The 57,671-nt window shown below is 43.5% G+C and carries 42 protein-coding genes and 2 pseudogenes (1 of these 44 running past the window's edge); 10 read left to right on the forward strand and 34 right to left on the reverse strand.

Annotated elements, in window-relative coordinates; translation table 11 throughout:
- The 4 genes from DWW70_RS09675 to DWW70_RS09690 form a co-directional block, all read right to left on the reverse strand.
- A protein-coding gene (locus DWW70_RS09675) for a DUF6937 domain-containing protein (protein WP_118649752.1) crosses the window boundary here: on the reverse strand, positions 1-475 show its beginning. 1,010 nt of this gene lie to the left of the window's left edge; only the first 475 of its 1,485 coding nucleotides appear in the window; its start codon is at positions 473-475; the stop codon falls past the left edge of the window.
- Positions 476-577: 102 nt separating this feature from the next.
- Positions 578-1,159, reverse strand: coding sequence for a TetR/AcrR family transcriptional regulator (locus tag DWW70_RS09680; protein WP_243017707.1), 582 nt, complete (start codon positions 1,157-1,159; stop codon positions 578-580).
- A 385-nt stretch (positions 1,160-1,544) separates the two neighbouring features.
- The gene (locus tag DWW70_RS09685) at positions 1,545-3,671 is read right to left on the reverse strand and encodes a HelD family protein (RefSeq protein ID WP_118649754.1); all 2,127 of its coding nucleotides are present in this window, start codon (positions 3,669-3,671) and stop codon (positions 1,545-1,547) included.
- Between the two features lie 15 nt (positions 3,672-3,686).
- A complete protein-coding gene (locus DWW70_RS09690; protein ID WP_118649755.1) occupies positions 3,687-5,972 on the reverse strand; it encodes a S8 family serine peptidase in 2,286 nt (761 codons plus the stop codon).
- Between the two features lie 170 nt (positions 5,973-6,142).
- On the opposite strand from DWW70_RS09690, the gene DWW70_RS09695 reads away from it, so the two are divergent.
- Entirely contained in the window at positions 6,143-6,997 is an 855-nt protein-coding gene (locus tag DWW70_RS09695; RefSeq protein WP_118649756.1) for a hypothetical protein, read from the forward strand.
- A gap of 210 nt (positions 6,998-7,207) precedes the next feature.
- Here the strand turns inward: DWW70_RS09695 and DWW70_RS09700 are convergent, their stop codons facing one another.
- The 10 genes and pseudogenes from DWW70_RS09700 to ftsE form a co-directional block, all read right to left on the reverse strand.
- Positions 7,208-9,565, reverse strand: a complete 2,358-nt coding sequence (locus tag DWW70_RS09700) for an ABC transporter permease (RefSeq protein ID WP_055223035.1) — start codon at positions 9,563-9,565, stop codon at positions 7,208-7,210.
- Between the two features lie 43 nt (positions 9,566-9,608).
- Positions 9,609-10,319: an ABC transporter ATP-binding protein gene (locus DWW70_RS09705; protein WP_022217259.1), complete on the reverse strand. Its 711-nt coding sequence runs from the start codon at positions 10,317-10,319 to the stop codon at positions 9,609-9,611.
- A gap of 282 nt (positions 10,320-10,601) precedes the next feature.
- A complete protein-coding gene (locus DWW70_RS15490) occupies positions 10,602-11,165 on the reverse strand; it encodes a histidine phosphatase family protein (protein WP_334290611.1) in 564 nt (187 codons plus the stop codon).
- Between the two features lie 201 nt (positions 11,166-11,366).
- Positions 11,367-12,161 (reverse strand): annotated as a pseudogene (locus tag DWW70_RS15495) (patatin-like phospholipase family protein); the annotation flags it as partial.
- A 540-nt stretch (positions 12,162-12,701) separates the two neighbouring features.
- Positions 12,702-13,580, reverse strand: coding sequence for a DMT family transporter (locus DWW70_RS09715; RefSeq protein ID WP_118649757.1), 879 nt, complete (start codon positions 13,578-13,580; stop codon positions 12,702-12,704).
- Between the two features lie 52 nt (positions 13,581-13,632).
- The gene (locus DWW70_RS09720) at positions 13,633-14,727 is read right to left on the reverse strand and encodes a GDSL-type esterase/lipase family protein (protein WP_022217257.1); all 1,095 of its coding nucleotides are present in this window, start codon (positions 14,725-14,727) and stop codon (positions 13,633-13,635) included.
- Between the two features lie 11 nt (positions 14,728-14,738).
- Entirely contained in the window at positions 14,739-16,163 is a 1,425-nt protein-coding gene (locus tag DWW70_RS09725; protein ID WP_022217256.1) for an MBOAT family O-acyltransferase, read from the reverse strand.
- Between the two features lie 282 nt (positions 16,164-16,445).
- Positions 16,446-17,738 carry a murein hydrolase activator EnvC family protein gene (locus tag DWW70_RS09730; protein WP_022217255.1) on the reverse strand — a complete coding sequence of 431 codons (1,293 nt, stop codon included), beginning with the start codon at positions 17,736-17,738 and terminating at the stop codon, positions 16,446-16,448.
- 133 nt (positions 17,739-17,871) lie between these two features.
- Positions 17,872-18,780: a permease-like cell division protein FtsX gene (gene ftsX / locus DWW70_RS09735; protein ID WP_015533677.1), complete on the reverse strand. Its 909-nt coding sequence runs from the start codon at positions 18,778-18,780 to the stop codon at positions 17,872-17,874.
- Positions 18,770-19,456: a cell division ATP-binding protein FtsE gene (gene ftsE / locus DWW70_RS09740; RefSeq protein ID WP_022216898.1), complete on the reverse strand. Its 687-nt coding sequence runs from the start codon at positions 19,454-19,456 to the stop codon at positions 18,770-18,772. Before ftsE ends, ftsX begins: the two co-directional genes overlap by 11 nt.
- A 211-nt stretch (positions 19,457-19,667) precedes the next feature.
- Between ftsE and DWW70_RS09745 the strand changes: the two genes are divergently transcribed.
- The 4 genes from DWW70_RS09745 (at position 19,668) to DWW70_RS09760 (ending at position 23,943) form a co-directional block, all read left to right on the forward strand.
- Positions 19,668-21,056, forward strand: a complete 1,389-nt coding sequence (locus DWW70_RS09745; RefSeq protein ID WP_118649758.1) for a uracil-xanthine permease family protein — start codon at positions 19,668-19,670, stop codon at positions 21,054-21,056.
- A gap of 38 nt (positions 21,057-21,094) precedes the next feature.
- Positions 21,095-21,724 carry a uracil phosphoribosyltransferase gene (gene upp, locus DWW70_RS09750; protein ID WP_015533675.1) on the forward strand — a complete coding sequence of 210 codons (630 nt, stop codon included), beginning with the start codon at positions 21,095-21,097 and terminating at the stop codon, positions 21,722-21,724.
- Between the two features lie 181 nt (positions 21,725-21,905).
- The gene (locus DWW70_RS09755; protein ID WP_015533674.1) at positions 21,906-22,556 is read left to right on the forward strand and encodes an endonuclease III domain-containing protein; all 651 of its coding nucleotides are present in this window, start codon (positions 21,906-21,908) and stop codon (positions 22,554-22,556) included.
- A gap of 40 nt (positions 22,557-22,596) precedes the next feature.
- A complete protein-coding gene (locus DWW70_RS09760; RefSeq protein WP_118649830.1) occupies positions 22,597-23,943 on the forward strand; it encodes a citrate/2-methylcitrate synthase in 1,347 nt (448 codons plus the stop codon).
- A 178-nt stretch (positions 23,944-24,121) separates the two neighbouring features.
- On the opposite strand, the gene trxA is transcribed toward DWW70_RS09760, so the two are convergent.
- The 3 genes from trxA to DWW70_RS09775 all read right to left on the reverse strand — a co-directional run bounded on the left by trxA (position 24,122) and on the right by DWW70_RS09775 (position 27,215).
- A complete protein-coding gene (gene trxA, locus DWW70_RS09765; RefSeq protein WP_022217252.1) occupies positions 24,122-24,433 on the reverse strand; it encodes a thioredoxin in 312 nt (103 codons plus the stop codon).
- Between the two features lie 348 nt (positions 24,434-24,781).
- On the reverse strand, positions 24,782-26,857 hold the full coding sequence (locus tag DWW70_RS09770; protein ID WP_118649760.1) for a heavy metal translocating P-type ATPase: 2,076 nt from the start codon (positions 26,855-26,857) through the stop codon (positions 24,782-24,784).
- Positions 26,858-26,894: 37 nt separating this feature from the next.
- Positions 26,895-27,215, reverse strand: a complete 321-nt coding sequence (locus tag DWW70_RS09775) for a DUF6110 family protein (RefSeq protein ID WP_022217250.1) — start codon at positions 27,213-27,215, stop codon at positions 26,895-26,897.
- 387 nt (positions 27,216-27,602) lie between these two features.
- Here DWW70_RS09775 and DWW70_RS09780 point away from each other — a divergent pair, with 387 nt between their 5' ends.
- A complete protein-coding gene (locus DWW70_RS09780) occupies positions 27,603-28,577 on the forward strand; it encodes a putative ABC transporter permease (protein ID WP_055273183.1) in 975 nt (324 codons plus the stop codon).
- A gap of 88 nt (positions 28,578-28,665) precedes the next feature.
- Here the strand turns inward: DWW70_RS09780 and DWW70_RS09785 are convergent, their stop codons facing one another.
- Both DWW70_RS09785 and DWW70_RS09790 read right to left on the reverse strand, forming a co-directional pair.
- Complete coding sequence (locus tag DWW70_RS09785; RefSeq protein WP_118649761.1) at positions 28,666-30,756, reverse strand: fibronectin type III domain-containing protein; 2,091 nt, start codon at positions 30,754-30,756, stop codon at positions 28,666-28,668.
- Positions 30,757-30,789: 33 nt separating this feature from the next.
- Positions 30,790-35,073: a transglutaminase domain-containing protein gene (locus DWW70_RS09790; RefSeq protein WP_118649762.1), complete on the reverse strand. Its 4,284-nt coding sequence runs from the start codon at positions 35,071-35,073 to the stop codon at positions 30,790-30,792.
- A 417-nt stretch (positions 35,074-35,490) separates the two neighbouring features.
- Between DWW70_RS09790 and DWW70_RS09795 the strand changes: the two genes are divergently transcribed.
- Positions 35,491-37,527 (forward strand): beta-galactosidase, encoded by a 2,037-nt coding sequence (locus DWW70_RS09795; RefSeq protein ID WP_118649763.1) that lies wholly within the window; start codon positions 35,491-35,493, stop codon positions 37,525-37,527.
- 119 nt (positions 37,528-37,646) lie between these two features.
- On the opposite strand, the gene pap is transcribed toward DWW70_RS09795, so the two are convergent.
- The 4 genes from pap to DWW70_RS09815 all read right to left on the reverse strand — a co-directional run bounded on the left by pap (position 37,647) and on the right by DWW70_RS09815 (position 42,858).
- On the reverse strand, positions 37,647-39,131 hold the full coding sequence (gene pap, locus DWW70_RS09800; RefSeq protein ID WP_118649764.1) for a polyphosphate:AMP phosphotransferase: 1,485 nt from the start codon (positions 39,129-39,131) through the stop codon (positions 37,647-37,649).
- Between the two features lie 787 nt (positions 39,132-39,918).
- Entirely contained in the window at positions 39,919-40,635 is a 717-nt protein-coding gene (locus tag DWW70_RS09805) for a hypothetical protein (RefSeq protein ID WP_118649765.1), read from the reverse strand.
- A complete protein-coding gene (locus DWW70_RS09810) occupies positions 40,635-42,005 on the reverse strand; it encodes a Mur ligase family protein (protein WP_118649766.1) in 1,371 nt (456 codons plus the stop codon). The genes DWW70_RS09805 and DWW70_RS09810 overlap by 1 nt, the downstream gene beginning before the upstream one ends.
- 91 nt (positions 42,006-42,096) lie before the next feature.
- Positions 42,097-42,858, reverse strand: a complete 762-nt coding sequence (locus tag DWW70_RS09815; RefSeq protein WP_117550934.1) for a helix-turn-helix transcriptional regulator — start codon at positions 42,856-42,858, stop codon at positions 42,097-42,099.
- A 180-nt stretch (positions 42,859-43,038) separates the two neighbouring features.
- On the opposite strand from DWW70_RS09815, the gene DWW70_RS09820 reads away from it, so the two are divergent.
- Positions 43,039-44,070, forward strand: a complete 1,032-nt coding sequence (locus DWW70_RS09820; RefSeq protein ID WP_118649767.1) for a glycoside hydrolase family 5 protein — start codon at positions 43,039-43,041, stop codon at positions 44,068-44,070.
- A gap of 82 nt (positions 44,071-44,152) precedes the next feature.
- Here DWW70_RS09820 and rlmD read toward each other — a convergent pair whose 3' ends face one another.
- The 7 genes from rlmD to DWW70_RS09855 form a co-directional block, all read right to left on the reverse strand.
- Positions 44,153-45,517, reverse strand: coding sequence for a 23S rRNA (uracil(1939)-C(5))-methyltransferase RlmD (rlmD, locus tag DWW70_RS09825; RefSeq protein WP_118649768.1), 1,365 nt, complete (start codon positions 45,515-45,517; stop codon positions 44,153-44,155).
- Positions 45,518-45,528: 11 nt separating this feature from the next.
- Complete coding sequence (locus DWW70_RS09830) at positions 45,529-46,071, reverse strand: prolyl-tRNA synthetase associated domain-containing protein (RefSeq protein ID WP_055147481.1); 543 nt, start codon at positions 46,069-46,071, stop codon at positions 45,529-45,531.
- A 252-nt stretch (positions 46,072-46,323) separates the two neighbouring features.
- A complete protein-coding gene (locus tag DWW70_RS09835) occupies positions 46,324-46,821 on the reverse strand; it encodes a low molecular weight protein-tyrosine-phosphatase (protein ID WP_118649769.1) in 498 nt (165 codons plus the stop codon).
- 446 nt (positions 46,822-47,267) lie between these two features.
- Positions 47,268-48,254 (reverse strand): DUF7662 domain-containing protein, encoded by a 987-nt coding sequence (locus tag DWW70_RS09840; protein WP_118649770.1) that lies wholly within the window; start codon positions 48,252-48,254, stop codon positions 47,268-47,270.
- 111 nt (positions 48,255-48,365) lie between these two features.
- Positions 48,366-48,563: a SymE family type I addiction module toxin gene (locus DWW70_RS09845; RefSeq protein WP_243017708.1), complete on the reverse strand. Its 198-nt coding sequence runs from the start codon at positions 48,561-48,563 to the stop codon at positions 48,366-48,368.
- Positions 48,564-48,634: 71 nt separating this feature from the next.
- The gene (locus DWW70_RS09850; protein WP_118649771.1) at positions 48,635-49,096 is read right to left on the reverse strand and encodes a PcfB family protein; all 462 of its coding nucleotides are present in this window, start codon (positions 49,094-49,096) and stop codon (positions 48,635-48,637) included.
- A 186-nt stretch (positions 49,097-49,282) separates the two neighbouring features.
- Positions 49,283-51,760 (reverse strand): hypothetical protein, encoded by a 2,478-nt coding sequence (locus DWW70_RS09855; protein ID WP_118649772.1) that lies wholly within the window; start codon positions 51,758-51,760, stop codon positions 49,283-49,285.
- A gap of 313 nt (positions 51,761-52,073) precedes the next feature.
- Here DWW70_RS09855 and DWW70_RS15575 point away from each other — a divergent pair.
- Both DWW70_RS15575 and DWW70_RS15190 read left to right on the forward strand, forming a co-directional pair.
- A pseudogene (locus DWW70_RS15575) lies at positions 52,074-52,421 on the forward strand (helix-turn-helix domain-containing protein); the annotation flags it as partial.
- A 108-nt stretch (positions 52,422-52,529) separates the two neighbouring features.
- The gene (locus DWW70_RS15190) at positions 52,530-53,648 is read left to right on the forward strand and encodes an ABC transporter permease (protein WP_442872034.1); all 1,119 of its coding nucleotides are present in this window, start codon (positions 52,530-52,532) and stop codon (positions 53,646-53,648) included.
- A gap of 73 nt (positions 53,649-53,721) precedes the next feature.
- Here DWW70_RS15190 and DWW70_RS09865 read toward each other — a convergent pair whose 3' ends face one another.
- From DWW70_RS09865 to DWW70_RS09880, 4 genes are all read right to left on the reverse strand, one after another.
- On the reverse strand, positions 53,722-54,705 hold the full coding sequence (locus tag DWW70_RS09865) for a hypothetical protein (protein ID WP_118649774.1): 984 nt from the start codon (positions 54,703-54,705) through the stop codon (positions 53,722-53,724).
- Between the two features lie 55 nt (positions 54,706-54,760).
- The gene (locus tag DWW70_RS09870) at positions 54,761-55,222 is read right to left on the reverse strand and encodes a Panacea domain-containing protein (protein ID WP_118649775.1); all 462 of its coding nucleotides are present in this window, start codon (positions 55,220-55,222) and stop codon (positions 54,761-54,763) included.
- A gap of 175 nt (positions 55,223-55,397) precedes the next feature.
- On the reverse strand, positions 55,398-55,766 hold the full coding sequence (locus tag DWW70_RS09875; RefSeq protein ID WP_118649832.1) for a TnpV protein: 369 nt from the start codon (positions 55,764-55,766) through the stop codon (positions 55,398-55,400).
- A 255-nt stretch (positions 55,767-56,021) separates the two neighbouring features.
- Complete coding sequence (locus DWW70_RS09880; protein ID WP_117550958.1) at positions 56,022-57,359, reverse strand: aspartate kinase; 1,338 nt, start codon at positions 57,357-57,359, stop codon at positions 56,022-56,024.
- Positions 57,360-57,671 lie beyond the last annotated feature (312 nt).

Consider the following 57,671-nt stretch of genomic DNA (forward strand, 5'->3'; position numbering starts at 1 on the left):
AGTTCATCGGCTCCCACACTGCTTTGTTAAAAACCTTGCTCTTTCCCGATATCCTGGATCCCATGGAATAGAGCTTATTCTGTGCCTCAATAACCTTTCCTCCCGTGGTCTCACTGTAGGAATTGAGATCCATCCAGTACGGCTTGTATCCCAGATGATTCGCTGCAGACGCTATCGCCATGGATATTCTGTAATGTCCGAACCCCATCCTGATATTGCCAACTATGATTCCTTTGTCCCTGTCAAATTCCTCCCGGCCGCCATCCGGTATATCATCACTGACTCCGCCGTCGATCACAATATTGGAGACACCGAGAGTATCTCCAATATACGGATTCTTCACAACTGCAAGAGGATAATCCACGTCACTGTCATCACCGAATCTTTTTACAAATCTCTCTTTGGAGTTCTCCGCCTTTTTGACGACCTGACTGCTCATCCTGTTGCCAAATACAACCTCAGATCTCTTACCCATAACACAACCTCCTGTCTTTTATATATACCGCCCATCTCGCCCCAGTGAATGAAACCGGCCGCGGGCATCAATTCCATATAATCACTTCATTCATAGCGGTTCCTACTCCTTACAGGATATGCCATCCATAAGTACATCAAGTGTATACTGCACCGCCTCGTCAAATGTAAGTCCCGCGTCTATCAGGACTGTAGTCTCCATGTATTTCTCAAGCGTGGCCTCGAACATGGTCTTGATAACCGGTATCGGAATATCTCTTATAACTCCCTCGTCAATTCCACGTCTCAGGAGCTCTATGGTATTATCCCACTGCTGCTCCATCATTACTCTCACCCTGGCAAATATCCTTGGATACGATTTTTCAAGCTGATATATCTGTCTCCAGTCCAGCTCGCTGTAGCTGTCAGGCATGGCTATGAGTATTGCCTTTATCTTCTCCACCGTGGTCAGGCTGTCGTCATCCATGACCGCCTGCTCACTTCTCTTAATCTGCTCATATATATATGTCGCTGTGTCAAAGAACAATGTTTCCTTGTCTCTCACAACCTGATATATTGTCTTCTTGCTCACACCAAGGCGTCTTGCCATATCGTCCATGGTGAATTTGAACCCCTTCTCACGGAACTCTTCTATGGTCGCCTCGTATATCCTCAATTTAAGCTGCTGCTGTGCTTCTCCGTCCATAACTCCCTCCTGTCCATCCGTGTCTGTCAGCTTCCTGTACATACTTCCCGCTCAGGAAACTCAGAAACTATTTTTAGTTTCCCCGTTTCCTTAATAATAACATTTCTTTGTGGATATTGCAACAATAAAAATGCGTTATCTCGATTTATGTATAATTTTTGCACAATCAACACAAATCTCAATTATGGCTGGCGAATAATTTACAGAGTTCTGACACTCACAATTACATTTCTGCTCAGGCGTACCATCTGCCATATAGCAACAATAAAAAATACGGCATCTCCCAAAGCGGAAATGCCGTATAGTACATTATATATGTTCAGTTGGAATCGCGATTTTCCCGAAAAATATTTCTAGATATAATATTTCTGTCTTTGTATCACTCCTATGGCTGCTCCACATCAAGCACATACAGCTCATGGAGTGCTCTCGTACAGGCTATATAGTGCGCATGTCTTGTGACCATGCTTCCGTCGTAGGTTCCGTCCGTCATGACGTACACTGCATCGAACTCCATTCCCTTTGCAAGGAACTTTGGAAGTACGACCACACCGCCCGCATAGACAACCGACTGATTGGTGATGAGCGTCACCTCGGTGTACTCCGAAAGCTGCTTGTACACTTCGTAGGCGTCTGCCTCGTCATTTGTCAGGATAGCTATGTTGTCGTAGGCGTCCATGTCTCCGTAGCTCAGCTTGTCATTTATGAACTCCACAGCTTCATCCAGTGACTCACACTGTATCTCCTCAGGCACCCTGCCGTGCCTCTCCACGGTATTGCCGCCTACCCCCTCACCGCCAAGTATGCCGTTACAGAACTCTGTGATCTCCGCAGTTGATCTGTACGATGCGAACAACTCCTTGAGCTCGTAACCGCCCTGTCCGTTACGCTTTGCAAATATCTTCATCAGAACATCCACAACAGTCTCCTCAGGATCATAGAAGAGCACCTGATACCTGTCGCCTAGGATAGTCTTCTTGCAGCCAAACACCCTGTCTATCACCGCATACTGGAATATATTGTAATCCTGCATCTCATCTATGACGAGGTGCTTGATATTGTTGTAGGAATGACATCCGTAGAAATACACCTGCAAGTAAAGTATAGGAAGGATATCCTCATAGCATATCTTTCCATATTCATTTCTGTACTCCGATATACCCGGATATTTCTTCTCCATCTCCGCCAGGAATCCAACATACAACTCAACCAGATTCCTCTCTGCAAATAAATTTACCATCTGCTTCTGTATCTGCCTTGCCAGATTACGCTTCTTCTCGTCCGGGAACTCCTTTGGTGAATTATCCTCCACCCTGTCTACTATGAAGTATGCTATGTTCTCGAATCTCTCATACACAGGTTTTCTTGTAAATCTTCCATTGAACATGGCAGCTATATCCTCGCCTGTATACTCCACCTTCTGATAGTGGAAATTTCTGAACTTCATACCTGACACATACCTGTCCAGATACTCATTGAAACTGTCGTAGAAAGAGATGGACGACTTGACCTTGATATTTCTCATCCTCTGGTTGTCCTGATCGCCGCTGTCTATAATGAACTCCGACTGATCCAGCTTGCTCTCATATTCCTCCTCTATGAAAAGAAGCTCCTCAAGCAGACTGTCAAATTCCTTCTCAGGCACACTGTTCTCCTCGAGCTCCGGGAGAACCTCTGATATATAATCACCAAATATACTGTTTGGAGACAGTATCATGACATTGTCACTCTCAAGTGTCTTGTAATTGTACAACAGCCACGCCAGTCTGTGCATGGCTATGACCGTCTTGCCGCTTCCGGCGCGGCCGTCCACTATAAGGTTATACGCCGTGCGGTTTCTTATGATCGCATCCTGCTCCTTCTGTATGGTAGCCACCACATTTTTCATCTTCACACCACTGTTGCCGCCAAGGGCCTCCAGCAATATGGCGTCATTGATGTTGGAGTCAGTATCCACCGCGTCTTTAAGTCTGCCATTTGACACCAGAAACTGTTTCTTCTCCACTATGTCTCCAGAAAACTCGTCATCTTCCATGTCATCCACATGGACATTGTAGGATGCCGGTCCCTTTTCATAAGCATAATACATAGAGGATACAGGTGCTCTCCAGTCGTACACAAGCTGCTGCCCATTCATATCTGACTGATAACCGCTCATACCCACATATACCGTGAGATACTCTTCGTCATCTTTATATTTGAATACAAATTTGCCAAAGTACGGCACCTTCTTCTGGTGCTCATACACCTCCAGGCGCTTCGCAGCTCTTCTGAGGAACGCCTCATCATTGTTCACCGACTGCATGTTCTGCAGGAACTCCTCGTCGTCCATGTCTCCATGGCTGTCACGCATGTACTTCTTCTGTTCCTTTATATTGTCCTTTCCAAGCTCCATGGAACCCTCAGTTATACTGATGCTGTAGTCGAGCTCCATCTCTACATTGTCAAAATAATCCTCTTCATCCTCCATCGTGGAGATCTTGTATCCTTCCAAATCCTTATTTTCTGCCATCTTATCTGCCTTTCACTATTTTACCTTTATGCGCTGTACACTGCTCCAGCCGCCATGAATGGTCTTGCCGCCAACTCTTCTGTAGGTTCTCATCCTCACATAATAATATTTTCCTGAGAACAGAGAGCTTATCCTGCGTCTGAGTTTTGTGGACTTATTTATCGTTGCCACCTTATATCTGTCAAATTTCGACGATGTACTGTACTGGATCTGATACCCGCTGACATACCTGACCTTGTTCCATGTTACATCCATCGTCTTTCTGGAATTTGATCTGACCGTTTTCGCCTTGCATCCCGGCATCCTGTACAACCTGACCCCCGCAGTATCATACGAGCTTGCAGAAGTACCCTTGAACGCCTTGACCGTGTATGTATAGTTTCTGTAATTAGTCACATTCTTATCGACAAATGTGAGCGTTCCCGCTGACAGCACCTTGTACTGCTTCCATCCGTTCTGCCCCGGTGCCTTGCGGTATATTTTGTATCCACTCGCGCCCTTTACTTTGTTCCAGGATACCTTCACGCCGGAATATGCATTCTTCACGTTGTACTTCGGCTGGGTAAGTCTGACCAGTGCCTTTGTAGCCGCCGGCTGTCCCTCGGCCGTGCCGTTCACGCCCCTCACCGCATATCTGTATCTGATTCCAGCCGCCGCAGTCTTGTCAGTGTATGTTCTGACTCCTAAACCTTTTATCTCAGCTATACATTTGTATGCGCTTGTCGCAGTTTTCCTGTATATCTTATACCCACTTGCATTATCCGCCGAAGTCCACGACAGTCTCAGTCCATCCTTCGCATTTCCAAGACTTTCCACCGCACAGGTTCCGACCTTTGTCTCCGGATGTTTTCCGCCAAATGTATTAGCAAAATAATCCGCCATGTATGGACAACCGTAACCGTAGTATTTATCCTTTCCCGCTGTTCCCAGATCCACGGAATATGAGATAAGTCTATTCTTCAACTGGTCACTGTCAAGCTCTGGCTCCGCCAGCTTCACGTAGGCCGCCGCCGCTGATATATGCGGAGCCGCCATGGATGTTCCTGAAGTGGAAAACCCATGATTTGTTCCGGTCTTCCACGCCGATGTTATTTTCGTTCCGGGAGCGGAAAAATCTACAGCATTTCCATAGTAAGAATAGCTATCGTCAAATTTCACCGCATCCGTCGATATCCTGTCTGCTGTCTCCTCCGTTCCAGCCTTCTGCATAAGCCCCGACACTGTTATCACATCACTGCTGTCCGCAGGATATGACACACCTTCCACGTCGCTGATCTCCCAGTTGTTCACAGTGCTGTTCGTATTGCCTGCTGCCACACACATGATGACGCCATCTTCTTTTGCACTTTTTAACAATTCGTCAAGCTTCGACCTGGTGTTGTCACTTGCATTTTTACCATAGAAGCAGAAGCTCATATTGATCACGTCCGCACCGCTGTCAAGCGCAGCCATGATTCCCTGCTGTACCGTTGACACTGTGGTTGCTCCCCGGCTTGTGAAACATTTGATGATCGTGAGCTGGACATTGTCCGGTGTCGCATCCGCTATTATACCCGCCACATGACTTCCATGTCCCATGTTGTCTCCGTAGTCGCTCCGGTCTTCGCCCTCGCAGCAGTTCATACTTCCTTCCTCATTTATCCTGCCTTCAAACAGAGTATCCGAGGAATTAACTCCGGTATCTATAACCGCCACATTTACCTTAGCATCCAGCTTGTACTCTGACACCTCCGCCTTCAGCCTGTCCATTCCCATGTACCTTGTGCCCCAGCTTACAGCCTTATATGTCTCCGATGCGGCAAGCATGGCATCAACGTTCCGCTGTGCAGCATACGAATTTGAATCCAAATCCGCCAACACATCTTCTGAATATATGACCTGATCAAGCATACATTTGTCAGGCTCGTACTCTTCCTGAAGCTTTTCGTATGCCTGTTTCGTCTCTTCCTCGGTATCGTAGCCAAGCACATAGTAATCGTATTTGTCATAACAGATGACTGTTGTCGCGCCATAGGTCTCCGGCACTTCATCTGTATACAATATGATCCTGCGAAGACTGTATATGTCGGCTGACTCACTGCTGTACATTGCCGCTGCGTCGACATCCGCTCCTCTATCCATCACATCGGCCGAGTTTACCACATCAGCTTCGTCCATGGAATCTCTAAGCTCTGACACACTGGTTACGTATTCTACATTTTCATAATCCTGCGCGTACACCTTGGTATATGTGCCAGGCGCTGCCAGCCCACCTGCCAGCACCACACAGGCAATCAGGTACGACCACCTTTTCCTTCTCACCTATATTCCTCCTGTATATAAAAACAGCTCTTTAAACCACATAGTTATCTTTTAGTATAACATAAATGTGCCGCAGATGGTGAGTAATATCTGTAACCCAAAGCCTCCACAGCACATATTTTATATCAGAGGTATATAAACCTCTGACAACACAATACGGAGGTAAAGTAATGGCAACATTCACTAATCAGGCAACTCTGTCCTACAACGGAGGATCCACCAATTCCAATATCATAACTGGAGAAATAATTGAAGTCCTCACAGTCTCCAAGACGGCTGTGGTGGACACCTACCGAACACCGGATAAGATCACGTATGTGATAAGTCTCATCAATTCCGGAACTACCACACTCACAGGTCTGTCTCTCACAGATAATCTGGGAGCATATGCAGTGGGAAATACAACAGTATATCCTCTCACATATATTCCGGATTCCATCAGATATTACACCAATGGAACTCTGGTAGCCGCTCCGGCTGTCGGTGCTGCAGCTCCGCTGACACTCACTGGAATCTCCGTTCCAGCGGGTGGAAATGCTACTATTATATATGAGACAACAACAAATGAATTTACACCTAGAGGCAATGAGGATTCCGTGACCAACACTGTTACAGTAACCGGCGCAGGACTTACCAACGCAGTCACTGCAACTGAGTCGGTTTCCCCTGTTGCAGCTCCCGATCTCGCCATCACAAAGTCTGTGAGTCCTAGCATAGTTGCAGAGAATGGTCAGATCACTTACACCTTCCTTATAGAGAACTACGGCAACACCGAGGCATCCGCAAGTGACAACGTCATCATCACAGATACCTTCAATCCGATTCTCACCGGAATCACTGTGACATACAATGGAAATGCATGGACAGCGCCAGCCAGCTACACCTACAATGAAGCAACAGGCGAGTTCGCAACAGTTGCCGGACAGATCACTGTTCCAGCGGCAACATTCACACAGAATACAGCCACGGGAGTCATCACCACAACACCGGGAACGGCAACCGTGACCGTCACAGGAACCATCTAGCTGGCATGAGCCTGTCCGGGTCGACAACCTGACAGCTTTGGGAACATTTCCCACAAAATAGCAAAAAAAAGAAAATTTTGTGCTCAAACTCCCGGATTCCCACTGAAAAGATACACGACTTCTAATCCATGTATCCTTTCCAGGGATTCGGGGGATTTACAGCACAAAATTTTCTCTTTTTTTCATAATACCTGAACACAGCCTGACACATCACTCCACATTCTTGAGCGCCTCGTCCATAGGAATCTTCTTTATCCTCTTCATCTGCAACAGTGAGATCACCAGATAGCAGGTAAAGCTGAGCACGAACATGAGTGGGAATATCCATGGTGCCATGTATATCGGCATCCAGCCGCTTAGCATATCTATCAGCATTGCCCTGTATATCACCTTGATCGACAGGTAACTGAGCAGTATATCGAGCAGCGTCACCACCGCAACCATGACAGTTGTGGATGACAGATACAGCTTACTGATCTCCTTTGTGTCATATCCCAGTATCTTAACCATGGATATGGACACCGTGTTCTTCTCCACTATTAGTTTTGTGAGCAGATATACGAGAAGCATGAACATAACAAGTGAAAATACAACCACTATGTAGAACATACCTCCCATGGACTTGGTGAGCTGTCTGGACACCTTTATCATATCATCCTTTGTGATCTCTGACACTACATGATCCTCTATATCGGTCAGCTTGTCATTCGAGAAATAGCCGGTGAAGTAATCCTCGTCCTTGTCAAATATTTCTCTGAAATCACCCTCTGTCACGAACACCGCAAGGGCTGCCGGATACACCACAGAACCCGTCACCTTGAGCTCATATGTGTCATCAGTATAGCTCTCCTTGAGCTCAAGTTTGTCGCCATCAACTATCTCATATTTGTCTGCGTAGCTGTCAGATACCAGCACATCTCCGTCGTCCAGCTTAACCGGGAAATATTTACTGTCCGAGTGTATTCCATACACCATGATCTCATCATCTATATCTCCGGTCGTCCTTAGCGTCTTCATACAGTAGGTTTCCGCATTATTATTTGCCGTCTCCACCTGTGAATCCAGAACATACTGGTGGTCAGCTACCATATTATCCAATATGTCATTCTGATAGTGCTTCAGCATAGGATTCAACATAAGTCCGAACATCAGAAGAACCTGTGCGAAGTAAATTCCAAGAAGCATGACCACATATCCTGGAATGTTCTGAAGTATGACACGGGTCTTGAACCTTGTCATGAACTTCCAGTGAGGCAGCTTCACCGCCTTCTTTCTCTTTGATCTGCTGAGATCATGCCTCAGGAACCTCAGTGGTGAGAGCTTCAGTTTGCTGTTTACCACTAACAGGTTCACAACGATCATGATTATAAGAGGTATGACTGTGGTAAGCACAAATGCATCGGCATTCCAATACGTCACATACTTAGTGAGGGAATAGCTTCCATAGTAAAGCTGCGCACCCATATCCTTAAACACCGAATAGCCCAGCACGTTTCCCACCACTGATGCCACAAATGTAACTATGACAGGAAGTGATATGTAGTGAATAAGCAGCTCGCCCTTCGTATATCCTGAAGCCCTCAATGTTCCAATAACCGACGCTTCCTTTGTCAGAGTGTTGCTGATGGTTACCGCAAATATAAATGCAAGTATAACTATGACGATGTATTCAAACCATTTCATCATATTTGTATCACTGCCAATATCATCCCCTGCAAAGTTGATCGCCTGGTTCTGATACCTTGGAATGTAGCTCTCCACCGTAATGCCGTTCATGACCGCCTGTGTATACACAGTCTCAAGAAGGTCATCCGCCAGCTTTTTCTCATCGTTCTCCTCATCCGGCATTCCATCATCGTACATCCATGAATACGACCAGGTCTTATTTTTCTCCGGGAGATCATCAAATTCCTCATTTGACACAACCGCAATTCCGAATATCGTGGCATCAAACATGGTATCATTGTTGTTCTGGAACATGGTACTGTAGTCGGAGAGTGCCACAAATCCGCACACGCTGTATACCTTGTCACCCGCTTTTATATCATCACCGATCTCTATATCGTTGTTGACCGCATACATTCTGTCAATGGCGATCTCATCAGTTCCTACAGGAAATTCACCATCCATCAGGCACATTTTATTTACATCGTGTCTTGGTGCGAATATCCTCAGTGTCCTTCCCCCATCATCTGCAGCATCATTTACAGAATTCACCGTATCATCTTTTGTCTCTGCATTGCCTTCCACATTACCACTATTGCCATCAGAGTCTGATCCGATCTTACTCATAGGCAGTTCATAATACGACATATCATAGAGCTTCACGCCCTCATCCTCTATATTGTCCTTCATATTGTCAGACGCCTCATCCGACAGATCAAAATGTCCATCCTCCACGTTGTATTTGTCAAATGTATTGTCGTAGGTTTTCTTCATGCTCTCACCTGCAACCATGAAGCCCGACACCATTCCCGTCGTGATGACCATGAACAGGAATATGACTATATATTTTCCAAGCTCTTCCTTCAGTTCCTTTGGAATTCTTCTCCACAATGGATTTCTCATAACAGATCCCCTTTCCTATTGAACATCTACCCTGTCTGCCCAATTACCAGTCAAGCTCTACAGCGGATATCTTGTTCTCATTTACAATGTTGCGTCTTATCATGCCGTCCCTGAGCTTCACAGTCCGGTCCGCCATATTCTTGATGGCATCATTGTGGGTGACCATGATTATTGTGTTGCCATACTTCTGGTTCACATCCTCTATGAGCTTAAGTATCTCCTTGGAAGTGTTGTAGTCAAGGGCACCTGTCGGCTCATCACAGAGAAGTATATCAGGATTCTTCACGATTGCCCTTCCAATCGAGGTCCTCTGCTGCTGTCCACCCGACAGCTGATTTGGGAGCTTATGTCTGTGCTCATAAAGCCCCAGAGTCTTTAACAGATCATCAACATCAAAAGGATTATCACTAAGGTATGCTCCAACCTCCACATTCTCCTTTACATTGAGATTAGGTATGAGATTATACATCTGGAATACATAACCGAGATGCTTTCTCCTATATCTGGTCAGTGTCTTCTCATCCATATCCCCTGTCTTCTCTCCATCTATGGAGATATAACCGGAATCCGGGCTGTCGATCCCACCTATGATATTGAGCAGAGTTGACTTGCCAGACCCCGATGGGCCAAGCAGCACACAGAACTCGCCCTTTGCGACCTCAAAATCAATTCCTCTAAGTACCTCAGTTCGGTTCTCCCCTGAACCGAAGCTTTTCTTTATCCCACTGATCTTCAAAAAACTGTTGTCTCCCATGATTCTCTCCTTTTCCACATTTTATATTCTCCATAAACGCATCGCATAGCTCTCATGCCGTACGTTGATATTTAAACGCATGATTATATGTTCATATATTTATTAGCACATATGTAGGCTCTGTGTCAACTATATTAGTGATAAATAATATCAAGTATTCTTTTATACACATTTACAGGAGCATTTGGGGATATCCCAGAAAAAAAGAGAAAACCACATTCACATCATATTGATCTGCCTGCTGTTTTCTCTTTTTTACATCTGATACCACACATGTGGCGATCAGAATCTATATTCTCTTATCTCACAGTTCTTTATGCCAAATGCTGCGAATTCCTCATTTGTCATATCATTGAAATACGACTGTACTATTCTTGATATTCCATTGTGGGCAACCAGAAGATATGTCTTCCCGGAATCTTCCGACTCAGCCTTAAGCTCATCTAACAAATTGTACACCCTCTGACACAGATGAACCATGGTCTCTCCGCCCTCATAGTGATCCAGAAAATGCGTCTTCGCCTTGGCGAATATAGCGCCGTTTCTGGCTGTTCCCTCGTATTTGCCAAAACACTGCTCACGGAGTCTCTCCTCGGCTCTCATAGGAATTCCTGTTATCTCGGATATATGTCTTGCCGTCTCCGAAGCCCTGACCAGAGGCGAATACAGGATCTCATCTATGTGATAATCTCCATTCTTTATCATCTCACCAAGCTGCTCCGCCTGCTGATGTCCAAGCTCTGTGAGTTCAATATCCGTGGCTCCACATATCTTGTTTTCCACATTCCACACGGTCTGCCCATGGCGGGTGAAGAACAGTCTTGGGCCAAACTTCTCAACAAGCACCGCCTTTGCATCGTCATATCCCTGTGTTATCCTCTTCTCAACACCTTCAGGCGAAAAGTCAAGCATGCCATCTATGGCACCACCAAGAGGAATAGACGGATATATATGTATCATCTCTGCATCATCGTATCTATCGGTCTTCCTCTCATCGAGATGCACCACGACAAATTTTCTGTAGCCCTCATCATAGAGAGGCTGTATTGGCACATTATCTCCCCCAAGGAAGAAGCCTCCATCATAATACTTTGTCTTGTCTATCGTCTCCATAGGGAATATGACCGGTATGGCTGAAGAAGCAAGAAGTATACGTTCTATCTCCTCCGGTTCCATGCCTGACAGCTGGAATCTCTCAGGAGTAGGCTTGCCCTCCACATTGAGACATGTAGCATAACAGCTCATGTCACTGTTCGACACACCATCAAGTACTGGTGAATTCTCCAGTATGTCCATAAGTCCTTCTCTGGAGAAGAAGCCATCCTTTATCCTCATGCCTTTTGCCACAGCATCCAGTCCTATGCACTCTATTGCACTCTGTATGACTGGATTGTCTATGGTCGTAAGCTTCTCCTTGATGGACTCAAACCATTTGTTCCTGTTGTCCTCGTCTATATCCTTGTTGGACAGTATCCTGTCGTTGGTTATGTCGTACCACATCTGTGTAGCCTTATCCAGATCGCCGCAAGCGTACAATGCCGCATTCAGTGCGCCTACCGAGCTTCCTGATACCGCCTTTATATCGATCACATCTCTGTACTCCTCAAGAGCCTTCCACACTCCGATCTCATAGGAGCCACGGCCACCACCGCCACCGAGCACCAGACCGTATCCTTCCTTAACCGGCACATCCGGCTGCCCGTCCTGACCGCCCAGTTCCGTGTAATGCATCTGCTTCTTCTGCGATATAGTCTCCTCTATCGCCTTATGAAGCTCCCCGGCCTTTTCCTTTATCTCCTCTGTTCTCTCCTGAAGCTCCTGTATAACCTTTTCTTTATCCATATATTAATCCCCCTTACTATTCCATAATAAAGCTGCTCTATCCAATATTGTCATCTGATATATCCACCAATTATGATCATATGTGTGTTTCATTTTAACATGTCAGCAACTATACCCACAACCTTATACTCACTATATTCAGAAGCTTTACCATTTATAGAACATTTATTTACGCTTTATATATTATTTCTTTTATGAACATATTTCTTTAACATCCGATACACAGAATGTACACAGTACCATCTTATTATATATACAGATTGATGAGGACAGCAGATGTGCGACATGCCCAGGCAGCACCAGCGTATCTGCCGTCACTCAAACTAACAACAATCCAATTTATATAGATGGGAGGCCGGATACCTCACAAGTCCGGTCACAACACCTAAAACCTTCCTTTATAACTTTTATAAAAAAGACGGATATCAGACAATGAAACTTTTACCCATTTTCCATTTCTGACATCCGTCTTTTTGTATATATCAATTATTCTACAAGTATTTGTACAAGGCACTGCCACTCTCAGCCCTGCCGGTCATGCTAAGTGCGGTCCTGTCTCATGGTGTACCACCATTTGAAAACTGCACTTCCAATGATGATCACATATCCTATAATGCTCAGCATGTCAGGAATCTGATCCAGGAATACAAATCCCAGTATAGCCGCAAATATGACCTGACTGTAGTCAAATACCGATATCTCCCTGGCAGGAGCCTTCTGGTATGCTGCGGTTATACTGAACTGTCCACCAGCCGCCGCAAGTCCGGCACAGAGCAGGCACACAATCTGCTGCCATGTCATAGGTGCGTGGTCCAATATGATAAATGGAAGCGTCACCAGACATGAGAATACAGAGAAACACATGACTATGACCGGTCCGCGCTCACCCTGTTTTCCAAGCTTTCTCACATAGGTGTAGGCTATTCCTGCCCCAAGGCCGCCTGCCACACCAACCATGGCATACAGAAAATCCATATGAAACGAAGGCTTCACAACGAACAATGCACCAGCGAAAGCCAGCACAACAGATGCCCACTCTACCCGGTTTGCCCGTTCATTCAACACAAAGTATGATGCGATGATAGCAAAGAACGGAGAAAGCTTGTTGAGGATATTGGCATCCGCAATATTCAACTTGTCAATTGCGTAGAAATTACATATCAGCCCCGTCGTTCCACATATGCTTCTCGCCGCGATTCCCGGCCAGCTGCTCTTCTTTATCTTGAATTTCTCCTCAGTCCTCATGAGCATGGCAATGGCCACAGCAGCGGCCACTGCATTTCTAAAGAATGCCTTCTGCATAGTTGGCAGATCTCCAGACAGTCTCACGAAGAAGGTCATCAGTGAGAAAAAGAACCCTGCCATGATTATGAACAGGATTCCCTTATATTTATCTTTTATTACCAGTATTTTTGCCATTTGATCAACTCCCGATAATGATAAAATGCCGCCAGGTCCCGCAGCACTTTATCTATTTGAAAGCATCATCCTTGAGCCCATGCTCATACAGATACTGCTCCCACAGACTGTAATACTGCGCCTGCAAATGTATGTCATCCCAGGTATAGTCCTTTACAAGACCACCCTTGCCATCGTCCACAACCGTATTCATATCCAGATAGAAAAGCTTTATTCCATCAGCATATGCAGCTATGGCGCCATTCTTGTCATCGATATTGTCATTGTTCACAATATCGTGGCTTGCCGAATAGTCGCTGGATACATGCATGCAGCCCATCATAAAGATCACTGCGTCCGGCTGAAGCGCCTGTATCTGGGCCACCGCATCGATATATGTGGATGCGTATGTCTCCGTATCGTAACCCGCCTCATTTATGCCGAGCATGATGTATATCTTTCTGAATTGTTTGCTCTTAAGCAGCTCTGTGAGTGTCTTTGTTCCATTTGAGGCGATCTTCTCACCCATCAGTCCAAATGATGTAAGGCCCTCCATATATGCAAATTCTGCATTGTCCAGTCCGGAATACAACGCCAGTCCTTCCACTCTGGAATCACCTATGAACAGAGCATCGTCAAAATAAGACTTGTCAACCTTTATATATGGGTACTGGGTCTCAAGAGCGATCTGTGTGAGATCTCTGTAGCAGCTATTTCTTGCCTTTCTCTTCTTAACCTTCTTGTATTGAGTCTGTCTTGTCACCGGAGCAGCCGAACCGCCTGTATCTATGGTTGCTTTTTCCGTAGTTGCCTTTTCGGTGGTCGCTTTCTCTGTAGATTTCTCTGTTGTCTTCTCCGTGGATGCATTCTCAGAAGTCTGCTTCTCCGTGGATTTCACCTCCGTTGTCTGCTCCTCTGCAGCCGCACTGCCCGTGGACTCCGACGTCAGCTCGCTCTTTCCCGGAGCATCCGTGCTTGTTGCGTCAGTTCCGGTTGCCACCCTCTCATCAAGCAGCACAGTCTGGGCCATAGGATGATGAAAGCTGACATCCCATTTATACACGCCAAGCGCAGCTCCCACATAACCGCCTGCGGTAACTATCACGCCGGATATTATGAGTATCGAGAACAGTGGACAGCCTTTTATCATTTGCCATAATTTCTTCATCTGCCCACCTCCTAAAATCTAAAATAAAGGAATGGATTGGAGCCACCCTTTGCTATCTGATATACACAGAACCAGAACAGTGCGAGCATTACAAGCTTGCATACCCAGTTCTTGTAGAATTTCTCTATGAGCTTTCTAGGCCACGGTGTACAGAAGATCACGCAGATCAGCAGTAGCCACCAGTATGTGTGTCCCAGCATGATCAGCTTGTCCATGGCATGTGTGGTGACTGATCCCTCTATGTTCATGCCAAACATTCTCTTCAGGTACAGTCCCAGAAGCTTCAGATCAGATATGTTAAATATTGTCCATGATATCGGTATCAGGAAGAACATGTACACATGGCCAAGAACCTTCACCTTGTCAAATACCTTGCCAAGGAACAGCTTCTCCATGAGAAGGAACACGAACAGGAACAAGCCCCATATCAGGAAATTCCAGTCCGCACCATGCCACAATCCGGTAAACATCCACACAGTGAACATGGCAAGTATCATTCTGAGCTTTCCCTTTCGGTTGCCGCCCATCGGTATGTACACATACTCTCTGAACCAGCGTCCGAGTGTAACATGCCAGCGTCTCCAGAAATCTGTGAGGGAATGTGCCATATAAGGATCGACAAAGTTCTCCGGTATCCTGAAGCCAAGTATAAGGCCAATTCCTATTGCCATCACGGAATAACCCATGAAATCAAACAGGAGCTGGAATGAATATCCCCATGAACCAAGCCATGCGGTCACAGTGTTTATTCCATAAGGGCCAACCGTCTGCACATCGTTCCACAGACTGGCTATCTTATTTGCCAGAAGCACCTTGTACGCAAGTCCCAATACGAACAGTGTCGCACCGCGCTCTATATCGTCCGCCTTGACCTCTCTGTGATCCAGCTCAGGCTTCACCTCATCGTAGTTGACTATAGGGCCGGCTATGAGCTGAGGGAACATGCTCACATATGTTCCGAACTTGATTATACTCTTGTCCGCCTGATACTTGAGCCTGTACACGTCAAATATATACGATGTTATCTGGAACGTATAGAAGCTTATTCCAAGCGGCAGTGTGATCGCCACGCTATCAAATATCTTTGTTCCCGCTGCAGTGTTTATTATCTCTATAAAGAAGTTGATATATTTGAATATGAACAACATTCCAAAATCAAACACCATAGCCACCGCCAGCCAGCAGTTTCTCTCAAATGAACAGTCGATCTCCGAATATACTTCTATATCATAAAAACGCTTGATTCGTCTTGCCACCGAATAGTTAAATATAATAGAAAACATCATCAAGAACACGTATATGGGTTCGCCATACGCGTAGAACACAAGGCTGCCTAAAAGCAGTACAACATTCCTGTACTTCGGCTTTGTCACAAAATAGATAAGCAAAAATAAAGGCAGGAATCTAAATAAGAACTCCATGCTCGAAAAAACCATAATATACTCCTTAAATAAATACTCAGTCCAGTGTGAGTATAAATACTTTTACCACTTATGTCAACCGACACTAATCCTATTTTTTCTTAAAAAAACTATTGTTTTCGACATATTTTCTCACCACCACAACATATGGTACTTCGCCCATATCCACGCCCCTATTAACATAAAAAATGCGTGATCCATATTTCATGAATCACGCATTTTTTCTCTATTCTATATATGATCATATTAAGATCTTATGATATGACACATATCCCTATGCCATGTCTCAGCCTCATCTTACAGATAATCAAGTGGGTTGACATATGAGCCATTCAGGAATACTGAGAAGTGGCAATGTGTACCTGTTGAATATCCTGTTGAACCTGCATACGCAATGGTCTGTCCCTGTGAAACCACATCGCCAACGCTTACTGCAAGTGATGAGTTGTGAAGGTACATCGTCACAAATCCATTACCGTGATCTATCATAACGTAGTTACCACCACTCTCGCCCCACTCGGCTACCGTTACAACACCTGCATCAGCCGCTGCGATAGGCACTCCGTATGAACATCCTATATCTATACCCATATGATTGGAGCTTGCTCCTGCTGTCGGTGACTCTCTAGGTCCGAAGTAGTCTGTGATAGGTCCTGATACAGGCCATATGAACTGACCTGAACCGGTTGTTGAACCGCCATTGTTACTTCCACTGTTGTCGCTGTCACTGCCTGAGTTATCGCTTCCACCGTTGTTATCCTGCTGCTGTTGTTCAGCTTCTCTCTGCTTACGCTCCTCCTCCAGTCTCTGCTGTTCCTGACGCGCAAGCTCTGCCAGCTTGTCATCCAGCTCTGACTCCTGCTTTGCGTATTCAGCCGCAAGAGCTTTCTGCATCTCAACATCATCACTGTACTTGTTGATCTCCGCATTCTTCTGGCTTATAACATCATCGAGGTCTGCCTGCTTGGTCTCCAGGTCTGCCTTTACCTTCTCTACATCCGCCAGATCATCCTTGAGTGTCTGCTGATACTCTGCTATGTCATTCTTAGTCTTTACCAGCTTGTTGAGCTGCTTCTGGTCATATGTGCTGAGCTGATCAACATACTCAGACTTGTTAAGACTATCCTCAAATGAAGCCGATGACATAAGTGCATCTATGTAAGCAACATCGCCCTCCTCGTAGAGGTACTGTATCCTCTTCTTCATCGCCTCATACTGATTATCCTCACTGACCTGAGCCTCTGCAAGCTTTGTCTGAGTCTCATCTATCTCATTCTGAAGATCCTCAGCCTGCTGTTTCTTCTCCACGATCTGTGTGCTTATATCTGTGGCCTGCTTATCGAGCTCATTTACAGCCGCTGTAAGCTTGTCTACCTTCTTCTGATACTTCTCTGCGTTTGCATTCGCCTCTTCCTGAGCCTGCTGAGCCTCTTCCTTCTGCTGCTCAACATCCTCCTTGGTCTCCTCAGCATGCACGCTGAACACAGGAGCCGCAAATATGGATGTAAACGACATGAGCAGTGCTCCTGTAGTAACCACTGCCACCTGCATACCTTTCTTCTTTATCTTGTATAAATCTATTCTCATCATTCATGCCTCCTAATCGCATTTCATAATGTTATTATCTTTTTGCCCTACTTATCAGCATTATAACACATATTGTTCCTAAAAAAGTAATAACAATTTGTGAATTTTTTGTGCATTGCTCTGACCGCATTTAACACTACACTCTCAGGTGCTTTCTTGTGGTAAGAATACTTCCTACCAGACCAACACCGATACCGAGCACAAGTCCGACCGGTACCATAGTCCTGAACAGATCCTGCTGGCTCACAAATGCGAACAGCGTTGTGACAACCTTGAACCTTCCGGCAACGTATGTCAGTATCTTATCGTACATGTAGTACAGAAGGACCAGAGGTATAGCCGAACCGACCGCGCCTATGATCACACCCTCTATGATGAACGGTGCTCTTACAAATACATTTGTCGCACCGATCAGCTTCATGATCCCTATCTCTTCCTTTCGCACTGTGATACCTATGGTGATCGTGTTACTTATAAGGAATATAGATACCAGCATCAGTATCACAACTATTCCTATGGATGCATATCCCACAAGGGATGACAGTGTCGTGATGCTGTCCGCAGTCACGTCAGAACTCTTTACCTTTCTGACTCCTGAAAGGCCCTGGGCAAATGCCACGAACTCCGGCTGTCTTGATACATCCTTGAGCGTGATCTCATATGACGCAGCATTCTTTAACGGGTTATCTCCGCCAAATGCATTCTTTGCAACCTGTGGATCATCGTAGTTCTGATCTGCAAACTTGTCCCATGCCTCATCGGCTGAGATGAAATCCATCGTCTCAACATAATCGACCGTTCTTATCTGTTCACCTATGAGCTGTATGGTCTCATCTGACGCATCCTCGTCGAAGAATACAGATATGGTGACTGTCTTCTCAAGCTCCTGCATACCTGACTGGAAGTTTACAACCACCGCATATATGATTCCGAAAAGGAACAGACATGATATGATGGTTCCCAGTGATGCAAGTGAGAACAGTATGTTTCTTCTTATATTCGCAAAGCCCTGTCTGAGGACATAGAAAAATGTACTAATCTTCATCTATGTAGCCTCCTTCCTTCTCATCACTGATTATAACGCCCTTCTTCAGGGTGATAACTCTCTTCTTCATCTCATTGACGATATCCTTATTGTGGGTTACCACGACAACTGTGGTTCCTCTCTTGTTGATATCCTCAAGGAGGTTCATGATATCCAGTGAGTTCTTAGGATCAAGGTTTCCTGTAGGCTCGTCCGCCAGTATGATGTCCGGATTGTTGACCAGTGCTCTCGCCATGGCAACTCTCTGCTGCTCACCACCTGAGAGCTCCTTCGGGTATGATTTGTATTTGTCTGCAAGTCCAACCAGCGTCAGCATGGCCGGAACTCGTCTTCTGATATATCTCGCCGGGGTCTGGATGACTCTCTGTGCAAATGCGACATTCTCGTATATAGTCCTGTCCTTGAGAAGTCTGAAGTTCTGGAACACAACCCCTATCCTTCTTCTGACCTTCGGTATATCCTTCCTCTTGATCTTGCCGTAGTCGTATCCGGCAACAGTGATATTGCCCTCCGTAGGATCGAGCTCCTTGAGCAGAAGCCTGAACAGAGTGGTCTTGCCCGAACCACTGCTTCCAACGATAAATACGAACTCGCCTTTCTCTATATTAATATTGACATTCTTGAGTGCCTGATTGCCCCCAGGATATGTCATACTCACGTTCTCTAATTCAATCATAATATCTGTAGTCTCCTTCGACCTGTATCTTTATTTTTCTCCCCTTTACTCAATCCAAGCAGAATTGTAACAATTCTGTAACATTTTGTCAAGTGCTGACATATATTACATATCTTAAGTTTATTTTGGAAATTTCACTATTCAAATTGACCTTAGTGTAAATAAACTTTATAATATTTAACTAAGAAAAAATATGGGAGGATTATTACTTATGGATAATCAAAAAGAAGCCATTCGTGATGCACGTAAGCTTGGAATTCCAAAGATGCTTTTACTTGGATTCCAGCATATGTTTGCCATGTTTGGTGCAACAATTCTTGTTCCGCTTCTCGTAAACGGATACTTCGAGGGTCAGGGACTCTCAATTCAGGTAACTCTTGTATGTGCCGGTCTTGGAACACTGTTCTTCCACTTATGCACTAAGCTTAAGGTACCTGCATTTCTCGGTTCTTCATTTGCATTTCTGGGAGGTTTCTCCACAGTTGCAGACCTTAAAACAGGCATATTCAAGGACATGCCAATGGGCGAAAAGCTTCCATATGCATGTGGCGGTATTGTGGTTGCAGGACTTCTGTATCTGATACTTGCACTGATCGTCAAGCTTGTCGGCGTGAAGCGTGTCATGAGATTCCTTCCACCAGTGGTTACCGGACCTATCATCATATGTATCGGTCTGAGCCTCGCACCATCAGCTATATCAAACGCATCCACTAACTGGCTGCTTGCATTTATCGCACTGGCTGTTGTCATTGTGTTCAACATCTGGGGCAAGGGCATGTTCAAGATCATACCTATCCTCATGGGTGTACTTATCTCATATGGCGTTGCACTCATACTTCACTTCTGTGGTATGACCAACCCTGATGGTTCAGCAATACTCAGCTTTTCTGGAGTTTCAGACGCACATTTTCTCGGTCTGCCACCTTTCCAGATCTGTAAATTCGACATCACTGCTATACTCGTTATGGCTCCTATCGCCATCGCTTCCATGATGGAGCACATCGGTGATATCTGTGCCATATCAGCTACAGTTGACCAGAATTTCCTTGAGGATCCGGGTCTCCACAGAACACTTATCGGTGACGGTCTTGCAACATCACTGTCAGCTCTCTTCGGCGGTCCTGCAAATACGACTTACGGAGAGAACACAGGAGTTCTCGAGCTCAGCCGTGTACACGATCCAAGAGTTATCAGACTTGCTGCTTTATTTGCAGTCATCCTCGGTTTCATACCTAAGGTTGCTGCAGTCATCAGCTCTATGCCACTTGCCATCATCGGCGGTATAAGCTTCATCCTCTACGGAATGATCTCAGCCATAGGTGTAAGAAATGTGGTTGAGAACCACGTAGACTTCACGAAGTCAAGAAACCTGATCATCGCAGCCGTTATCATGGTATGTGGACTTGGTTTCTCAAATGGCCTTACATTCACGATCGGAGGCACAACTATCACTCTTACAGGACTTGCCCTCGCAGCTATATTCGGCATCCTGCTGAACGCTATACTGCCTGGTAACGACTATACATTTGGTGAGAACACCAAGGGTGATGTAAGCCGCGGACTTGGAATGAATCCACAGAACTCTGACATTGAGGCATAATAATTATCTGTATATTATTTATTAGGAGGTTACACAATATGACAGATTACACAGTTATGACACATCCACTTATTCAGCATAAGATTTCAAAGCTCAGAGATAAGAACACCGGAACTGCCGAATTCCGTGCACTTGTTGAAGAGATCGCCATGCTCATGGGATATGAGGCTCTGAAAGATCTTCCTACCGAGGATGTATGTATAGAGACTCCTATCGAGGAATGCATGACTCCGGTCATCGCAGGAAGAAATCTTGCGATCGTACCTATTCTCCGTGCAGGACTTGGAATGGTCAGTGGACTTCAGGCTCTGGTTCCTACAGCCAAGATCGGACACATCGGTCTGTACAGAGACGAGGAGACTCATGAACCTCATGAGTACTACTGCAAGCTCCCTGATCCTATCGATGAGAGACTTATAGTTGTCACGGATCCTATGCTTGCAACCGGAGGATCAGCTGTTGCTGCCGTTGATTTCATCAAGCAGCACGGCGGTAAGCATATCAAGTTCATGTCGATCATCGCTGCACCGCAGGGAATTGAGAGACTTCTCAAGGCTCATCCTGACATCCAGCTATACGTTGGTCATGTTGACCGCGAGCTGAACGAGAACGCTTACATCTGCCCAGGACTTGGCGATGCCGGCGACAGAATCTTCGGAACAAAGTAAGATCTTTCAGACATGATATTTATACCAGCAAAGACATGCCGCAGCCCAGCACATATATTGGGCTGCGGCATGTCTTCTCTTCCCAACATTTTCACACTTCTAACATTTTTATTAAGATTTCTTTTTCGATATCCATTTGCAGGCCTTTCATGTTATCATATAGAGACTGGAGGTCTTTTTTATGGAATCACAGAAGAGATATACGAAAAAACAGAGAACACTGGACATTATCGAGAGGCTGAAGAAGGAATATCCTGACACAGTATGCACCCTCGATACTTCACACGCATGGCAGCTTCTTGTCAGTGTCCGCCTGGCGGCGCAGTGCACTGATGCAAGGGTGAATGTGGTAGTCCAGGATTTATTTGCCAAATATCCGGGAGTAAAAGAACTGGCTGCTGCCGATGTCAGTGACATCGAGGCCATTGTGAGACCTTGCGGACTGGGGAAGAGCAAGGCCAGAGATATTAGTGCATGTATGAATATGCTTGTTGATTCCTATGATTGCCAGGTTCCTGACAGTCTAGATGAGCTGCTTAAGCTCCCCGGCGTAGGCCGCAAGAGCGCAAACCTCATCATGGGTGATATCTACGGCAAACCTGCCATTGTAACAGATACCCACTGTATACGCCTTGTCAACCGAATGGGACTGGTTGACGGGATAAAAGATCCGAAGAAGGTTGAGATGGAACTGTGGAAGCTTGTACCTCCAGATGAGAGCAATGACTTCTGTCACAGGCTGGTGGATCACGGCAGATCCGTGTGCACAGCCAGAACGAAGCCACATTGCGACGCATGTTGTCTAAGCGACATATGCAAAAAGATCATCTGATTTATCATACAAACGGAAAGGAGTTACTTATATGGAGTATATGGAGAATCTGACAGAATACGTGGAGAAGCAGGCTTCTCTCTGTCAGCAGCATGATGTGATAGACAAAGAGCTCTATGCCAGATACGGAGTAAAAAGAGGACTGCGTGATGAGAATGGACAGGGAGTTCTGACCGGTCTTACCAATATATCACAGATCATAGCATTTAAGGATGTGGATGGCCAGAAGGTTCCGTGTGACGGACAGTTATTGTACAGAGGCTATGATGTACAGGATCTCGTAAAAGGCGGCAAAGGAAAACGCCATATATTTGAGGAAGCTGCTTATCTTCTTCTCTTCGGAGAACTGCCTACCGAGGCTCAGCTCTCAGAATTCAGCAGTGTCATCGCCGAGTCCATGAACCTGCCGACCAACTTTACCCGTGATGTCATCATGAAAGCACCTAGTGTGGATATAATGAACTCCATGACAAGAAGTGTGCTGACTCTGGCTTCATACGATAATCAGGCTACCAACCTGGATATAGACAATGTTCTCAGACAGTGTATCGGTCTCATCGGAACATTTCCTATGATGGCTGTGTATGGTTATCACGCATACAACCATTATGAGAACGACGGAAGTATGTACATTCACAGACCTGACAAGGATGCTTCCGTGGCTGAAAACATCCTCAGGATGCTCAGGCCTGACATGAAGTATACCGAGCTTGAAGCAAGAGTACTTGACATAGCACTGCTGCTTCACATGGAGCACGGCGGTGGTAACAATTCCACATTCACCACAAGAGTTGTAACGTCATCCGGCTCTGACACATACTCTGCCATTGCCGCCGCCCTTTCATCCCTCAAGGGAAGGAAGCATGGTGGTGCCAACCTGCAGGTTATGAACATGATGGACGATATCAAGGAGCACATAAAGGATTACCATGACGAAGATGCCATAGAGGCATATCTGGATAAGCTGCTGAACAAGCAAGCCTACGATCACAAGGGACTCATCTATGGTATGGGCCATGCCGTTTACTCACTGTCAGACCCAAGAGAAAAAGTCTTCAAGTCATTTGTCGAACAGCTTGCCGCTGCCAAGGGCAGGGACGAGGATATGACTCTGTACAACAACATTGAGAAGATCGCGCCAAAGCTCATCGCCAAGGAACGCAAGATATACAAGGGTGTCAGCCCTAACGTAGACTTCTACAGCGGATTCGTGTATGAGATGCTCGGAATTCCTAGGGAGCTCTACACACCGCTCTTTGCAGTGGCACGTATAGTTGGATGGAGCGCTCACAGAATCGAGGAGCTTGTCACTACAGACAAGATCATCAGACCGGCATATAAGAGTCTGGTTAAGTATAGAGAATATGTAGACAGAGACGCCAGATAGTCAATGTGTTTTCAATAACCTTAAAGCCCTGTCAGACTTAACATTCATATGTATCCATAATATGAGACCCATATGAATGTTAAGTCTGACAGGGCTTTATGTTTTTCCTGTTTCTAGTTTGTATCCCCACTTCAATTCAGATCCCAATTAAAATATCTGGGATACATATCACAGACAATTATTTGATCTTCTCAATGAAATCGAGAAGATCATACTTGGATATAGCTCCGACACTCCTCGATGCCTCAACACCATTCTTGTACAGTATCAATGTCGGAACACTGAACACCTTATTGGCAGCCGCAAGTCCGGGATTCTCATCCACGTCCACGCTGAAGAAGTCCACTTCACCATTCAGTTCATCTGCAACCGTGTGAAATACCGGTGCCATCATCTTGCATGGTCCGCACCATGTTGCTGAGAAATCCGCAACCGCCACACCGCATGCCTTTATATCTTCAAAATTATCGCCTTTTACCGTTTTTACCATACTGATCATCCTCCATTCTATTGTGATGAACACACGCAGCATGCTGCGCTCCACACACATCTGTATATTTTCATTTCATAAACATTCCAGATAATATCTGCTAATATTCTGCCCTTATGTTCAGCTATCTACTCATGTTTTATACGTACATTTTGTCATATCCTGTCGGCCCGGTCAACAATTCTTACAGATTATTTTTATTATTAAAAACAATATTAAACGACAAAACTACCCTCCTCACTGATGTTCCAAAATCTCAGACATACATCCCAGTGAAGAGGGCAGCTTTATTTTATATTCTATATGATTCTACGCTTCGATCATCAATATAATTCTACGCTTCGATCATCAATCCAGCAGCTTCTTCATACTGTCAAAACTTATGAGAAGCGTCGATGAATTGTGAAGCAGTGCTGATGTGGTTGGCTGGATAACTCCCATCACGCCCAGGATGATAAGCCCTGTGTTGATGGTCACTATCTTGCGATAGTTCCTGTTGATCCTGCTCATCAGCTTATTACTGAGTTCCTTAAGTGTTACGAGCTCGTACAGATTGTCCGCACTGACAGTTATATCTGCGATCTCTCTGGCAATCTCCGCGCCATCACTTACGGCAATTCCAGCATCGGATGCCGACAGTGCAGGTGAGTCATTGATTCCATCTCCCACCATGATGACCTTTCGACCCGCAGTCTTCTCAGCCTCGACAAACTTTGCCTTGTCCTCAGGAAGGACCTCTGAGTAATACTCATCCACTCCTACCTGCTCTGCAATAGCCTTGGCCGTTCTGTCACTGTCTCCTGTCATCATGACAACCTTCTTGATTCCCAGCTTCTTGAGCCTTGAAACAACCTCGGCCGACTCAGGTCTGACCGGATCCTTGATGGATATGACTGCTGCCAGCCTGCCATCGATTCCCATGAACAGATGTGAATGAGTCTTGGACAACGACTCGTACAGCTCTATCTTATCCTCAGGTATCACACAGCCCTCATCCTCAAATACGAAATGATAGCTTCCTATGACAACCTTCTTGCCGTCTATGCTTGATGAGATACCGTGAGCCACAACATACTCAACCTTGGAGTGCATCTCCTCATGCTCCAGCCCCTTGGCTGCAGCTCCTGCCACAACCGCTCTTGCCATGGAATGAGGGAAATGCTCCTCCAGACATGCAGCTATCCTGAGCAGTTCATCAGGATCTCTTCCGTCAAATGATACGACGCGTACAAGCGTAGGTGATGCCTTTGTAAGTGTTCCTGTCTTGTCAAATACTATCGTGTCTGCATCAGCTACAGCCTCCAGGAATTTGCCGCCCTTGACTGTGAGGTGATGCTTGTTTGCCTCCTGTATAGCAGACAATACCGCTATAGGCATGGACATCTTCAGTGCACATGAATAGTCGACCATGAGCACCGCAAGTGTCTTGGTGATATTCCTTGTTAAAAGGTATGTGAGGATAGTTCCACCGAGAGTCCATGGCACAAGACCATCTGCAAGATGCTCTGCCTTGCTCTCAAGTCCTGACTTAAGCTTCTCAGACTCCTCTATCATCGCAACAACTTTATCATATCTGCTGGTCTTACCAGTCTTTACAACTCTGACTACCAGCTCACCTTCCTCAACAACTGTACCTGCATATGCACTGTCTCCGTGTCCCTTGTGGACCGGTACTGACTCTCCGGTGAGGGATGCCTGATTGACCATGCCCTCGCCCTGATCCACAACACCGTCAAATGGAATGACATTGCCCATATGAACCACTACCAGATCATCCTTTGCGATCTTCGCACTGTCCATAAGTACATCACAATTATCCACACGCACCCATACCTTATTGATATTGAGTGACATGCTTCTTGCCAGTCCATCCACCGACTTCTTATGTGTCCACTCCTCAAGGATCTCACCGATCTCCAGAAGGAACATGACTGATCCCGCTGTCGCGAAATCATTTGTCAGAATGGATGCTGTTATGGCTGTTGCATCGAGAACCGGCACCTCAAGCTTCCTGTTCGCAAGACACTTGAGCCCCTTGCCTATATACTTGAGAGCTTTGACGGATGTCAGACAATACCGAAGTGGCATTGGCATGATCCATTTCTTGGTCATGTACCAGGCGGCCTTCCAAAACAGCTTGTCCTCATACTGTCTGTTCATGACTCTGCCTGATGTCTCTGTGAGATCCGCCGGAACCTCCACCCTGTCATATCCAAACTGTCTCAGCGCATCTATCACCGCTGCACGGTCACCATCATATATGATGATCGCGTCACAGGTTCTGTCGTGCACCTTGACCTCTTCCACTGCCTCACAGTTCTCCAGATAATACTGAAGTATGTCGGCCTGTGCCATGGTCATGCGGCTCTGTGCCATGTGTATACGCAGACGATTCTTTGTTTCATTTAAAATAGAAAACTTCAAGATCTTCGCCTCTTTCTTATGTTTTGTCTTATACTGATTACTCTTCTACAGTCTCTGCTGCGTCAGCGCTCTCAGCCTCTGTGCACTCAGTATCCTCAAAGTCAGCCTCTGCTGCCTTCTGTGCTCTTGCCTCGTTGATATCCTTTGCTCCTGCGTAGATATCACCACAGTTCTCCTGGATAGTATTTGCTGTCTTCATGACACAATCCTTTGCTCTAAGAACACCAGCTGTACAATGTGTATATACGTTCTTTGCATCCTTGCTTGAGAGAACCTTGATACCAGCTGTTCCAAATAATACTCCACCTGCAAATATTCCAAGCTTCTTCCAGTTTACCTTCTTTAATGCCTTCATCATGATTTTGTCCTCCTTGATTATATATTTATTCTGATTAATGATATGACCACTTATACGCATGATAGATTATATGACAGGCTTCGCCGTGATTCGATTTTTCTAATCACGGTTTGTTCAATCAAACTCTCCTTAACGTAAAAAATGCATTCTCGATCTTCGTACTGTAGAAAGAGTCTGCATCTGTTTCGTGGCTTTTTATTTGCTGTAAGTATAGCACTGCCCCCAGCGTTAGTCCAATATAACATTCGCAATTTAAATGACTTTTTTTCTCAATAAGTATCAACAAGCTATCTTACACTTGTGACATTTTGTAAGGTTGCTTTTTTTCCTTCTATATACTATCTTATTACTATTGGCAAAGTCATATATACAAAGGAGATTCCATGTATGGATAATTTCAATATCAAAAGTATTCTGGTAATATTATTTTTATTTTTCATAGGATGCGTCATGGGCTGGTGCATTGAAGTCATATTCAGAAAGTTCTTATCCAAGAGCAACCCAAGCCACAAATGGATCAACCCGGGATTCCTCATCGGACCTTACCTGCCTCTCTACGGTTCAGGCCTGGTGGTGCTGTATCTCCTGTCCCTGATCCATATAGATGCTGTTGACGCCCATCCTGTTTTGCAAAAGGTTCTGGTGGTACTGATCATGGCCATCGCCATGACCGTTGTGGAATACATTGCCGGACGTATATTTATAATAGGAATGAACATCAAGCTGTGGGACTACTCAGATGAGTGGGGCAATATACAGGGCATCATATGTCCGCTGTTCTCATTCTTCTGGGGTGTGATCGCGGCACTGTACTATTTCTTCCTCCATCCACACATACTGAACGCTGTGTACTGGCTGGCGGATCACCTGACATTCTCCTTCTTCATCGGTTTCTTCTACGGGGTATTCGTGATCGACTGTGTTGTATCATTCAACCTGATGAGCAAGGTGAAGAAATTTGCGAAAGAGAATGATCTTATTGTCCGTGTTGAGGAACTCAAGTCCCGACTGGCTCTGGATCGTGAGAAGTTCAAGGAGAAGCCAAGCTTCCTTCTCTCTCTTCACGATACAGCATCGATCAAACGAGCATTTGAGAATAACCCTGAAAGCTTCTCCATAACAAAGAAGATCAAACTGAAGGCTGAGGAGCTTACAGAGAACGTAAAGGAAAAAAGCGCTGTGATAAGTGAAAATCTCAAGGAAAAGAGCGAGGTGATCACCGAGGGTATCAAGGCTGCCGGAACTGAGGCAAAGGCCCGCATAGGCGAGACCCTGAATCGAAATGATTCATCAGATGTGGCCGACACAGATCTGTTCGACAATTCCCACAGGGACATAACAGAACACAAGAATGAAAAATAATATCATTCTAAGCATATAACAAAAGCAAAAATACCATGTACAGGCGAAATGCTGTACATGGTATTTTTTTACGCGCTCTATTTACTTTTTATCTGTACTTGACACTAGCCTTCTTGTAGGTTCCTGCCGTCTTTCCTTTGTATGGTTTTACAAAGTATGTGTACTTTGTTCCTGACTTCACACGGCGGTCAAGATATGTTGTGGTCTTTGCTTTCACAACCTTCACACATTTGAATCTGCCGCTGCCTGTCTTTTTGTATATCTTATAGCCGGCGGCTCCCTTTGTCTTCTTCCAGGAGACTCTTACTCCCTGTGAGGTATTCTTTGCTCTTGCGGTCGTGCAGCCTATATAATACTGGCTCTTTGCCTTGGAGCCGCCCTTTGTATAGCTGTTGTATGCCGATACTCTGTATGTGTAGGTCTTTCCTCCTACAACAGATCTGTCTACCATTGATCTCACAGAGCTTCCCTTCACTGTCTTTATAAGTCTGTATGCACCCTTGCCTGTGCGTCTGTATACCTTATAACCGGTGGCTCTTGAATCGGTATTCCAGGTGAGGCTTATTCCCTTACCTGTATTCTTCGTTTTGACCGTCACCGTCGCAAGCTTCAATTTGTCGAGTGTGACATTCTTGGTATATCCGCAGTTGCTGCATTTGTACTTCTGCGATCCCTTGGATGTGAATGTCGGCTGTTTTGTAACCTCTCCCGCCTGCCATTTGTGGCTCATACATGCTCCGAGATAGTAAGCGTCCTTTCTTGTACAGGATGGAGTATCGGAAACCCAGATCACAACATCATTTCCGTAATATCCCATTCCATATATGTTTACACCTGATACATACTTCTGTCTTATGTCATATATAGCCCACGCCTTGCGCTCATTTACCTCAAGATCTATCCATGCAACATATCTCGATGTGCAGAAATAGAGCTTTTCCTGTGCAAGGAACAGTGTTCCATACTGTTTGTTAAGTGCCGTACCATCTGTATCCAGCCATTCATCCTGCCCGGTAAATATCGTTGTATTTACACCGTTGGTGAAGCTGTACTTGTTTATCTGATAGTATGATGACTGGCTGCCCTGCTTTATGCTGTACCAGTAGCCCTTTCTATAAAAGATGACCTTCTCAACGCCATTCCAGAACTGGCCTTTTTCATATCGCTTATCCGTGGCATTGCTGTATGTTCCCTTCCATACATTTCCCACCTTTGTGTCATATCTGCCAAGATAATAATCGCTGCTGGCGGCCTTAGTCTTACTGTTCAAGGTGTCAAAGCTTACAAGGAAATAATCATGCATCGACCTTCCCGGTATATCACTTGCGGGATCATCCCAGGTTGCGTCAACGTGATACCACTTTCCACCTATATTTACAACATTCCACGCATGGTTTACATACTGGCTTGTGGCAACTCCACTCGGAACCCCGGCTTTCCTGAGGAAATACCACATGGTCTCCGCATATCCCTGACACACGCTGCTCCTCTTAACCAATACACCATACATATCATACATGTGGTCTCTTCCGGTTGTTGGATCAAATTCCTTAGCCCCGCTGGTGTCATATGCAACTGTGGATGTCAGGAACTCATGATATGCAAGCACGATCTCTGCCGGCTTCATGTTCTTTGTATTTATCTGCTTGTTCACTTCCGCTATGGCTGCATCCAACTGCTTCTTTTCGGTTCGGGCATTTGGCTTGTATGAGAACTTCAGATACACGACCTTTCCTGTGGTCTGGTCATACAGATAACTGTATCTTGCCACATACACGACCTCGGGATGCGCATTCATTGCGGTTGTGACTACATTTGCAACATTTCGTGTGGTCAATCCCCAGCTCTTTACATTGAGTCTCGGTGAAAATTTCTCCACAGCGCCGACAATGGCACTCTCATATTTCTTTGAATTTGCCGCTGCCAGTGACGCTTCCGATGAATCCGATGCTTCATCTTCTATTATCTGTCCGCCAAATTGCAGGATACCTGAAGTATCGCCCTCCTGCTCAAGCAACTGACCATAGCTGCTCTGTGATGAGTCATACTGTTCCTGAGTATCTTCCGCAAATGCTGGTATTTTTCCGCCGTACAGCACACACGCAGCGATGACGCCCACCACAAATATCATCCTGATACGCCGCACAGCTTCTGTGAGTCTTACATTTTCATATTTCATTCTTTTTCTCCCTTATAATTACGCAGTAAGCATCTACCTTTTTATTCTCTTCTGCGGTGACGCTGCACTGTATGTCTTATTATTCACTGCCTTCACAATGTAATAATAAGTCTGACCTTTCTTTGCCGTTTTGTCTGTCCAACTGAGAGTTTTCGCTGTTACAGTCTTGACTGCCCTGTATTTGCCTGTTGGTGTCTTTCTATACACAATGTATTTTTTTGCACCGGCAGACTTTTTCCAGGAAAGTTTCACTCCCTGTGCTGACTTCCTGACCGTGACAACCGGAGCCTTGATGTAGAGAATACTTGCCTCTGTATATCCACTGAGTACATTTCCATTATATGCCTTTACACAGTAGTAATACCTGTTTCCTGACTTGACTGTCTTGTCTACATAGCTTGTCGTTCCCGACTTGACTGTCTTGATGCATACATATCTTCCCTTGGCGGTTCTCCTGTATATCTTGTAACCAGATGCCCCTGACGCTTTATTCCAGGTAAGCTTTATCGCGCCGGCCTGCTGTGCAGACTTTACGGTTACCTTCGCAAGCTTCAGCCTTGCAATTGTGACCTGCTTTGCTGCGCCACATGTCTTGCACGTATATTTCCTGACTCCTGTAGCTGTATATGTAGCTTTCTTAGTAACCGTTCCATTATCCCATGCATGGGTCATACATACAAGCTTAGCTATAGTCTCGGTCTTTGTCTCGCCACAGTTTGTACAGGTGTACTTTCTTGTTCCCTCTGTCTTGTATGTTGGCTGTTTTGTCATTACTCCGGCATCCCATGCATGATTTATACATACAAGCTTGGCTATAGTCTCGGTCTTTGTCTCGCCACAGTTTGTACAGGTGTACTTTCTTGTTCCCTCTGTCTTGTATGTTGGCTGTTTTGTCATTACTCCGGCATCCCATGCATGCTCGGTGCACACCAGTTTGTCCACAAGCTCGGTCTTTGTCTCGCCACAGTTTGTACAGGTGTACTTCCTGGTTCCCTCTGTCTTGTATGTTGGCTGTATTGTCACTACCCCGGCATCCCATGCATGATTTGTACATACAAGCCTGGCTATAGTCTCAGTCTTTGTCTCGCCACAGTTCTCACATGTATATTTCTTTGTACCTGTGTTTGTATACGTAGGTGCTGTTACAATTACTCCGGCATCCCATGCATGGTTTGTGCAACCAATTTTCCCGATTATGTCTGTCTTTGTCTCGCCACAGTTCTCACATGTATATTTCTTTGTACCTGTGCTTGTATACGTAGGTGCTGTTACTACTACTCCGGCATCCCATGCATGATTTGTACATACAAGCTTGGCTATAGTCTCGGTCTTTGTCTCGCCACAGTTTGTACAGGTGTACTTTCTTGTTCCCTCTGTCTTGTATGTTGGCTGTTTTGTCATTACTCCGGCATCCCATGCATGCTCGGTGCACACCAGTTTGTCCACAAGCTCGGTCTTTGTCTCGCCACAGTTTGTACAGGTGTACTTCCTGGTTCCCTCTGTCTTGTATGTTGGCTGTATTGTCACTACCCCGGCATCCCATGCATGATTTGTACATACAAGCCTGGCTATAGTCTCAGTCTTTGTCTCGCCACAGTTTGTACAGGTGTACTTCCTGGTTCCCTCTGTCTTGTATGTTGGCTGTATTGTCACTACCCCGGCATCCCATGCATGATTTGTACATACAAGCCTGGCTATAGTCTCAGTCTTTGTCTCGCCACAGTTTGTACAGGTGTACTTCCTGGTTCCCTCTGTCTTGTATGTTGGCTGTATTGTCACTACCCCGGCATCCCATGCATGATTTGTACATACAAGCCTGGCTATAGTCTCAGTCTTTGTCTCGCCACAGTTTGTACAGGTGTACTTCCTGGTTCCCTCTGTCTTGTATGTTGGCTGTATTGTCACTACCCCGGCATCCCATGCATGATTTGTACATACAAGCCTGGCTATAGTCTCAGTCTTTGTCTCGCCACAGTTTGTACAGGTGTACTTCCTGGTTCCCTCTGTCTTGTATGTTGGCTGTATTGTCACTACCCCGGCATCCCATGCATGATTTGTACATACAAGCCTGGCTATAGTCTCAGTCTTTGTCTCGCCACAGTTTGTACAGGTGTACTTTCTTGTTCCCTCTGTCTTGTATGTTGGCTGTATTGTCACTACTCCGGCATCCCATGCATGATCTGTACATACAAGCTTAGCTATAGTCTCGGTCTTTGTCTCACCGCAGTTCTCACATGTATATTTCTTTGTACCTGTGCTTGTATACGTAGGTGCTGTTACTACTACTCCGGCATCCCATGCATGATTTGTACATACAAGCCTGGCTATAGTCTCAGTCTTTGTCTCGCCACAGTTTGTACAGGTGTACTTCCTGGTTCCCTCTGTCTTGTATGTTGGCTGTATTGTCACTACCCCGGCATCCCATGCATGATTTGTACATACAAGCCTGGCTATAGTCTCGGTCTTTGTCTCGCCACAGTTTGTACAGGTGTACTTTCTTGTTCCCTCTGTCTTGTATGTTGGCTGTATTGTCACTACTCCGGCATCCCATGCATGCTTTGTACATACCAGCTTGGCTATCGTTTCGGTCTTGGTTGTTCCGCAATTCTTACACGTATACTTTTTGGTTCCCTCTGTCTTGTATGTCGGCGCTGTCACAACCTTGCCGCTATCCCACACGTGGCTCGTACATACAAGTTTGGCTATCGTTTCGATCTTGGTCTCACCGCAGTTTGTACAGGTGTACTTCTTGGTTCCTGTACTTGTGTAGGTCGGCTCCTTTGTCACCACTCCAGCATCCCACTTGTGGCTTATGCACATCTCGAATGTATACTCGGCATACTCCTTGTTATACTTGCTTGAATTGCTTGAATCCTTAGTTTTCTTTATATTAGGAGAATCTGTAATAAAATACACCAGCTTACCATACTGTTCTCCAAACGCATATAAATTATTTCCTGTTGAACTATTATACTGTGTTCGTATATTTATAAGCTCTGTAGGAATTACATTTGTCGATGTTATATCTATCTTGTTCAAGCTATCCGGAGTAGTAAAATATAAATTATCACCTCGGAGATATATTGAACTATAAACACCAGGATAATACCCACCACTCGGAGTTGTCCATTTTGCAGTGCCCGAATACAAAACCTTGTTTATGTTAGTCGAATACTGGTACTTATTTATGTTAAATGATGTTTTCGAACTGCCCTCACTTATGCTGTACCAATAACCGTCTTTATAAAAAATAGCTTTCTCAATACCATTCCAGAACTTACCACTCTCATAAGTGGTGTCCACCGCTGTCGTATATGTATCTCCCCACTGTGCACTGACAACCATATCCGTTCTGTCCTTAGTATGGTTGATGAGTGTATTCTTATTCATTGTATCAAAGCTGACAAGGAAATAATCATGATATGATCTTCCAGGCATATCCCACACCGGATCGTCCCAAGTTGCATCTATGTGATACCATTTTCCATGTATCTTAACTATGTTCCACGCGTGATTGATATTTTCACTTGATGCGATTGCACATGAAAGACCAGCCTCTCTTAGCAGATAAAACATAGTCTCGGCATATCCCTGACACACACAACTATGTTTAACCAAAGCTCCATACATATCGTACCCGTGATTTGCAGCAATCGTTCCATTGAAATAATCCTCATATGCATATGCAACTGTGGATGTGAGATACTCATGATATGCAAGTACTATCTCTTCATCGCTCATTCCACTGGTATCTATCTTACTCTTGACTTCCTGAAGTGCAGCATCAAGCTCCTGCTGCTCCTCCTTTGCATTTGTCAAATATGTAAATGCTATTTTGGTGATTGAAGAGCCAGAAGTCCAATATGTATAGCCTCCCGATAGACTGATAAACTCGGGATGAGAATTGATAATAGATCTTACTGCCCCGTTATTAATATCGTCTCTCGTAAGGCCAAGTTCCGATACATCTATACTCGTCTGCCATGCCTTGATTCCTTCAACAATAAGCTTCTCAAGTGCTGTTGCATCATATGTAGATGCCAGTGAAGCCGCACCATCCTGCTGCTCAACGACAACGCCAAGTCCGCCTTTCTGCAAAGTGTCGTCCAGATCATCATACCCTACCGTAACCTGACTCTCATCTGAACTTACCCGTGTCTGATCAGATGCATATGCTCCCACTTTACCGCCTGGCAATAGCACAACCGCCGCTGAAAATGCCAAGGCACCGATACAGATTTTTCTGCTCAGCTCCCTTAACAACTCAGACCTTATACTGCCTGCCACCACTCTATATGATTTCCTCTTTTTTATCATAAAACTCCTCCTTAAACGATACGTTCCAACCTTATATTTCCGTTCATCCCTCAATACTTTTATTATATAGATTTTTGACACTGTTCGATAGCTTTTTACCTCACTTTTGTACATCTTGTAGGAATTGACAAATTGCGCAACTTTGAGCAATTCATGATATCTTAATCATAAGCAACTATATCTCTTATTTCAAGCCGTTTTTCTTAATTATATACAATATTGTCCTGATGAATGGCAGTGTATATATTTTGTATATTTTGCACAAATTGAAATGTATTGTCAAATTACAATTGAATTATTTGTCTATTTGTGCTACCTTTAAATAGTAAGTTGTGCAACCGCTTGCGCATATATTTTAAACTTAGAACAGTTAATATAGAGTACATTACCTTTTATTTACAGGAGGATGACAGATAGATGAACAAAAACAAGCTTTTCCCACAGATAAATGGAATACTACACGGCGGTGATTACAATGCTGAACAATGGCTGGACCGCCCTGATATCCTGGCTAAGGATATCGAGCTGATGAAGGAGGCAGGAATGACTTCCGCTACTCTTGGGGTTTTCTCATGGTCAGCTTACGAACCTGTTGAGGGCGAATATCATTTTGACTGGCTGAAAGACGTTATGGATAATCTTTATAATGCTGGGATTTACACAGTTCTCGCAACACCATCGGGTGGCAAACCGGCATGGATGGCGCAAAAATATTCTGAGATCAGACGTGTGGATTCCTATGATGTCCGGGAACACCAGGGCGTCCGTGAGAACCACTGCATGAGCTCACCTGTATACAGAGAAAAAGTTGCCAATATCATCCGTCAGCTCCACGCCCATGTGGGAAACCATCCGGGACTCATCATGTGGCATGTGTCAAATGAGCTTGGTGGCGAGTGCTACTGCCGTCTCTGTGTGAAAAGATTTCAGAATTACCTCGCAGAGAAGTTCGACCACGACATAAACAAGCTGAACAAAGCATGGTGGACCACCTTCTGGAGTCACTCATACAACAGCTTCTCCCAGATCGAGCCGCCTTATAAAAATGGAGATTTCAGCATTATGGGACTGAATCTCGAATGGAAAAGATTCACCACATGGAACATGAACGATTACATGAAGTCAGAGATAAAGCTCCTCAGAGAACTCACCCCTGACATACCGATAACTACCAACTTCATGCAGCTCTATGACGGTCTCGACTACAGACCGATGGCAAAGGAGCTGGATGTGATCTCATGGGATTCATACCCTAGATTCCACAATGACTACGAGAGTCTTGCGGATGTCATGGGCCAGAATACATTTGACCACGCGGTCATGAGATCCATGAAGAAGGATAAGCCTTTCATGCTCATGGAGAGTGCTCCGGGGCTTGTAAATTGGCATCCATATAACAAACTCAAAAGACCGGGCATCCACAAGCTGTTCTCATACAACGCTATAGCCTGCGGTTCTGACACTGTTCAGTACTTCCAGTGGCGAAAGGGCAGGGGCTCATTTGAACAGTATCACGGTGCCGTTGTTGACCATCTCGGAACAAATGACACCAGAATATTCAAGGAGGTTGCCGCCCTCGGCGCAGAGCTTGATGGGCTCTCCGAGATAACCGGCACACTCATCAGATCAAAGGTTGCACTGCTGTTCGACTGGGACAATATGTGGGCCATAGATGATGTCAAGGCTCTGGGGCAGGAATCAAAAAAATATCCTGAGACCTGTATGTCTGTATACAAAGAGCTGACAAAGCGCGGCGTTGACGTGGACGTCATTGCATCCGATGAACCACTCGACGATTACGATGTGGTTGTTGCACCTATGCTCTACATGCTGAGAGATGGCGCAGCCGAGTCTCTTGCCGCATTTGTAAAGAGGGGCGGACAGCTTCTATCCACTTACTTTACGGGCTATGTAGACAAGGATCAGCTCTGTATACTCGGTGGATTCCCGGGAAATGGACTTGCAGATGTATTTGGAATCATCAGTGAAGAGATAGACACCCTGTATCCATCTGACAGAAACAGCGTGAGCTTCACAGATGGCAGTTCATGCGAACTCCGTGACTATGCTGAGATCCTGAGAGTCGGAACGGCGGATGTACTTGGAACCTACGATTCTGATTTCTACGCCGGAAATGCAGCAGTGACAGTGAACAGCTACGGCGAGGGCAAGGCCTACTACGTGGCTGCAAGAATAGATTACAGTAAACTCGGTGAGATCATGGAGCAGATGATGGTGAACGCCGGTATCGCCATAAAAGATCTCCCTGACGGAGTTCAGTATCACTGCAGATATGCAGATGACGGAACTGCATATGGATTTTTCCTGAACAACACCAACGAACCTCAGACAATATCTGAAGTTCACGGAACCGACATTCAGACGAAGAATATATTTGATGGCAAAATGGAATTGGCTCCGTTTGGAGTATCCATCATCAAGGAAAATAATTAAATCTGATAATAACTTTTTCCTTCCTTAAACCTTTTTGAAAAAGGCGGTGATACTTCTGTTGTGTATCACCGCCTTATGTGTTCTATTTCCAGCATGGACTCTCAGTCCTATATGCATTTTTAGTTCTTTTCAACCTGCTCCAGCTTATCCTCTATCGCCTTGATAACGATCTTGAGGGCTTTTATTCTGGCATACTTCTTGTCATTTGACTCCAGTATGTGCCATGGCGCAAAGCTGGTGTTGGTCTTTTCCAGCATCTCATCCACCGCAGTCTCATAGTCATCCCATTTATCACGGTTGCGCCAGTCCTCATCTGTGATCTTCCAGCGTTTCTCAGGCGTGTTCTGTCTGAGTGTGAATCTCTCAAGCTGTGTATCCTTGTCGATCTGAACCCAGAATTTGATGACGATCGCACCCCAGTCGTGGAGTTCCTTCTCGAATTCATTTATCTCGTTGTACGCTCTCTGCCAGTCATTTTCCGAACAGAAGCCCTCAAGTCTCTCAACCATGACTCTGCCATACCATGTTCTGTCAAATATCGCCACATGTCCTGACTTAGGAAGTCTTGTCCAGAATCGCCACAGAAAATGCCTTGCTTTCTCATGCGGCTCAGGACTTGCTATAGGATTTACCACATAACCTCTCGCATCAAGTGCCTCCGCTATCCTCTTGATATTTCCACCTTTGCCTGCCGCATCCCAACCTTCGTAGCCTATGATAACAGGTATCCTCTTCTGGTAAAGCTCATTGTGCAGTCTGCCGAGTTTCTTCTGCAGCTTGTCAAGTTCCTCCTTGTACTCCTCATCCGTCAGTTTCTTGTCGAGAGACACCTCGGAAAGTTTCGGGATCTTCTTGAGCGCAAATGTATTCTGCAGTATAGGTACAGCATGCCCCTGATTGAGCAGCGCAGTCTCTATTCCCTGATTGATGATATCTAGTATCTGAAGTTCTGCCCATTTTCTCTCCTTTGTATCTATCATGTACCACGGTGCATTTGACAGATTGGTGTCATACATAAAGCTGTCAAATGCCTCAAGATACTCGTCATACTTTTTGTTCTGCTTCAGATCATGCTTAGACACTCTCCAGCTTGTAGTATCATCTTCAAGAAGTGTTTCAAGCCTCTTCTTCTGCTCATGCTTGTCTATCTGGAAGAAAAATTTCATGACCAGATATCCGTTGTCCGCCAGAGTCCTCTCAAATCTCTTGGTGCTGTCAACTCTCTTCCGGTATTCCTTGTCTGACAATTCTCCAGACATCTTGCCACCTACTATGTCCCTCATCCATCCACCATCCAGAAATACAAACTCCCCCTGTTCCGGTATTCTCGTAAAATACTTGTACAGGAATGGTCTGCGTTTTTCCTCATCTGTGGAATACTTCACTGACTCAACGTTGAAAAATCTCGGATCCATATTCTTTATGATCCTTCCCACAAGACTTCCCTTACCTGCGGCTCCCCAGCCCTCAAATATGACAAATACAGGTATCTTACCTTCCTTTACCTTGATCTGATTGCGTGTCAGATTCTCTCTGGCAATCTTTAACCGAGTGTCTATCTCCTCATCCGATGGACGCTCCGGCTTGTTCCAGTCCTTTAACATGTAACCCACTGCTCCTTTCACATTGTCTCTTCATTTGTTTTTATGAATAATATACCCCGATTTACAGAAACTAATGCCGCTTCGCATTTACTAATACAAATGCCGCTTCGCGTCGCGCATTTTTCCTTCTTGCTTTTGGCAGACTCGAACCCTCGCGCTGCCGCGCTCCATGTTCGGCTCCGCCGAACGGGTTCTCGTTGATATCGCAAGGAAAAAACAAATGCCGCTTCGCGTCGCGCTTTTTTCTTCTTGCGATATCATTATACTACTTTCTTTTGAGTTGATACATCTGAAAAAACATTAAGATATGTGAGGAAAATGAATGTTGCGAAGGTAAAATTCATATGATATAATGTCAGCAACAATGAAACAAGAAATTCTGACATATGCTTTCCCAAAAGCATAACGAAAACCCCAGTAGTTGGCGCTACTGGGGTTTTCTCCGTCTTTTAAAGGCGACGTACTCCTTGGGCTGATTACCACTTACTTATCTCCGTCCAGCCACTTGCAAATATAGTAGGCTACTATACTTGCCACGACGGAAATTAAAAATGAAACAAGAAGTTCTGTCACTGCGCTCCCCCCTTTCCTAGCCTATCTAGGGGTGGCAACATCTGTATTGTGACATATTATCTTTTTCTTTTCAATGGGTTTACATAACTATACAAAATGTATAGTTTTATACATTACTACATATAAAATCCCCAGCAGCATACTGACATGTGTCCTGGATTTCAGGTACATATCAAAGGCCACCGGGGCTTAATTATCACTATAATTCTCTATATTATGACAGCTCCAGATCAGGCTTGCCATACTCAGCAAGCTTCACATCATATGCCTTGCGCATAGCTGCCTCAAATGGTATCTCTTTCATAGGAGCATCCAGTTTTTTCAACAGATAATGTACAAAATCAGGATTCTGAATGAGCAGTGGTCCATGAATGTATGTCGCAATTACTCTGTTCTTGCAGATTCCCTCATTCATGGTATCAGGATTGCTGCCCTGTCCGATCTCCACCTTGCAGAATGTCATATCATCAGGTATTCCGTAAGTGTGGGCAAATCGGCTTGTGTATCCGATGAGTGTCATATCGTTGAACTTCGCCTTGATGAGCGTGTTGAAACGATTCGGAGTCTGGCGGACTGAGTACATGCCCGGAACAACGCCAAGTCCTGTAACTCTGGTTCCATCCTCTCTCTTGATATAATCACCAAGGAGTTCCATGGAATTGCCAACCAGAAGGAAAAGCGCCTTTCCATCCTTCATGCATGCTGCGATCTCGTCCTTGTACTGCATCAGTCTGTCAAGCACGAGCTCCTGGCTCTTCTCGCTCATGGAACACATATACACCATGTCTATATTCTCTTTGAGGAAGAGTGGCTTCTCATTAAGTCCTGTTGTCACAAATTCCGCATCCGGCAGACATTTCTGCAGGTACATTGTATTTCCTTTGTCACCGTAGAGTGTACATATTTCCGGATATAAAATCTCAATCTTCATTATTTGTCACCCTCCAGTCTCTTGATTATCTTCTTCTTCATCTCACATGACATTCCGTAATTCTCACAGTCGTACAGGATGTATATTCTGTCAACACCATCTATAGTCACATCATCTGCCGCAGCGACCTCGCTGAGATTTGTGAGTATCTTCTCCTCAGGGATACCAGCCAGTAAGCATCTCACCTTGTGGTCGTAGCATCTAGGTCCTGTGCAGATGACCTGTACAACATCATCCCTGTTGAACTGCTCATACTCCAGATCATATATCCAGCCTGAGAACTCTATACTCTTCTGTCTGTCCTCAAGATCGTCCATCGCAAGGAGGATAGCCTTCTTGCCCTCCTCATTTGCCACATACTCAAATGTTCTGGATGAAGAAACCGCACTCTGTCCCTTTGAGAGCGCCTGGATTACTGTAACACCATTCACTGTGGTCTCGTTGTGGCGGGAATCCGGTATACGGATCTGACCCATGAGTTCCTTGATTCTCTCAGCCGAGAGACCGATCTCGCGCAGTGCCGAGATAACTGTAACTTCATTATATATATTGAAGAGAGCTGTATGGATCAGCGGATAAACTGTCTTCTTGTCTCCCTCCTGTATAGTAATTGTCATCTTCTCTCTGTCTATGTCGGTTGCCAGATACTTCTTGTCTGGTGAGTGAAGTCCACACTTCGGGCATACCACATCGCCGATGTGATGATATCTGAGGTAATTGTACTTCAGCTTCTCGCCGCAGTTAGGGCAGATCTGGTAATCCGCGATAAGGTTGTATGGCTCGGTCTTGTCATCAGGCTGCTTGCCGATTCCATAGAACACTCTGTAGCTGTCTTTCTTCAACATGCTTGAGCAAAGCTCGTCCGCATTCAGGATAACCTTTGCAGAATCAGGGCAGTAGGTATCTATGACACTGAAAATATAGTCAGGGTGAGCATTTCTCTTGAGTGAATCTCTGAAAAGCCCTGTTACAACAAGATAATCCGGCTTCACATATGGAAGTATCAGCCTTGAAGCACGCTCGTCCACCTCAAATACAGTGGCATCCACTCTGACCTTTCCCGTAAATGTAAGGCTGTTGATGACATTTGTCGTACAGCCAGGGACGATATTGGAACCTGTTCTGTTGCTGACAACTCTTCTTCCATCCTTCTCCAAAACATCAGTTATCAGGTTACTACAGGTGGTCTTACCATTTGTTCCTGTGACACATATCGTAAGCGGTGCCTTGGGCGCCTGTGCCAGGAAATCCGGACATATCTTCAGGGCGATAACTCCAGGTGTATGCGTACCGTTCCTACCCAGGAGCTGGATGAGTCCCTTGCTCAGTTTTGCGGCTGCGAGAGCCACATGAAATCTAAAAGATGACATAGCTATTCATTCTCCTTATATATACAAATAAAACTCATGTAATTCTACAACCTTTGACAGATGTTGTCAATTATACCAGCACATAACAAGACTATGATTTCGCCTCTTTCCAGTGTTTCCTGTAATTTATCCTGCGATATGAATTCGGAGTCGCTCCATATTTTGTCTTGAAGCATTTTGCAAAATAGCTTCCGCTGGCAAATGCCAGATACTGCGATATCTCCGTACAGGAAAAATCTGAATACAGAAGCATATTTCTGGCAGTCTGAAGCTTCTTCTCCATGATGTAATCTGAGATTGTCTGACCGACCTCCTTATGAAATAGTTTGCTCAGATAAGAGCGTTCCACTCCCACAAATTCTGCCACTTCCCGCACATCTATCCGCTCATGCAAATGGTCATATACGTAATCCATAGCCTTGACACAGTGTGGCGATATGACTGTTTTCTTCTTCACCCGGCGCATCCTTTTGGCATAATCCATGATTATCTGATTATGTATCTCTATGACCTGCTGCGTGGTCTGTGCTTTGTCCAGCTTATTAATATAGAAGTCACTGAGATTGTAGCTTTCCATCTCCTCCATGCCCTCTTCTATGCAAAATCTGGATATCATCGCCACAAGCACGATCTCGTGATATCTTCTGTTTCGGACTTTATCCTCCGACAATATTCCCCTGGCTGCCAGAACCTCGGCATCCTCCTCTCCTGCGAGGAGCATACCCGACAGTGCCTTCACATTGCCACTGCTGACAAGCTGATAGAAGTCAAGTTCACTGTCGTATGTCGGGTGCGCCAGTCCGTATTCTCTCTGTACAAACTGCTGTTTTACGATCTCGTTCGATATATTCATGGTCCATCCTCCTTTCTATTATATTACTATAGCATAATTATTATATTAATGACACATTTGTTATATTTGCATAAAGCTGCAAATGCTACTATAAAGTCACAGAAAACGAAACTGATAAGCACTCCCGAACGGCAAATGAGTGCAATATATATTTTATTATTTCACAGGAGGTTAAAGATTATGAGAACTTTAGACGGATTCAAAAAAGGCGTAAATTTAGGTGGATGGCTTTCACAGGGACCACTTGACAAGGAGCATCTTGACACATTTATCACAGAAAAAGACATTGCAAGAATAGCATCATGGGGACTTGACCATGTTCGTCTTCCTATCGATTACGATAATTTTGAAAACGAGGACGGAAGTGATAAGGAATACGGCTACGCTTACATCGATTCATGCATTGAGTGGTGCCGGAAGTACAAACTCAACATGGTCCTTGACCTGCACAAGACATATGGATATATATTTGACGATGAGGCTCATCTTCTTGAATTCTTCCATGAGAAGCCTCTTCAGGAGAGATTCTACGGAATGTGGAGAAAGCTCATAGACAGATATGCAAAGGATGCAGACATAATGATGTTCGAGCCGCTGAACGAGGTCGTAAGTCCGACCGTTGTAAACGAGTGGAACGAAATATCAAGCAAATGCATCGAGATCATCCGTGCGAAAGCACCTACTGCCAAGATCCTGCTCGGTGGGGTTGGCTACAATGCTGTTACATCTATAAAGCTTCTCCCTCATCACAACGATGAGAACATAGTTTACAATTTCCACTGTTACGAGCCAATGGTATTTACCCACCAGTCTGCTTACTGGGTAACAGGTATGCCTTCAGATTTTCATATCGAATATCCGGGGGATTTCAATGACTACATGGAGAAATCCCGCCAGATCGAAGGGTGTATGCATGGGGCCATCACCGAGAGTAGCCTTGGACTTAATTCCATCGGACCTGATTTGTTCGAAAAAATGTTTCTCGACGGCATCAAGGCTGTTGAAGAAAGAGACGGATTTATGTACTGCGGCGAATATGGTGTTATAGATCAGGCACCACTTGACGGAACTCTGAACTGGTACAAAGATATCCATTCTGTATTTGAAAAGTACGGAATAGGCCGCGCCGCATGGAACTACAAAGAAAAAGACTATGGTCTTGAAGGCGAACACTACGCTCCTATCATCGATGAGCTTGTCAAATATATGTAACGTGATTTAATTTACGATAAAACCTTCCATTTTTATAAACGGAGCCGGTTCTCACTCATAGAGAACCGGCTTTTTGTTAATTTTATCCACGATGTACCGCACCCGCCCTTGTGAGGAGCACCACGGTCTCTACCCCGCGGGTGAGCGGGAACATGTCCACAGGGGTCATCTTGATTACCTGATAGCCGTGCTTTGTCATATATTTCAGATCCCGAGCAAGACTCTCCGGGCCGCAGGATATATACACAACCCTTTTAGGTCCAAGTGTGATGACCGATGACATGAACTCCTCTGTACTTCCAGATCTCGGAGGATCCATGAATACCACATCTATGCTGTCACCCTCCTCAGCGACATCGACCATAAATCTGCCGGCGTCGTTGCTGTAAATATCAACATTCTGTATCTTGTTCATCTTCACATTCACCCGGGCATCATGCACTGCTGCCTCATTCAGCTCCACGCCGATGACCTTCTTTGCCCGGTCGCTTGCAGCTATGCCTATGGTTCCTATACCGCAGTAGGCATCTATCACAGTCTCCTTCTTCTTGAGATCCGCATACTTGATAGCTTTTCCATATAGAACCTCAGTCTGCTCCGGATTGACCTGATAGAAGCTGCCCGGCGATATACGGAAACGCTTTCCGCACAGAATATCCTCTATATGCCCCTTGCCGTAAATGACCTGGTTCCTGTCTCCAATGACCATGCTCGTGTCCTTCATGTTGATATTCTGGACAACCGTTGTGATCTCCGGATGAGCTGTCACAAGTGCATTTGCAAGATTCTTCTTGGACGGAAATACCGGCGATGCGGTGACTATGATCACCATGATCTGTCCGGTCTTTCTTCCGACTCTTATCTGCAAATGCCTGATAAGTCCGGTTCCTGTATCCTCGTTGTATATCTGGAGCTTGAACGACTTTATCAGTCCGGCAAATGTTCTAATGATGGCCGCAGCCTTCTCATCCTCCACATAACAGTTCTCGACTGGAAGTATATTGTGCGTCCCCTCCTCGTACACCCCGGAAATTATTTCTCCGCTCTTCATTCTCCTGAATGCCGCAGTGACCTTATTCCTGTAGTGATACGGATTCTCCATGCCTATTATCTTGTCCACAGGACCAAATACGCTGAGCAGGTCATCTATATACTTCTGTTTCTCGGCGAGCTGCTGCTCATATGGCATATCCACATACTGACAGCCACCGCACAGGTGGGATATAGGACATTTGCTGTTCGGGTTGAGCTTATATTGTGATGAGTGTGCCTGTCGCGATTTTCCCTGTACATTTTTACCTTTGCTTCCTGTTTTTATTTGTTTCTCTCCACCTGTTACATCGTACTTTCTGCTATGTGTCTGTCTTTTTCTTTCGTTTACGCTGCCACTCGTTTTATTGTTTTCTTCTCTGCGAGGCTTGCCCCCGTTTCTTCGCTCTGCCATCATTTTTACCACTCCTATTCTCCAGTGAGCGTCACCTTGATCATATCGTGGTGAACCGCCTCAAGAAACTTTCCAAATATATCCTCCGTCCTGACCTTCATACTTGATGTGTTCACACACGGATGGCATCCAAGATACTCGCCCTTCATAACATCCTCGTCAACAAGCAGCTGCACATGATTCTCATGGTCATTCATGAGACCCATGACGCTGACCGCCCCCGGCCTGATATCCAGATACTTCTCCATATCCTCCGGCGATGCAAATGAAAGTCTCGCGCTGCCTATCTGCGATGTGATCTCCTTTGTCTTGAACGGCTTGTCGCCCGGCATCATGAGCAGATAGAACTGTGTCTTCTGCCTGTTGCACAGAAACAGATTCTTACAAATGGTTGCCCCAAGCACCGCATCTATCTCGCTGCAAACTTCCATTGTGTCTGCTGGAGCATGATCTGTGCGCCAATACTCTATGCCGTGATCATCAAGGAAATCATAAACTCTGATCTCCCTCTCAAGTCGTCCTTCATTTGTATCCGGTCTGCCTTTGTATAATTCCATTTGTGTGCCCTCCGTTGGTGGTTTATATATTTTCTCTCATGCATTTACGCGTAAATCATATCACGTTTCTTGTGGTGTTGCCATATAAAACAAGCAATATAAAATCAATATAAAACCATGCCTTCGAGAGTGTAAACACATACCGGCAATACCTTGTCAGAATAAAAAGGAACAATCTGACAATATCAAATGCACCTGCGTTCAGCTGGCGCACTCAATAATATCCCATTGTTCCCATTTTGATAATATTATCTACAACCTATTGCCTTGCCTAAGATAATCAAGAAAGCCCTCACATCCCTGACACACATCCCTGTATGTCTCATCAAATCGTCCCGTATACCACGGATCCGCTATAGATTGTCCATATCTTCCCGCATAATCGAGCAGCAAATGTATCTTGTCCTGGTAGTCCGGACCGGTTATGCGCATTGTGTTCCTCACATTTGCTGTATCTGCACAGAGCAGGTAATCATAATATTCATAATCCTGCCTTGTAACCTGCCTGGCTCTCTTGCCACTAAAATCTGTATAAGCCGTCTTACCTATGCCATGCGCCCTTAGCACTTCCTTCGCCGGTGGGTATATCGGATTGCCTTTTCCGCCCCAGATCTCCTCAGTGCTGGTGGCCGCAGAAGCTATATCAAATTTATCTGCTATGCTGAGTTTTTCTACCATGTCCTTGAGGACGAACTCAGAGATGGGGGAACGGCAGATATTGCCGTGGCAGATGAATAACACTTTAATCATAAAATTCTCCTGTTCTGAAATGCCCTGTAATGCCGAGTTTTGCGTTGGTTTATCGACTTTTATGGCATCGTATTTTTCTTGTTTATAACTACACTTTTTGCAAAATACTTCAAAATGGTGCAATTCAAGGCAATGTGTAGTAGTCAAATCGTAGTCAGTTAAGGGGTTCAGACTACGGATGGGGTGTGCATTATTTAACGAAAGGGGCTGATACACCCCTACACTATTTGCTTTCTCGCCTTTCCTTAATATATTTATTTAAATCTTCTTCATTATTTATATTATTTTTGTGAATATCCCTATGAGTTTGCTTATTAACCAATATCCCTTTATTCGGATTTAATCTTTGCACTGTTTTGTTGACTACTCAACCGGATTGCCTAACGAACCGCTAAAAATAGCTGCATTTAAATATCTCATACATAAATATCTACCTCAAAAAGATTCTATTTGTTTTCTTCAAAAGCAACCTGCCACATACACATATCCATCAATTTCATCATAGGATACTCTGCTCCATGCAGACTTAACTCTGCTCTAACATTCTCGAAATCATCTTTATAAGTCAAATAATATTTTGCAACATCTTTTACAGATTCTCTATTGTAGTTACCTACAGAAATGCCATACTGCTTTACTGCCTGCACATAATATCTATCATAAGCTGGAACACATCCAAGTGTACCCAATAGAATTTTGGTCACCAAAGTATCCGTAGCATTATTTATTACCCCATCAAATGACGGTAACTCGTCTGCGTATGCCTTACGGATTCTAGTACTTACTCCATCTAACAGATCAAGATTTTCATTCTTTATAAGTTCTTCAGCTGCTATGCCTACTAACGGATTATACTGTTTTTCCATTATAATTTTTACAATTGGAATATGAACTTTATAGTCCTTCTGTAAAAGAAAAGATGAACCACGATACATTCCCCAACTTGCAAGATAAAATGCCAAATGGAGTGCAAGATAATCAAAGGTGTTATCATCCACATTGCTTCTGTTCAGAATAAATGCATTATAGCAATGCTGCCATGACAAATATCTTCCATGCGCATCCTTTACTGTTTCATTATAATATGTACGAATGCATCGTATAGCGTCTGCAACAGGCAGAGTTGCTATCTTCGATTGCGTCACCCTCTTGGATACATTTTCACGCTTTCGTGAGTTATATACCTCCTCTCTAACGAATTCTACAGTCTGTTCAGAAATATTAACTTGGCGTGTCAAATATCCTGCATTAAGCCAGCCAAATGCAAAAGACTGTGATTCTGAATTAGACCATTGTGCCGGGTATGAATATGCTGAATCCGACAACTTAAATCCTATTATTTTTTCTATTTCTGAAAAAGACATTCTAAGCTCGTCCATCCCACAGTTCTCCAAATATGATGTTAAAGCAATAAACTTATCTCCTTTGGGCATATTTTATCCCTCCTAAAAATCTTCTAGTATATTATATCGGCAGACCGCCCTTATTTATATTATAAATCTTATCAGATGTGATGTCCAAAAACATGTACTTTAAGACGTTGATTAACATCTTTCTATAACCAAACGTTCTTCTTCACAAAGCACTTTTATATTTGTCCCCGGTTCAAATCCACAATTATTCTCAAGCCATGCCCCTTGTAATCGTATTTGTGGAACAGACTTATATTTCGTATCAATCCCTCGTGAAACTGTTGTTGCCTCATATACCTTCATCTTTCGTTCTTTCTTAAATGCTGCCATAGTTAACCCTTCCTTTCTGTTTCATCCATCTGACGGTTTTTCCATTTTCAATCACATATGTATCATGGTTCTTAATGCTTTCCACCACCATAGCTACCGTCCAGGTTCTTGTCCTTTCCAAGCTGTTCCCTGAACTCTGCCAGTTTCTCCCTTACAGATACTCTGCCACGCTTCTTCTCATTAACTTTCACAAATTCCTTAAATGCCTGTGTGATCACATCGGCATCCTTGCCCTTGAAAAATACCATATACTTCGGGGGGGCCACCGTCTTATCCTTTTTCACAGCAAAGTCAACATTGTATTTCCTTGCCACTCTTTCAAAGGACTTGATGTTGTTATCCGTAACCTCAATACTCGAAGCTCCCATACCCTGACCGACCAGCTTTTTCACTGACATTTTTCCATGTGTTGCCTGTTGTCCGGCTTTCTGGCGCTCCAGATACATCTTCATGGCTTTTTTCAGTACATCGGCGGTCAGCCTTGAGGACTTAAAAACAAGGGCAATCGTTTTATGTGTAACTTCCTCCTGCATGGTTTTCCTCCTTGATTTTTTGTAGCTGTAATTCCGCTATGGTGGAACACATAGCCTGTGCAGTAAATACTTCATAAGCTCTCCTTTCCACTTCTGGACATTTTGTCCAAAAGTTCTGTAAACGCAAAAAGGGCAGCTACAAACCTTTACGGTCTATAACTGCCCTTGCGCTGTTATATACTAATATTAAAATTCATAATTAATATGTGCAATATCGTCCTTTTGAAAAGAAACCATCAACTTGAATGCATAGCTTTCCTTACAGAATAATTTTTGTACGCTCAATATTGCTTTTTCTTTTGGCATCAAGACTCCATCGATATTATAAAAACCGTTATAACATTTAGAACCCTCGATGTACTCTGCACATTCATCCAATGTTAAATTCTCGAACTCAATCTTAGATATTTTAATATTGAATTTAAAATGTTCTTTATTAAAATACATATTTGGGAAAATTTTAGGGGTAGAAATAACTTCTATACCCTGTTGCATATCTACCAAAGCCTTAAAGCTTTGCTCCTTCCTATATTGAGCTAACGCCCAGTCATCTGTATAAGAAAAGTTTCTTGCATCAAAGTTGTTTTCACAAATAAACTCTAATAACCGTTTAATTCCTTCCATATCAAACGTTAATTCTAATTCATTTGTATTTCTTTGAATGTATCTTTCAACTGCTTCAATGATTGCTAATTCCAATGTTCTAGCTGTATTTATTGTTGTCCTGTATTCTTTTCTACCTATACAAACTGGTGTGGTGTATTTTATATAGCTCTCTGAAACAAATTCAGGTGCCCACCCAAATATCTGATCCTTCTCCATTAAATCGGATATACTTTGATAAATTTCCTTACTGTCTACTTCTATCTCTCCAGAATCTTCAATGGTGCTAAGCATTAATTTTTCCTGTTCTTCTCTTAAGTGTTCGAAAAGATTTGCTTGTTCTTCATCATTGATTTTATATGTATGCTCTAATACAACACTAAACTGCAAACATTCTTCCTGAAATTCATTTTTTAAAGTTCTGCTGTTATAATCAAATTCATGTGTAATGTGATTTAAGATTTCCAACTTTGATTTACCATCCAAATTATCCCAGTCCATAAATCTTCCATACAAAGAATAAAAACCTATTTCGCTATGATATATAATATAAAGCATGAACATAAATTTAATATTAAACTCTTGTGTCCAAACAACTGTTTTCACCATCATAAACGGTGGATAATATTCAAATCTTCGTTCAAAATTACTTTTTTTACTGATTCGATTACCAACAGATACTAAAATTTCTTCAATATTTACCTTTATAAGAGTAGAAATTTTAAAATTCTTTAACGTAGCGTTTGTAATTGGTTGCATAAATGTTTTTTGTAATTCCTCTCTATATTCTGCAGTTAATGTTTCACCTTCATAAAACGCATATGCATAAAATGATTGCAACATTAAAGATAACACATCAAAGAATTTTCTTTCTCGTGAAAAACGATTATTATAAAGTAATTCTTTAATAAGTACGTTAAATATGTAATTTCTTTCTTTCACATTCTCATTTTTTAGCACAAAATAGTGCCATATATTTATTGCACCTATGCAGTCTATTGGCAAAACAAGATCATTCCTATCCTTCCAATAAAACTTTGTTAAACTCCACAAGTAATTTTCAATAATTGTTTCTTTAACTATTTTTGTACATACCTGATTTTTAATAATATTTTCAAAAAAGCAATAGAATATTCTTTCAATTTCGGAATCTTCTACTAATCCTTCCTCATACTCTTCCAAAAAATCAATTTCTTTTATTTGATCAAAATAATTATTCTTTACTAACATTTGATCATCCCAAAACCTCATATTTTGAAGCGGAATTACATATAAGTCAATCCTTTCGTATCGTGACTCTGGCAAATTACTATAGATTTTTATAACGTCCCTAATCATTTCATTATAACCAAAATTATTGGATATATCATACACACACTCCTTCATTTGACTATAAAAATATTGATATATCTCATTGGAATCTCCTAATACTACTACCATTTTTTCATCAAGCTCTGACAATAGCTCTATAATATTATTCTTCCCCTCACTATCATTTGCTTTTATGTACTGTTTTAATGCAAAAAACAATCGTTCGATTTCCTTTTTATATAAATTATAATCTTCACCATTTTGAGGAAAAGTTTTATAGTGTGAAATTACCAATTTATAACACACTGACTCATCAACCATTATTTTATAAATATTATATGCCATTTTCCCTTCTAAAAAAATCACAGCAAACAACAACATCGTCAGGGTATTTACACAACACAAATTAAATTCAGCAAATAGTAGTATTGTTGCAAAAGCAATCGACGCAAACGACCAAAAAATATATTTTTTGAAATTAACTGGTGATTCTTTAAATTGAATAATTTCTCCTAATTTATATCCATAATAAGTATTACTAAACATTCCTGCAATCAAAGCAATTATTGAAAAGCTTAAAATTGCTATTGTAATTATTGCACTATATATATAATCCATATAAGATTCTGTCACTGTAACTAATGAAAATTTTGTGATATTTACACCTATATCCATTACAATTCCGCATATTACTATTACTCCAGCAACATAACCACTATTCATAAAAAAATTTCTTAATCTTGACTTCATTTTTTGCACCACCAACTATTTTTATAGAAGATATATTACACAAAACTCCGCATACATCTTTCCATCTTCAAATTTAACATCATCAAGTAATAAGGCCTGGAATAACACTTCCCGGACACTCTCTAATTTTACCATAGAAAGTTCCGCTTCCGATAGTCCCTCCAGCTCTATATTTTCCAAACCTAAAATGAATTTCTAAATTCCATCGTTCCATTGGACGGTGGAATTTACTCTCGCACAGTAGATATTTACTCTTTCATACAATCATGTTATAGTTAGTACTCCTTCTGACAGCAGTAGAAGGAGAATCATTATGAGTAATTATATACCAGGGAACCAGAAACATCTTACTTTAAATGATCGGCTCTATATTGAAAATGAACTGGCAAAAGGGACTCCATTTAAAGACATTGCAGCATTTCTATGTAAAGATCCAACAACTATATCTAAAGAAGTCCGTGCTCACCGGATTTCAGATTGGTATCACAAGGGTACTTTTTATAACGCAAAGAACTTTTGTATTCATCGTTACCATTGCAAAAAGACCAACGCCTGTGGAAAAATCCTTCTCTGTGGCATTAAATGTGCCTCATGTCCAACCTGTAATCAGACCTGCAAGGACTTTGAGAAAGAACGATGTAAACGATTGGACAAAGCGCCATCCTTGTTTGTCAGACGTAAGGCTATGAGAGTTGGTACAATGTCCATTCTCTTGGCGGTGTTTGCTTGCATCTCAATTCTGAATATGCTTGGCGTGTCCGCTCTTAGCATGGAAAGAACCTACTTTGACCGTTATAAAAATAATTGGGATTTTCTTGTTACCGTCAAAGGTGACACTTATAGCGAAGAATTGCTGAATGATATTAGAAACACGGAAGATGTAGCGGGTTGTATTGTTCATCGTATTGTAAATGGTAATACTCAAATCCCTGCGGATTATCTTAGTTCTGATGTTCAAAAGCTGAGTCTTGAAAAACTCAACAATAGTTTCGCAGCTAACGAAGCAGGTGCTTATAACACAAAAGTGCCGATTTTTATTTTGGATGACAAGAGTTTCGCAGAATATCGTGGTGATGCAAACGATGCCAATGTAGTTGCAGTTAATATCATTTGGGATAGTGTCAACTCGGAAAGAACAGATCGTCAGTATGTACCATTCTTGAATGAGGGCAAAGAGATTGTTTTGAATGTAAACGGAAAGGACATTCCCGTTTCTGCATTTAACGATTCCTTGCCTGTATTGAGAGAAGAATTAACGCAGTATGCACTGACACTTGTTATGTCTGAGAGCTATTACGCAACCCTCGGTTTCGATTTGAAACCTGACGAAACAATTTACACCATCAAAATGACAGACGAAAGTAAGAATGATGCGCTTGAGGAAAAATTGCAGGGAATGTTAGAAACATATCCTGGTTACGCTTTTGAAGGTCGTGTGCAAGAACTTGCAGACGAGATGCAGATACAGCAAGGTTTACGAATGATTATTTATCTGTTCACGGTCATACTGACCTGCATCGGCCTTGCCAATATCTTTGCATCTACTTTGGGACAGATTCATCAGCGCAAGCGTGAATTTGCAAGATACTTTGCAGTTGGTTTAACACCAAAAGGTGCAGCCAAGATTTTGGCTTGGGAAGCCGCAATCGTTGCACTCCGTCCAATTTTGCTCACCATAGTAATAAACATTCCTTTGATGGCATGGATGCTTGATGCCGGAGGAATTACCGCAGGCGATTTCATTGCTAAGCGTTTGCCGTTGGTTCCTGCAATTCTGCTCTTTGTGGCAGTTATTGGTTTTGTGGCATTGGCTTACTACTTAGGCGGCAAGAAAATCTGCGATATGAACCTTGTCGAAGCGATTAAGGATGATACTCTTATGCTGTAATTCTACTCATATAAACATTAAAAGTCCCATGTCGCATTATAAAATTTGCAACATGGGACTCCATCTTTACATATTACTTCTTATCTTCTGTCGTATGACTCTGCCATACAGATTCTCTATTACTTTGTAAATGTTCAACCTCTTGAACCAAAGTATAACATCGCCGCTCGTAATGCGGTTTTAATATCTTATATTTCGATACATAACGGAATTTTAATTCATTGATATAATAATTGACCAATGTACGAATTTCTTCCTTAACAACTTCATCTTCATCTGCATAAGGATCATAATCCGGTGTCCACATAGGAGGATCAGCAACCACTTTTACGGTTTGCTCTGTATTGTCAGCCGCAAATAAATATATGTATTTACATCCAACTTTTTCTGCGATTTCCAATAAATGCGGGACAATCATTTCCCAGAAAACATATACGCCCAGCCTAAAATCCAATTGAATTTCTGGTTTATATTCTTTGTTTCTTCCGAGAAACTTAATATCTATTGCAGGAAATGTGTCTTGTACCTGCTGCGTATGCTCTCCTTCTCCAGTCTCCGACAAAGCTTCTCTTTTTTCTTCTAACAATTGAACTTTTTCATCTGCCAAACTCAGCAAATAAGATACTCGATCAGGTTCTTGCACAACTTCCCATAACTCTCCCATTGATTCACTTATCTGTTCATTTGCTTTTTCTTCATCTTCTTTGCTCAGATTAGAAGCCTTCAATCTCTGCATTGCTTCAACATATTTATCAAAAGGAACCTTTTCAGCCTGACTTAAATTCCAAATATTAAGCTCGCTAAATAAAATTCCACAATTTATTGCAAAAAAGAACACGATTTCTTTCGTTTTTTGATCTCGCACTAAAAATACCTTTGTATTTCTATCACAGTCATCATTCCAAGCATTATTTATTAAATAACTGGAGATTTTTTCACCTTTTGTAGCTTGGACAAATGCTTTTATATCATCTTTATTCTCTTCCACTTTTCTTAATGGTTCCGTTTTCAATCTATCAAATAAAAACTTCTTCTGTTCCTCAATTGATAACTTCATTACATATCTCCATAATAAACAATCCCACAGGTGTTTACTCCTGTGGGATATAATTCTATGCCAGAACGACACCTTTTCGTCTAAGGAATTCTCTCGTAGCATCAGCTTTCATCGCAGTTAAACTCATCTTTTCATTTCCAGCTTCACCTGCAACTAATCCCTTACGTGCCTGTCGCCAAGAATGTTCTGCATGTGACAATGTACTCAATTGCCATGCATCATATTCATCGTATCTTTTATAAACCGATTCTACTAATTCTTTCTCTGTATCACTCAGTTCTTCATATTCCCCATCAAACATATGCCCCGTCAAATATTCGCTTCTCACATTTACAAGAACTGGGCCATATTTCCAAGCCTCAAAATCATCATTGAACAGAGGATTTCCAGAGATCATCAAAGACTCCCTTTGTGAAAAGTACATCATCTTATGCATCTTCATTTGATCCATAGCGCGTCCATGCTTTTTAACATGTAAATTATTCAAATATTTCGCTACAGCTAATGTCTGTGCCATATAATCTCCTCCTCTCTACATATCTTGGTCATAGTATTATACTACTTCTATTTATATTATACAATATTTTTTTGATTTTGTCTCGAAAAAATAGAAATTTCCCATTTTATTACTGTGCTACGCTTCTGTTACACGTAGTGTAACAGAAGCGTAGCACAGGGTCAACCACTATTTATTATAAATTTATTAATTCACTCAACACAATTTCTTCTGCACGATTGAAAATGCTATTCATTCTCTGAATCCATTCCCATTGATTATTCTCTTTCATTTCCTCAGTTACAGACTCGGCTTTTTGCATCTGTGAGATGATGATCTTCAATCTATCCTGTGCTTGCCCATTTATATCTGCAAGATAAGTCCAGAGCTGGCAACTCAATACCAAATCATTAAATAACACCGGATGATTTTCTTTTAGATATTCTCGATGCATACGTCCATATTTTCCGATAGAACGTTTTTCCTCCGGCAACTTCAAATCCGGTATGTAATAATCCCCAACCAGTACATAATCAATTCCGCTCTTCTTAATTCTTTCTTTCATCATATTTTGACCTCTTTCACAACGTATTTATCATAGCTTGACTCCATCTGTCGTAAAAGTGTCGTAAATTCAGGTCGTATTTTGGAAAAATCCTTGATTTTCAAAAGTTTTCAGCACTATTTTCGTCACTTGCCGTGGCAGATAAATACCACTTTTATCATAGTTCAATTCACTCCTTTTGCCAGAGAAAGCCACCTATAAAATAGGGGCAAGCACTAATACGTGCCCACCCCTACGATGCTTAGCAATCTGTTATTACTTGTCTGTTATAAATGTGTTATATATTGCCTTTATGGCTGTCTCAAAATCACTGTTCTTTACTCCGATTATGATATTCAGCTCTGATGAACCCTGGTCTATCATCTTTATGTTAATGCCTTCCTTTGCAAGTGCGCTGAACAACTTGCCTGCTGTACCACTTGCTGACTTCATTCCACGGCCTACAACAGCTATAAGCGCAAGTCCTGACTCAATCTCAACTGAATCCGGCTCTGCAAGTCTATGGATGGCAGATATAACTCTCTGCTCCTTGTGTACGAATTCATCTGCATGAACTACGATAGTCATCGTGTCAATACCTGATGGCATATGCTCAAATGAGATATCATTCTCCTCAAATGCCTGAAGCACCTTTCTTCCAAATCCTATCTCTGAATTCATCATAGCCTTCGTAATAAATATTGTACAGAAATCCTTCTTACCTGCAATACCTGTTACAACATAATCCTGCTTCTGGCAGGTACTCTCAACGATCCATGTTCCTGCGTCCTCAGGCGCATTTGTGTTGCGGATATTGATTGGGATACCACAGTGGCGTACAGGGAATATCGCATCCTCATGGAGAACTGATGCACCCATGTATGAAAGCTCACGAAGCTCTCTGTAAGTAATATATTTGATCGGCTTTGGATCTGGAACAATACGTGGGTCAGCTACAAGGAAGCCTGAGACATCTGTCCAGTTCTCATATACATCGGCTCTGCTTGCCTGTGCGACTATCGAGCCCGTTACATCTGAACCGCCTCTGGAAAATGTCTTTACCTTGCCATCCTTGCCAAGTCCATAGAATCCTGGAACAACCGCATGCTGTGTCTTGGCAAGTCTCTCACCAAGTACCTTCTCCGTCTTATAGCTATTGAGATTGCCCTCTGCATTGAAAAAGATAACCTCTGCAGCATCTATAAACTCAAAGCCAAGATATGCAGCCATAATCTTACCATTGAGGAACTCTCCTCTTGATGCCACATAGTCCAGTGTGCACATTGGGTCCGGATTGGTAAGATCCTCCAACTGCTTTGTAATCTCCTCAAAATCCTTATCAAGTGAAAAATCCTTAATCTCAAGGCCTGTGATGATCTCATCATATCTGGCCTTGATCGCCTTCACTTCCTCTGTGAAATCATTCCCTGCCTTCGCAGTTTCATACACATGAAGGAGCATATCTGTTACCTTTGTATCATCTGAAAATCTCTTTCCAGGTGCAGAAGGAACAACGTATACACGGCTCTCATCTGATGTGATGATTGCTCCAACCTTTTTAAACTGCTCTGCACTTGCCAATGAACTTCCGCCAAATTTTACTACCTTTTTCATAATTCCACTATTTCCTTTGCCATATTCTTATTTGAATGTCTTTCTTCTTAAGATTCGCTGGCGAATCTTGCCGCAAGCTGCCAGTCAGCTCTGCTGACATATATCATATCAGCGGCTCAGCAATCCTCACGGAGTGTATATCTCCGTCGAAGATAGAGTCCAGACTGAGATATAAAACATAAAAATACACATGCATTTTAAACGTCTTTTTGCAATATAGCAAGAGAATTTTAATTTTTGCTATTAAAAAAGGGCAGGCACTCCAATGCGCCCGCCCCTCTGGTATGCAGTCTTCACCACATGATCTAATAA

It is taken from the genome of Coprococcus sp. AF16-5 (assembly GCF_003479365.1).
GTDB classification, from domain to species: Bacteria; Bacillota; Clostridia; order Lachnospirales; family Lachnospiraceae; genus Coprococcus; species Coprococcus aceti.

Excerpts from the sequence above, each read along its gene's own strand:
- DWW70_RS09745 (WP_118649758.1), top strand. The coding sequence starts at position 19,668 with ATGGATAATCAAAAAGAAGCCATTCGTGATGCACGTAAGCTTGGAATT.
- DWW70_RS09685 (WP_118649754.1), bottom strand. The coding sequence starts at position 3,671 with ATGGCAGAAAATAAGGATTTGGAAGGATACAAGATCTCCACGATGGAG.
- DWW70_RS09775 (WP_022217250.1), bottom strand. The coding sequence starts at position 27,215 with ATGATGAAGGCATTAAAGAAGGTAAACTGGAAGAAGCTTGGAATATTT.
- DWW70_RS09790 (WP_118649762.1), bottom strand. The coding sequence starts at position 35,073 with ATGATAAAAAAGAGGAAATCATATAGAGTGGTGGCAGGCAGTATAAGG.
- DWW70_RS09815 (WP_117550934.1), bottom strand. The coding sequence starts at position 42,858 with ATGAATATATCGAACGAGATCGTAAAACAGCAGTTTGTACAGAGAGAA.
- DWW70_RS09720 (WP_022217257.1), bottom strand. The coding sequence starts at position 14,727 with ATGAAGAAATTATGGCAAATGATAAAAGGCTGTCCACTGTTCTCGATA.
- DWW70_RS09840 (WP_118649770.1), bottom strand. The coding sequence starts at position 48,254 with ATGCCCAAAGGAGATAAGTTTATTGCTTTAACATCATATTTGGAGAAC.
- DWW70_RS09780 (WP_055273183.1), top strand. The coding sequence starts at position 27,603 with ATGGATAATTTCAATATCAAAAGTATTCTGGTAATATTATTTTTATTT.
- DWW70_RS09835 (WP_118649769.1), bottom strand. The coding sequence starts at position 46,821 with ATGATTAAAGTGTTATTCATCTGCCACGGCAATATCTGCCGTTCCCCC.
- DWW70_RS09705 (WP_022217259.1), bottom strand. The coding sequence starts at position 10,319 with ATGGGAGACAACAGTTTTTTGAAGATCAGTGGGATAAAGAAAAGCTTC.
- DWW70_RS09760 (WP_118649830.1), top strand. The coding sequence starts at position 22,597 with ATGGAGAATCTGACAGAATACGTGGAGAAGCAGGCTTCTCTCTGTCAG.
- DWW70_RS09865 (WP_118649774.1), bottom strand. The coding sequence starts at position 54,705 with ATGAAGTTATCAATTGAGGAACAGAAGAAGTTTTTATTTGATAGATTG.
- upp (WP_015533675.1), top strand. The coding sequence starts at position 21,095 with ATGACAGATTACACAGTTATGACACATCCACTTATTCAGCATAAGATT.
- DWW70_RS09850 (WP_118649771.1), bottom strand. The coding sequence starts at position 49,096 with ATGCAGGAGGAAGTTACACATAAAACGATTGCCCTTGTTTTTAAGTCC.
- DWW70_RS09725 (WP_022217256.1), bottom strand. The coding sequence starts at position 16,163 with ATGGTTTTTTCGAGCATGGAGTTCTTATTTAGATTCCTGCCTTTATTT.
- DWW70_RS09795 (WP_118649763.1), top strand. The coding sequence starts at position 35,491 with ATGAACAAAAACAAGCTTTTCCCACAGATAAATGGAATACTACACGGC.
- DWW70_RS09820 (WP_118649767.1), top strand. The coding sequence starts at position 43,039 with ATGAGAACTTTAGACGGATTCAAAAAAGGCGTAAATTTAGGTGGATGG.
- DWW70_RS09880 (WP_117550958.1), bottom strand. The coding sequence starts at position 57,359 with ATGAAAAAGGTAGTAAAATTTGGCGGAAGTTCATTGGCAAGTGCAGAG.
- DWW70_RS09700 (WP_055223035.1), bottom strand. The coding sequence starts at position 9,565 with ATGAGAAATCCATTGTGGAGAAGAATTCCAAAGGAACTGAAGGAAGAG.
- DWW70_RS09730 (WP_022217255.1), bottom strand. The coding sequence starts at position 17,738 with ATGATGAGAATAGATTTATACAAGATAAAGAAGAAAGGTATGCAGGTG.
- DWW70_RS09680 (WP_243017707.1), bottom strand. The coding sequence starts at position 1,159 with ATGGACGGAGAAGCACAGCAGCAGCTTAAATTGAGGATATACGAGGCG.
- DWW70_RS09785 (WP_118649761.1), bottom strand. The coding sequence starts at position 30,756 with ATGAAATATGAAAATGTAAGACTCACAGAAGCTGTGCGGCGTATCAGG.
- DWW70_RS09870 (WP_118649775.1), bottom strand. The coding sequence starts at position 55,222 with ATGGCACAGACATTAGCTGTAGCGAAATATTTGAATAATTTACATGTT.
- ftsX (WP_015533677.1), bottom strand. The coding sequence starts at position 18,780 with ATGAAGATTAGTACATTTTTCTATGTCCTCAGACAGGGCTTTGCGAAT.
- DWW70_RS09845 (WP_243017708.1), bottom strand. The coding sequence starts at position 48,563 with ATGGCAGCATTTAAGAAAGAACGAAAGATGAAGGTATATGAGGCAACA.
- rlmD (WP_118649768.1), bottom strand. The coding sequence starts at position 45,517 with ATGATGGCAGAGCGAAGAAACGGGGGCAAGCCTCGCAGAGAAGAAAAC.
- pap (WP_118649764.1), bottom strand. The coding sequence starts at position 39,131 with ATGTTAAAGGACTGGAACAAGCCGGAGCGTCCATCGGATGAGGAGATA.
- DWW70_RS15190 (WP_442872034.1), top strand. The coding sequence starts at position 52,530 with ATGGAAAGAACCTACTTTGACCGTTATAAAAATAATTGGGATTTTCTT.
- ftsE (WP_022216898.1), bottom strand. The coding sequence starts at position 19,456 with ATGATTGAATTAGAGAACGTGAGTATGACATATCCTGGGGGCAATCAG.
- DWW70_RS09875 (WP_118649832.1), bottom strand. The coding sequence starts at position 55,766 with ATGAAAGAAAGAATTAAGAAGAGCGGAATTGATTATGTACTGGTTGGG.
- DWW70_RS09755 (WP_015533674.1), top strand. The coding sequence starts at position 21,906 with ATGGAATCACAGAAGAGATATACGAAAAAACAGAGAACACTGGACATT.
- DWW70_RS09830 (WP_055147481.1), bottom strand. The coding sequence starts at position 46,071 with ATGGAATTATACAAAGGCAGACCGGATACAAATGAAGGACGACTTGAG.
- trxA (WP_022217252.1), bottom strand. The coding sequence starts at position 24,433 with ATGGTAAAAACGGTAAAAGGCGATAATTTTGAAGATATAAAGGCATGC.
- DWW70_RS09855 (WP_118649772.1), bottom strand. The coding sequence starts at position 51,760 with ATGAAGTCAAGATTAAGAAATTTTTTTATGAATAGTGGTTATGTTGCT.
- DWW70_RS09695 (WP_118649756.1), top strand. The coding sequence starts at position 6,143 with ATGGCAACATTCACTAATCAGGCAACTCTGTCCTACAACGGAGGATCC.
- DWW70_RS09805 (WP_118649765.1), bottom strand. The coding sequence starts at position 40,635 with ATGAAGATTGAGATTTTATATCCGGAAATATGTACACTCTACGGTGAC.
- DWW70_RS09810 (WP_118649766.1), bottom strand. The coding sequence starts at position 42,005 with ATGTCATCTTTTAGATTTCATGTGGCTCTCGCAGCCGCAAAACTGAGC.
- DWW70_RS09715 (WP_118649757.1), bottom strand. The coding sequence starts at position 13,580 with ATGGCAAAAATACTGGTAATAAAAGATAAATATAAGGGAATCCTGTTC.